The sequence below is a fragment of the Loktanella gaetbuli genome (assembly GCF_020531945.1).
Taxonomy (GTDB): Bacteria; Pseudomonadota; Alphaproteobacteria; order Rhodobacterales; family Rhodobacteraceae; genus Loktanella; species Loktanella gaetbuli.
In genome coordinates this window covers 1-57,671 of record NZ_JAJATZ010000010.1, presented here as the reverse complement: position 1 = coordinate 57,671, position 57,671 = coordinate 1, and the positions used below count along the sequence as shown (strand labels likewise).

The window sequence follows — 57,671 nt, the reverse complement described above, 5'->3', positions numbered from 1 at the left end:
ATTGTATTGGCTGGATTTCTTGCCGGGAATTTTGACCCGAAAATCGACCTTGCCCACCTCTTGCGGCGGCACACCCAGCTGCCAGGCGTTGGATTCCGCAAAGAAAGAGCTCTTCATATGGCCGCAGACGATGCCGACATAGTATTTCAGACAGGCGTCCAGCGCAGGATCGTTCTGCGCCAGAAGGCGGGCGGATTTGATGAAACAGGGCACGCCGACGATGGCATATGTCTTGTCGGGGTGTTGTTTGACTGTCTTGAACGCATCATCCAGCGTGGTCGAATAATACAGGCTCTTGCGGTGCCGGTCGACGTCATCGACCGAGAACGACACCCGGTAGTTGAACATGCGTGCGTCATCGCCGTCACCGCCGACGTGAATGACACCATCCACGCGCCCGCTGGACAAAAGAGATTTCAGAATCCACGAGGTCAGACCGCCCGAACTGCTGCCGACGATCTGTTTGTCATCGCTGATCCGCCCGGCCAAGACGGCCTGATAGGCCCCGACATTGCTGTCGACGGGCATCTTGATGGTTCTGGATTGCGGCGCGCCAAGCGCATCTTCGTGTGCGGCGTTGTCGGAAAACGGACAGACCACATCCGCCTTGGCCAACAGATCGGGGGACAGGTTCTCGACATCCGCCAGACGGGCTGCGTGCATGCCCTTGTCGTTGACGTCGATGGCGATCTGCCCGTCGGTGGCGATGGCACAGGCCCCGCATCCGATACAGATATCGCGGGCGACCACATCCTTGATCGTGAAGGGCTGGCTGGGGGCGGGCGTGGGCGCGCGGGCATCAATCAGCCTCTGTCCCGTCTGGTGGACGACGATGCCCTTGCCGTTGATGTCCGCGATCGTGGGGGTTGCGGGATGTGCGGCAGCGCCGGGTTTTCCCTTGATCAGGCCGGTCGTCACAAGCGTTCTGCGCGCAAGGCTGCGTCCACGGGTGCGCAGTGTGCCAAGCCGTGATTTCAACCGTTTCGTGCGGGCAGGGCCCAAGGTCCTTTTCACAACCGAAACGGCCAGCGGCCGCGCCGACGCAAGGCTGAGGCCGGGTTTTGCTTGCGCCCGTTTGGGTGCAAAAAGCGCGTCGTTCAAAAGCGTCAGAGACTGGGTGCGCAGCACGTCAAGCCGCGCGTTCACGCGATCCCAGTCGATGGGGGCGAGGATTTTTTCAAGATCGGCCTCCGCTGCATTCACGACCAAGCGGTCCTCTAGCCCGAACATGCGCAAGAGAGAGGTAAAGCGCGCCATGCCGCGTTTCGGGTTGCCGTAGGCAATGAACGGACGGTTGAATAGGATCGAAAAGGCCACACCGTGGAAGGAATCCGTGACCACGAATTGCGCGCTTTTGAACGAGGCCACCCAGCTTTCGACCGATCTGTCGCCGTCATTGCTTTGCAGCACGCTCTCAGCCTTCAAAGGCAGACCGTTGGTGGCATAGGTTTGCAGGCCGAGCCTGTCCTGGATTGTGTCAATCAGTTTGGCCTTGTCGGGGTCGGTATCCAGAACATAGGCCAGCATGCGGTTCTGATCGTATCCGAAATCCTTGGCCTGGATCAGCCTGTTGTAATCACCCGGCTGCAGCAAGAGTGTGGGGTCCAGGACGTGATGGGCCTTGGCCCCCAGCGACCGGCACAGATCGACGGCGCTATCCTCGCGCACCAGCACGGCGTCAAAGGCCTTGATCAGCTTGCGGATGGCGTCCTTGGTCGGACGGTCGAACCCCATTTCGTCGGCGCCAAAGGATGCGGCATAGCTGATGCGCTTTGGCGGGTTGGGATGACCCGAGAGGAAATCAAAGAAGAAATCCCTTGTAATGCTGCGGGCGTATTTGGCCCGCCAGACCTGATCGCTGCCCACGATGATGGCGTCGAAATGATATTTGTCGATGTTGCGTGCCAGCTGTGCGGACGAATAGAACCGCCGCGTGGCAGGTGCCAGTTCTGCATTCACAAAGCTGGCGTTAGGCAATTTCGACGACATGCCATAATGGTCGGCCATGGCGGGTTTTTTGGCATCCCTGGCCAGTGATGCTGCATTTTCGGTGAAATCCTTTGGCGGATGCCTGCGGTTGATGACGACCGGCTGGTGTCCCAACTGCCTGAGCTTTTCCATCAGCGCAAAGAGCTGCAGGTTGCCACCGAAATTCCTGTTCTGCGGCAGTGTCATCACCCCGATCCTGAGCGTCTTTCGCGGGCTGTCGGTCGCCGCAGGAGATGCATGATCGAGATCGATCTGCGCCACAATGCCGAGAACCTGAGCGTTCAAAAGCGCGGAGACCTCAGCCAGCGGAATGTCCTTGGCGATGTTCTGCTTTTTGCCTTTGTGTGCAAAGACGGGATAGGGATCCGTGACGGATTTCTTGACCAGATCGACGGCAAAGCGTCCCGCGGCCAAGGGGGTGATGTCCGCTTTGAACGCGTGCCCTGCATGTGCGAAATCGGCAACGACGCAGGTGTCACGGTAGACCCATAGACGCACCAGATGCTTGTGCGCCTCGGTTTGCTTGAGCGCGGCTGCGATCTGGTTCGTGATGTCTTCTTGCATCCTGTGCTCCGGCTTTCGTTCAAAATGGCATGACAGCCCATCAAGCCGCGGTGCTGGCACCACGAAATGTTCATCCAGCCACAACCGCAGTCCGGCGGTTGTTTACGCCGATTGATGCTGGTTGAGCAATCGCTCTGCGCGTGATGCCGATGTTCACATCGGCGGCGGCTTTTGGATCATGCCACCGCTGCAGGCACGATTTGCGCCTTGAGGTGTGACGTATTTCCGACCAGCACGGCCGACACAAAGGCTGTGACGCCTTTCTTCTTTTTTATCGACGGTAGAGTGTCTAGGAGCGCAGCCAGTCAGCGGAACATTCTGCTGCACCTTGATTGACGGAGGATTTTCCATGGGACATGTGATGGCACTGGTCGGATTTATTGCATCGCGCCGCCAGTTTCCCCTCGTCTTGTGCATTGCTCTGGTCCTGATTGCCTTTGGCCTGGACCTTGTCCTGTTCGGCGGTGTTCTGACCGTCGCGGATACGTTGGGTCTGATCGCCGCGCTGACCTTGCAGATGTTGATCCTGTATCTCTCGGCGATCATCACAAAGATTTATCCGCTGGTCCTGCACCGTGAGGCGACAGCATCGCCCGAGGTGCATAACTGGACAGTCAGTCTGATCATTGCGGGTTGTCCTGCAGTGGGCATTCTGACGGGTCTGTCGCTTTGGATGACGCTGCTTGCTCTGGTGGTCTTTGTTGTTCACGCGGCCCGCGTCGGTCGTCATTATTCCGGGTTGGGGACGTGGACCCATGCGCAATTGCCGGGGCTACGTTCCGATTTCTTCGTTTTTACGGGGGGTGGTCAGAACAACACCTATCAACTGACCCAGTGGCTGCCTGTCTTGGAACAATCGGCCCACCGGTTCTGTATCATCTGCGATAATCCTGCGTTTGCCGCTGCCCTGCCAAAGACAGACTTGCCCGTGTTGATCTCGCGCAACCTGATCGGCAACGAGATGGCGGTCATTGGTGCCGCCCCCAAGGGTGTCCTCTATACAGGCAACCCGCGCACGAATACCGGTTTTTTGCGCTTTGCGCAGTTGCAGCACGTGTTCATCAATCACGGTGAAAGCGACAAGGTCGTCAATCAGAGCAAGTTGTTGCAGGCCTACGATCGTTTGTTCCTGGCGGGGCCGATGGCGCAGCAGCGCTTGACTGACGCCGGTATTGCCCTGCGCGAGGGTCAGGCCGTGCATATCGGCCGCCCGCCGGTCGAACTGGACCTGACGCGCCTGACCGATCCTGCAGGCCCGGTGCGCCGGGTGCTCTATGCGCCGACCTGGGAAGGGCTGGTCAAAGAGGCCGATTATACCTCTGTGCGCGCCGAGGGCTTCGCCATGCTGGAGGCGCTGCTGGCAGTGCCGGATCTGGAAGTCACCGTCAAACTGCATCCGCTGACCGGATCCAAGTCGCAGGCCCAGGCTGTCTGGCGCAAACGCATGCTGGCCCTGTGTCAGCAGCGTGGCGTGACCGTCCACGGGCCTGATTATCCGATACATACGGCGATGAACGACAGCGACCTGCTGATCTGCGATATCTCCTCGGTGCTGAACGATTACCTGTATACCGGCAAGCCCATCGTGCTGTGCCATTTCGGTGAAATGCCGGTCGATCAGGTGCGCGATGAATTTGCATCCGCACAGGCGGCCGCAATCCTGACTGATCCGGCGCAGACCGCGCAGGCCCTGTCCGACAGCACGGGACCGCAGATGACGGCCGCACGTGCGGCGGTGGCAGAAGCCTCGCTCAGCCTGTCGAGGGGCGGGATGATGGACCGCTTTGATGCGGCGCTGGCACAGCTGAAACAGGACTGACGCAGGCGGCCGTCCGGCCGGATGCAGATCGCGCCCAGTCCAGGGGGGCCTGTGACAGATAGCGCTCCGGACGTGCGGTTCATGATTAGTGGAAGAGCTGCGCGACCCACCGCATCGGTTCGGTCAGTCGCATCGACTTGCTGCGCATCACCTTGCGATGATTTGCGTGGAGCCGTTCGTTTTTGCGCTGTAAGTCCTTTACGGTGCGGCGCAGCGTTGCAATTTCCTGGCGCAGCCGGCTGGGTTCGCCACCTTCCACACCATTCAAATATGCGGCGGTGACAAGCTGATCCAAAAGGTCTGTCGGGATGGTTCCAGGTGTTTCGGGGGTCGGTGCCGCGGCCTCTTGTATCCAGCGCCCTTTGGGCAAATTTAGGCGTTTTTCCAGATTGGCGTTGCCAAGGCTGTCACAGAATAATGTGACGATCTGGACGCGCTCTTTTGCGGAAAAGACCGAGCTGGCGTCGCGGGTGCCGGGTGCAAGGCGATAGAAGTCACGCAATATGTTCTGCCGGTCAAGGACGTTGGGCACCAGAAGATTCACAAGCTCTGCAAGCTTGAGCTGCTGCGTGTCGATCGAGGGATAGTGGCGCTGATCCGTTTGCGCGAGCCCCTCTGCGAGGGCACCGAGATCGCAAAGTTCCAGAAACGCATGGACGGGGCTGCGACCGTGGGCCGTTGCGTCTTCGAGCGATGTAAGCCGCAGTTCTTTTGCGCAGGCGGTTTCGATGGTGTTCACCAGATTGCCGAAATCCAGCTGACGTTCGTTGTTCAGTAGATATTCGGCCGGTGTCATGTTGCCGGTGTTACCGCCGGTGCTGACAAGTTCGCGGTAATAGCTTTCCATCCATCGATCCGGGCGACGGTAAAACAGCACGGGGACGATATCCCCGAGCGGTGCCAAGGCGGCGACAAACGTTCCGATTGCCGCCTTGCGCCTGGCTTGGTTCGCGTCCGGCATACTGATGTTCTCGGCCGAGATGATGATGGTATGGCAACCAAGAGCGTCGGCCTCTGCTGCGATCTGGTGGACCAGTGACAGGTCGCCCTGCGCAATCAGCGCCCGCAGTTTGTCGTGTCCAGGCAGCCCCTCTGCGCGTGTCGGGATTTCGTCCGTAAGGGTCCCAAGCCCCGTGGCTGGGAACAGGACACCCTGTGTGATGAGGTGATCTCTGTTTTTGTCCAACTGCGTCTGTATCGTGGTCGATGCCGTCTTGGGCATGCCAAAGTGCACGATGACCTTGCGGTTACCGCGGGTCGGGATCGATCCGGACATGGGAACAGTCGATGTTGCGGATGCGAAAACACGGTCAAGCACGGTCGAGAAGGCAGACATGTCCGCATCTTGCAGCGCGCGATAAAGTGCGACGGCGTCATCTTGTGATATCTTGCCTCGGCCGCTTTGTCCTTTGGTAAAGTGCAAATGCCCAACCGTGAAATGCCGTCGGATTTCGCTTTCGGTCGGTGACACCTTTTTGACAATACCCAGATACCTGTCTCGGAGGTGGGTCCGATCGCCCGGGGTGATCCGCTCAGCCTCGCCGCGCAAAAGGGATGCGCCCGATCGGCGTATGGCATCAAATATGATGCAAAAGAGTTCCTTCAGGACCAACTCTCTTGAATGGGGGCTATCAAGGGCCTCCCATCTGTCGATGGACTTCTCGAAACTGGTGACCCACATACGCCATTTTTCAAAATCGGGTGCTGTGGTGGTGATCGAGTTGGCACGCCGTCGCCAGATTTTTGTGGGCTCGCCGAGGATCGCAAGGCTGTTTGCAGATTTGAGCGCGTCAACCACAAAGATACGGTCTTCGAATTGGCGCTGGGTGACGTCGAACCGCAGGTTGTTGTCGTTTATGAATGCGGTGCGAAAAATGAAGCTCCAGCAAAACTTTGCGTTGAAACCTGCATGCGGAACGCTGTCGCCGTAAAATATGCCACGCGATTCCGGCCCGAAAAATGCGCGCTCTTGCGGCAGTATCGCACCTCTTACGTTATTCAGCTTGGTCTGGATCGTCTGGCCGTGGGTCATGTCTGCACCGGTCTCGATGGCATAATCGAGCTGCCGACGGAGGCCTTGGTGCGTGTAGAAATCATCTGCATCCAGAAATGCCAGATATTGACCCCTGACGGCGTCGAGGCCGATGTTCCGCGCGCCCGGCAGGCCGTTGTTTTGCGGCGGATGAATGACCCTGACAAAATCCGGCAAAGCCAGGCTATCAAAGAAGTCTGACGTAAACTGTGCGGGGTTGTCGTTGACGATAATCACCTCGATCCCGTCAATATCCTGCGTGATGATGGATTTGATCGTCGTGGGAAGAAACGCAACCTCGTTGTAGAAGGGAATGATGACGGAGAGCAGCGGTTGCACGGTCGGATTATTCTTTTCCATGGTAGGCTTTGCTCAAATGGGTGTCCTGCGACGTGTCATCGTTAAGGTTATGCCCTAAACTGCAGATGTTAAAGTCGCCCACGGGATCTGCGCGTCCTGCTACCACGTGTGCCGATGCAACGGTTCGGGGGCGTCGTCATGAGAATGTCGCCCTGGCTATCGCATAGACCGCCGCAAGGCGCTAAGACCCCGCCGACAACAGGAGCATCACCATGAAAATCGCCGTGATCGGTCTGGGATATGTGGGCATGTCGAATGCGGTGCTGCTGGCGCAGCACAACACCGTCGTGGCCGTCGATCTGGACCCCACGCGTGTTGATCTGGTGAACGCGCGCCGCAGCCCCATCGAGGATGCAGAGCTCGCGGATTATCTGGCCAACCGCGCGCTGGACCTGCGTGCGACCACCGATCTGGCGGCGGCGGTGCAGGGGGCGGATTATGCCATCGTGGCCACGCCCACGAACTACGATCCGGTGGCGAATTTCTTTGACGTAAGCTCTGTCCGGGCGGTGACGCAGGCAGTGCTGGCCGCCTCACCGGACACCACGGTCGTGATCAAATCGACGATTCCCGTGGGCTGCGTGGCCGAATTGCGCGCGGATCTGGGGTCGGACAACATCCTCTTTTCCCCCGAATTCCTGCGCGAGGGCCGTGCGCTGCACGACAACCTGCACCCCAGCCGGATCATCGTGGGCGATCGGGGCGATGCGGCCCGCCGCTTTGCCGATCTGCTGGTGCAGGGGGCCGTGAAAAAGGACGCGCCCGTGCTGTTCACCGACGCGGGCGAGGCGGAGGCGATCAAGCTGTTCGCCAATACCTACCTTGCGATGCGGGTGGCCTATTTCAACGAACTCGACAGCTATGCGCTGTTGCGGGGCATGGACAGCCGCCAGATCATCGCGGGCGTGGGCCTCGATCCGCGGATCGGCGATCACTACAACAACCCCTCGTTCGGCTATGGCGGCTATTGCCTGCCCAAGGACACCAAGCAGCTCTTGGCGAATTACGCCGATGTGCCGCAGAACATGATGCAGGCCATCGTGGATGCCAACCGCACCCGCAAGGACGTGCTGGCCGACCGGATCGTGGCGATGAACCCGGCCTGCGTTGGTATCCACCGGCTGGTGATGAAGGCGGGGTCCGACAACTGGCGGCAGTCATCGGTGCAGGGCATCATGAAGCGGATCAAGGCCAAGGGGATCACCGTCGTGGTCTATGAACCCGCGCTGGAGGAAGAGCGTTTCTTTGGCTCCGAGGTGATCCGCGATCTGGATGCGTTCAAGGCGCGCTGCGATCTGATCGTGGCGAACCGGCTGACCGATGATATCGCCGATGTATCGGACCGGGTCTTCACGCGGGATCTGTTCGGCAACGACTGAACAGATCCACGCGCTATGGGGCGGCTTGTCCTGGCCTTTTGCCCCTATTGTCGTTGCGGAAACGGTCGCTGTTCGGTTTTCGCGACAACGCCGCGGGCTGTTCGGTTCTGGCAACAACGGCCCGCGACGGGCTTTGTTTACATGCCCGGCCAGAACGCCGCCGTATCGTCGGCAGCGGTGACACCAACCTTCATCAGCTCACGCAGGGGTTCTCCTTCTACGACGCCACCCACCAGAAGATCACCGGCCAGCGTCTCGATCGTGAAGCGGTGCGTGTGGACGAGGTCGCAGGCGCGGGCGTAGGCGGCGTCGAGACGGCGAGCGGTGCGGTCACGCAATCCACGGTGCCGGGCGAAGAGCGTGGCCGGGTCTGCGTCGGCGCTGCACCAGATCAAATCGGACCCACAGCCAAAGCTGAGGTCAGCGGCGATCGCCAGGCGGGTGGCTTGTGCGAGATCGGATGCCGCGTCGCCGCCGCTGTGACCGGACGCGGACCCGGTGATCACGTCTTCTGCAGCGCGTCCGGCCAACAGGGTGATCATCTCGCGCTGAATGTCGGCGCGGGTGCGCGCATCCGGCAGCGGGGTCAGCACGACTTGCGCCGTGACCTCCCGTGCCACTGTCAGGCTGATCCGGTCGGGGCGGGCGTATCCGGTGATCTGGGCTGTGACGGCCTTGGCGGCACAGGCGACGGCGACACGCGCACGCAGCGCCTGTGGCACCGGCGGGCGCTGATCCCGCAGGGTGGTCATCAGATCAGTGACCGCCAGATCGCGGCCATTGGCACGGGCGGTCTGACGCGCGGCCTGCACCAGCCCCTTGATGTCCGCCATCGTGGCGCCGGAGGCCGCGCGCGCGATGGCGGTCAGGTCGGCGTCCGGCAGATCATTGCGCAGATGATAACGCAGCACATCCGGCAGATCGGCGGTCGTGGGGTGCTGCATATCGATCCGAAGTCCCAGCCGTCCGGGGCGGACCATCGCGGTGTCGAGATGTTCGGGATGGTTTGTGGCCCCGATGACGATGACGCCGTCGCGACCGATGGCCCCGTCAAGCCGTCCCAGCAGCATGTTGGTGACATTGCGGTAATAGTTCGAATTGTGATCCTGGGGTCCTTCGCGTGAGGGGATGGCGTCAATCTCGTCGATGAACAGCACGGCCCCCTTGGCCGGGCCCGATGCTGCCGCGATGGCGGTCTCAAAGCTTTTGGCGATGGCGCGCATCATCTCGTGTCCGCGACCTACTTCCGCCGTCTGCCAGTCACCCAATGAGGTGGCAATCAGCGGCACACCAGCGGCACGCGCGAGGGCCGCTGCTGCAAAGGTCTTGCCGGTGCCGGGTGCGCCCGTCAGCAGCACGCCATTAGCGACATCCGACCACGGCAGGGTGCCCGCCCGGTAGGCGTTCAGATCAGCCGCGATCTGGCGCAGGGTTTGGCCTGCCTCACCAAGACCGGGCAGTTCATCGAGCGTCGGTCCGTCGTCTGCGACGATGGTCTTCGGCAATGCCAGCTCTGCCAGCTTACGCGCGACACGTAACGGGCTGGGTTGGCGCAAGGCGAGGTCGACGGTGCTCATCGGCAGCGTTGCGAGTGCGGCGTCAGGCGGCAGGGCCGTGTGCATCGCATCCTCGGCAATCTGGCCGGTCGCACTGTGGGTCAGCCGCAAGGTCCAGATCAGCGCCTCGGCGCAGGGCCGGGCAATGTGAACGACGGGCAGCAGCGACAGCGCGTCAGGCAGCTCCGGATCCGGTGGAACGAGGATCACCAGCGGAGCGGGGTCTGCCAGCTTGTCCTCGGCGCGGGCCAGTTCGAGCGAGATTTTGGACGGTGTGCGCGTATCAAGAACGATGACCTCCGGGCGGAGAGGGGTCATCGACGGCGGCTGACCGGGGGGCGATCCCTTGGCGCGAAACCCTTTCATCAGCGCATCTTTGAGGCGCTGCGCCTCCGCCGTGCTCTCGCAGATCAGCACGGTGGCGGCCCCATCCGACAGCAGCGCATTGACCGCTGCCTGATCGCCAAAGGTCTTGGCCAGTTGCGCGAGGGCCAGCACGGTGCTGGCCGCAACCGGGTAGGGCGGGCGACAGTTCCGGGTCACGCTGTCGGTGGCCCATGGATCATCCCCCGCAGCAAAAGCTGTGGTGATCTCACCAGCGCTCATGGCAACTGCCGCAGGCGTCCCGCTGGGCATGGGCATGTCGTCTGCGAGATCGTCGGGGTCAAAGAGATCGGCCAGGCCTTCCTTGATCTCCCAGGCGCGCAGGGCATCTGCGGCGCTGGTGCCGGCGGCGGGTGGCGTGTCGGTGCTTGCGTGCGCAGCCTGCGGGGCAAGTGGATGATCGGGGTAGCACCGCAGCAGTGCGCTTTGGGCGAGTGGCTGCCAGGTGGGGGCCGGGTGTGAATCAACGGGTCGTGTCTGTCTGTCGGAATACGTCATGGCGATATCCAGCCTGTCGGAATGAAAATGACCCCGATACCCAAAGGGGCTATCGGTCAAAGGCAGGGATGAGGCGCGGCAGATCTGGGGGCGGGTCAGCGGTCCGTTGAAACGGTGCACCTGTTGCGGTGCGCATCGCCGGTCTGCCGCGCGCTGGTTATCTGCGGCGGCTGTGCGATCGACCTGGTCAGGGCGCGGTGGCCCGGCATGGGGACGGGCCCGGTCAGCGTCAGGGCAGAGGTATTCTGCATGATGATCTCCGCAAGGCTGGTCATGGGACGGGCTGACACAGGCTGAACCCCTGCACCCGCTGGATCATAATTTGCGATATCGCAGAGTAAACATGCAAAATCGCAAGCCGCCTGATCGGCATGATGGTCCGGACCTGGACCCGGATCACGGGCACGGTCGGCTCAAAAAGGCGTTCTTGGGTCGTTGTGCGGCATTGCCACCCCAATGCATTGGACGAGTTGTCCCGGCCCAAGCGGATGCGATGCAGATTGGGTGGCAGATCCGACAGGCGCGGCGCTGACGGGCAGTCCGCAGTTTTTTTGATTAAGGTACTGAAAACGTTTAGTATTTTAAGTTTTCTCGGGTTCGTTGCATGTAACGCACTGTAACGCCCTGTAACAGTGTTTGTAACATGTAACATATTGATAATTGTAACTAATATGGATTTTCAGCGGATGTTACGCAACTCCAATAATGTATATATATACCTCTTATATAAGATCTATTTATCTAACTATTTATAGATATATATATAATATAAATACCTGTAACACCTACTCTCAAAATCTCACTAAGTCTCTGTAATTAAGTGACTTATATGTGTTTCGGAGTCTGTTACAACGGCGTTACAGAGGCGTAACAGCGTAACAGGCGACACGATCGCCACCACACGTCAGGTCGTGATGAAATCCACGCTGTCGCCGTGGATGCCGGCGGCTGTCAGGCGTCCGGTGGCATAGGCCCCTGTATCGAGTGCGATCCGCCCCTCCGCAGCACTGGGGGTGTCTTGGATCACATGGCCGTAGGCCACCCACAGTCCGTCGCTGCGTGGCACGGCCATGAAATCGCGATGTCCCCACATCAGGTCGCGGTCGTCCTGATCCTGTGGTGCGCGGGCGGGATCGGCACCGGCATGGGTGATCAGCAGGTTGCCGGTCTGCATCCATTTGGGCAGGTCGCGCAGCCAGTTGATCCGGGCGTCACCCATCGCCAGTGCCAGGTCATCGCGCACGCGGTCCAGCGGGCGGGTTCCGTCGGCATTGGGACCGGCCACACCGTAGCTGGCCAGCGTCTGCAACCCGCCGTTGCGCAGCCAGCGCGGGCCCTTGGCCGCGGCATCGTCGAGGAAGGCCAGCAGCATCGCCTCGTGGTTGCCGGCCAGGCAGGTGATCTGGGGGCGGGCCATCAGAGTTTCGATGACGGCGGCGGATTCGTCGCCGCGGTCGATGTAATCGCCCACGCAAACGATGGTGGCCTGCGGGGCCAGCGTCGCGATCCGGTCCAGAAGGGTATCGAGCAGGCGCGCGCAGCCGTGGATGTCGCCGATGATCACCACCGGATCGGGCACGTTCAGGGGGGGCATCGGGGCAGGCGGCGGCGTCTGGCGCGCAAAGAGGCGTGAAAACAATTGCAGCAAGGCGCTGTGGCTCCTGGTCGGTCTGGGCGGGTCGGGCGGACCGTGGGCAAAATTTGCGTCCGTATCAAGTCTGTCATCGGCAAGTGGCCCGCGACTTGATATTCAGGGTGAAATTTGAAAATGGAACCTTCGGGTTGCATCGTCTATGCAAGGCGCAGCGCGGCCTGCGCATCGCGCAGTGCGCGGTATTCTGGATGAAAGAAGAATTTTGATGTCCCCTGCCCCCCAAAATACCATGACAGCCGCAGATCAGGACACGGGCAAGACCTTCAGCATCCTGACCATCCTCAACACGCTGTGGCGGGGCAAGTGGATCATCGGGGTCTGCGCGTTGATCGGTTTTCTGCATGCCGCCAACAAGGCCTACCGTGTCGAGGTGCCGACCTACCGTGCCACGACGCAGATGGCGCTGAATTTCGATGCCGATCCGGCGGCCCTGGAGGTCACCGGCGGTGTGCCGCAGCTGGGACGCGACCAGTCGAGCTTCAACACCGAAATGGAAATCATCCGCTCACGGGAATTGATCGGCCGCCTGGTGGATCGTCTGGACCTGACGCAGGACCCCGAATTCAACCCTGCATTGCGCGGAGATCCGCCCTTTGGCCTGCGCGACGTGCCGGGCTGGGTGATCGGGATGTTCCGTGCGGACCCTGAACCCGCACCCGCCGCAGCGCCCCGGCCCGTAAACCGCAACGCCGTGATCACCCGGGTGCGCAACCGGATTTCGACCTCGATCCAGCGTTTCACCTATGTGTTCTCGATTTCCGCCGTCAGCGAGGACCCGCGCAAGGCCGCATTGCTGAGCAATACGCTGGCCGAGATCTACCGCGAGGACCAGATCCAGTCCAAGGTGCAGGGCACCGAGGATGCCGCGATCTGGCTGTCGGACAGGGTGTCCGAATTGCAGGCCGAACTGGAGACGCGCCAGAACGAGATCAACGAGTTGCGCGCGCGCAGCGCCTTGGCCAGCCCCGAGGCGATTGCCCAGCTCAACAGCCAGTCGGTCGCGGCCACCAGCCAGTTGCAACTGGCGGAACTGGCCCGGACCCGCGCCGAGGATGCCCTGGCCCGCATCATCGCGGTCGAGGATGCGACACCCGCCGAACAGGTCGCAGCCCTGGACGACGCGCAGCTGCGCGGCCTGTTGGCCCGGGTTCAGACCGGCGAGGCCACCAGCCAGCAGCGGTTCGACCGCCGTTTCGTGCAGCTGCGCGAACAGGCCGAGGCCGAGGCGATGCGGGCACAGAACCAGATCACCGAGCTGCAATCGCAGATTGACCGTCTGTCGTTGCAATTCGAAAGCCAGTCTGCCGACCTGATCACGATCGAACAGCTGGAACGCGAAACCGAGGCGACCCGGATCCTGTATGAAACATTCCTGAACCGCCTGCGTGAGACCAGCGTGCAGATCGGTGTCCAGCAAGCCGACAGCCGGGTGCTGTCAGAGGCGCTGTGGGGCAGCTATGTCGCACCGCGCAAGAGCCGGATCACCTTCATGGGGTTCCTCATGGGCGTTCTGGTCGGGGCAGGCATCGTTCTGGGCCGCGAGATGCTGCAAAACACCTTCCGCACCGCCGAAGAGCTGGAAAAACGGACACGACTGTCGGTGCTGGGGCAGATCCCGCGAATCCCGGCCAAGGGGCGCGTGCCCACCATCATGTATCTGGCGAACAAGCCGACCTCTGCGGCGGCGGAATCGGTGCGCAACCTGCGGACGTCGTTGCTGATGTCCGATATCGACCGGCCACCGCAGGTCATCATGATGACCTCGTCGCTGCCCGCCGAGGGCAAGACGACGACTGCCATCGCACTGGCGCAGAACCTGGCGGGCCTGGACAAGCGGGTGCTGCTGATCGAGGGCGATATCCGACGCCGGACCTTCAGCGCCTATTTCCCCGATGCGACGGAACGGCCGGGCATCCTGTCGGTGATCGCGCAGTTCAGCCAGAACGCCGACAACCAGCGTCAGGCCTCGCTGGAAGAAGCGGTGCTGCGCAATGGCGATCTGGGCATCGACATCCTGATGGGCGAGAAATCGGCGATCAACGCGGCCGATGTCTTTGCCTCTTCGGCGTTTCGCGATTTCATGGCGCAGGCGCGCACGCTGTATGACTACATCATCGTCGATACGCCGCCCGTGCTGGTGGTGCCCGATGCCCGCGTGATCGGCCCCTATGCGGATGCGGTGCTCTATGCGGTGAACTGGGACAAGACGAGCCAGACCCAGGTCGCAGAGGGCCTGTCACAGCTGGCCAAGGCCAACCTGCGGGTCACGGGCCTGGTGCTGACCCAGATCGACCCGCGCGGCATGCGCCGCTACGGCTATGGCAGCAAATACGGCTATGGCGCCTATGGTGGCGGCAAGAACGGATATTACGACAACTGATCGCGGGACCGCAGGCGCCCCCGCGACCTGCGGGGGTGTCGTCAGTTCGATGCGAGCTGGTTTGCGGCGTTCAGCGGGCTGAGCAGCGACGGAATCGCCTGGGCGATCGCACGGTTCCAGCGCGTGATCGGCTGCTGCTGGACAAAGATGATGTCATCGGGGCGCAATTCGAACCGCGGGGCCAGCGTAAAGGCCGCCGCATTGCGCGCATCCAGATGCCAGGCGGTCACAGCACCCTGTGCCGCAGGATTGGGATCGGCACGCATCACGTAGATCTGCGCGGGGTTGCCTGTGATATTGTTGAACCCGCCGTTTTCGAACAGCGCGTCCGCCAGGCTGGACTGCTGGTTGAACGGCAGCGGGAAACGGGTCTGGCGGGACACCTCGCCCACCAGGAACACGTAGTCGCGTTCGGTGGCACCCAAGGACTCGCGGGTCTGGAACAGGCCGCGCTCTTCGGCCAGGACGGCGCGGCGCAGGCCGATTTCGGTCGACAGTTCGGACAGGGCCGTCGTGCGGTTTGCCCGCTGGGTCGCGATCACGCCCAGCTGGCCCTGATAATAGGCCTGCGCACGCGCCAGGTCATAGGTGACATCGACGAAAATCGCATCCCCCGGCAGCACCGTCAGGTTTTGCAGATCGGTCCGCGCCCGGAAATCCGCCAGCGGAATCTGGTAAAGCGTGCCGTCGCGGTAAATGCGGATCGAGGCGAATTCAGGGTCGTCGACCTGCAATCCGCCAGCGGTCAGCAGGGCCTCGTTCAGGCTGGGCGGGTTAAGCGTGATCGGCACTACCCGTGGCGATCCGACAGCCCCGCCCACCGCCGCGCGCCGTGCATTGAACTGCACCACGTCGAGGCTGAAATTGGGGTCGATCCCCGCCGAGATCAGGCGCGAGAATATGGCGGCTTCGGCGTCCTCGACGGTCATGCCTGCAACATTGATCGACCCGACCTGCGGGATCGAGACCGTGCCGTCGTCGCGGACCGTCAGTTCCTGTGCGGTGGTCGTCGTCGCATCCAGCGCGGTCGATTGCGCCAGCGTCAGCCTGACCGCATCACCGGTGCCCAGCGTATAGGGGCCGGGCACGGTCTGGGGCGGGGGCCGCAGTTCCAGCCGCTGCGGGGTAATATCGGGGAAATCGGGGGCCGCAGGCAGCGCACCGGCCCCGCGCAGGGACCCTGCACCCGCCGTCTGAAAGAATTCGGCAGGCAGGCTGCGCGGGCTGTAGGGTTGGCTGTTGGCAAAGCGGATGGTCTCTGCCGTCATCTTGATCTCGCGCACCGTCAGATCGCCGAAATTCTCGGATACGGTGCTGCTGACATAGGTGGAACCACAGCCGGTCAGGGCCAGTGTGGGCAGGGCCAGGGCCGTGCCCAGCAGAATAGTGCGCAGGTTCATGTCTGAATTCGTCCCCCAAAGCCGCGCTGATCACGACCCGTTGCTTGTCGTGCCCTTATGGCATGGCGGTCTTGCGACGTCACCCTGCGACATGCCAGCAGTGCCGGTCGGTTGCAGCAACGCGACACCTTTCACGGTGCATTGCACGGTTGCGCGGTCAAATAGGGTTGGCCTTGGAGGGTAATTGCCGTGACAATCGCCGTGGCACGTCAGACGAAAGGCCCCAGATGAAGACCAGACCGATCGCGAAACTGGACCTTGCGTCCTTTGTCCGGCCGCAGATTCCCGGCCAGCCGGGGCGGGTGACGCTGGCGCTGTGGTATCTGGTCAATGCGCTTGTCATGCGCGGTGCTGTGCTGGGGCTGCTGCCATCGGGGGCCAAGGCGGCGCTCTTGCGGGTCTTTGGCGCGCGGATCGGGCGGGGGGTCGTGCTGAAGCCCCGGATCAACATCAAGTCGCCCTGGTGGCTGGAGGTCGGGGATAACGTCTGGATCGGTGAACGGGTCTGGATCGACAACCACACCACCGTGCGGATCGGGTCCGACAGCTGCATCAGCCAGGGGGCCTATATATTCACGGGCAACCACGACTGGACCGATCCCGCCTTTGCATTCTTTTGCAAACCGGTGGACATCGGGGCAGGGGTCTGGGTCACGGCCTTTGCACGCATCCCGCCGGGCAGTGTCGTGCCCGACCACACCGCCGTCCTGCCGAATTGAACGCCTCAGCCCGCCAGCACCGCACGATAGATGGCATGGGTCCGCGCCGCGCTGTCGTCCCAGTCAAAGGCTGCGCGCGCAAGCTGGCCTGCCGCTGACGCAGCACGGGTGCGCGCTGCGGGATCGGCCAACCAGTGTCGCCAGCCTGCGGCCAGATGAGTGGGGATCGCGGCCTCGTCGGTGTCGTCGATCACGATGCCTGCGCCTGCATCCGTGATCTCGCGCCAGATGTTGATCCGGCGGGTCAGCAGGGCGGGCAGGCCCGCGTGCAGCGCCTCGGCCAGGGCGATGGCGAAATTTTCCTGCCGCGAGGGCAGCACGAACAGATCGCAGGCCGCCATTGCCTGCCATTTGTCTTGGCCAGACAGAAACCCGGTGAACCGCACCGCGTCTTGTAACCCCAGCTGTCGGGTCAGGTTGCGCAGCGCCTGTTCTGCCGGTCCCGTGCCGACCATCAGCAACCCGGCGTCTGGATAATCAGCGCGGACCAGATTTAGAGCCTGCAATGCAGTTTCGGGTCTCTTTTTATCGTCGAGACGGCCCAGAAACAGGGCCAGTGACCGCCCGGCCAGATCGGGGTGCCGCGCGAAAAAGGCCGCGCGCAGACCGGCCGTATCCCCGGGCGGCGCATCCGCCCCCAGGGCCACGATATCGGCGCGGTCGTGGCCGACAACGGGGGCGGCCAGATCGCGTTCATCCTGTGCGGTATAGATCAGCCGTGCGGCCCCGCGTAGCACGCGCCCCTCGACCAGTGCGAGGTAGGTGCGTTTTTTCAGCCGCTTTTGCGCCAGTGAATAGGGGTCGAGCATACCGTGCGGTGAGACCACATAAGGCACGCCCTGCCGACGGGCGGCGGCAGCGGCCACGGCGGTCAGCGGCGACCAGATCGTGTGCAGATGGACGATATCGGCCTGCGCGACGGCGCGCCTGACAGCGGCGCGACCGGCCCCGGTCAGTGCGGCGCGCTGGTGCGGCAGTAGGGTCAGGTCAGGATAGGTCCGGCGCAGACCGGCACCACTATCGTCGCTATAGGCGGTAGTCGTCAGGATATGTGCATCCGCACTATTGGCAGCAGCGCGCGCGACCAGCCGGTCCACGACAACCGGTGGTCCACCGGCGGCGGCGGCCATATAGGGGCTGACGTGCAGCACGCGCAGCGTCACCGCTGCACCTGCGCATAGAGATCGGCCGTCGCCCGCGCCATGGCGGCGGCGCTGAAACGGTCCCGCGCTGTGCCACGGGCCGCTGCACCAAGGCGCAGGCGGAGGGCCTGATCGGTGATCAGGCGTTGCAACGCATCCCGCCAACCGTCGTCGCTGTCGCACATCAGACCGGTGACCGGATGGGTCAGTGCCTCTGCAATGCCGTCGGCGCGGCTGGCGGCGATGGGCAGGCCCGCGTGCATCGCCTCGAGCAGCGCCAGCGGCAGGCCTTCGAACAGCGAGGGCAGCACAAAGATGTCGAGCCCGGCCAGCCGCAGGGCGGCATCGTCGCGCCAGCCATCCACGTGCAGGGGCAGGCTGGCCTTGGCCGCCCGTGCGGTCAGCGAATCCCTGAGGTCGCCGTCGCCGATCCAGACCAGCTGCACCCGGGTCTGCCCCGTGGCAGCGGTGTGATCGACCAGCGCCAATGGCGCCTTTTGCGCGGCGATCCGGCCGACGGTGCCCAGAACGATGGTGTCGTCATGCACCCCCCAGTCGGCGCGGGCCTGTGCGCGGGCGCGGGTCAGCGCGTCCGGGTCCGGCACCGCCACACCGTTCGGCACCGGATGCAGCGTGACCGGTCCCAGCCGCGCCGTCAGTTGCTGGCAGGTGGCCGTGCTGACGGCGATATGATGCCCCCGCAGCCGGCCCAGCACATGGGCGGTGACCCGGTCGCGCAGGCCGCCCAGCCGTGCGCCCAGATCACGGGCGGCATGGCCCACGTGGATCGTCGACAGCCAGGGTTTGCCACTGGCGGCGGCGGCCAGCACCAGATCAAGCGCATCCTCTGCCACCTGCTGGTTGATATGCAGCACATCGACGTCGAGCGTTGCGAACAGCCCTGTCAGACGCCTGCGCTGGCGCAGGTCGGCCCAGGCCCCCAGCGCGCGGGTCGGTCGGTCATAGGTGGTGCAAAAGGCAAAGCGCCGGGTCGGAATCGCACCCATCTGGGTGGCAAATTCATCCATGCGGGGGTGATCGGGGATCAGCACCAGCACGTCATGACCCAAGGCCATCAGCCCCTGCGCCAGCACCCGCAGATAAAGCTCGCCTCCGCCGCGCGATCCCGAGCCCGAGGAGACCAGCGCGACCTTCATGCGTCAGTGCCCAGCAGGTCATGGGCGAGGGTGGCCCACCGTCGTGCACCTTCGTCCACGTCCCAGCGGGCGGCGGCGGCACGCACGGCATCGGTCATGCGCGCGCGCAGGGCCGCATCCCCCGCCAGCCGGTCCAGCACCCGTGCCAATGCGTCCGCGTCGCCCGCAGGTGTGATGAAACCGGTTTCACCGTCCTGCACCAGATCGGGGCCAGCTCCGACCGCATCACTGACCAGCACCGGCAGACCCGCGCCAAGCGCCTCGTTGACGACGACGCCCCAGCCGTCGTGACGGCTGGGCAGGCAGAACAGGTCGGCGGCGGCAAAGACCTGCGGCAGATCGGCGGGATCGCGGTGCCCCAGAAACACCACGCGGTCGCGCAGGTCTGCGGGCACGGCGGCAGCATATTCATCCTGCGCGGGGCCGCCGCCAAGGGCCACGATCCGCAGCTGTGGGTGGGACCGCGCAACACGGTCAAAGGCTGCGAGCAATACGTCGAACCCCTTGCGCGGAATCATCTGGCCGCTGAACAGCACGTCGATGGTGTCGGGGTCGGCTGTCGCGGCATCGCGGGCCGCGCGAAACGGGGCCAGATCGCAGAAATAGGGAATGTTTGCCACCCGCACGCCCGGAAACAGCGCACGGTAGGCCGGCATGGCGACACTGCCCATGGCGGCGATGGCGCGCGCGCGGCGCAGCGGCGCCTGAAGCTGGCGGCGCAGGAACGTGCCCAGCCGTCCGCGCGTGGAAAACCCCGGCACTTCGCCCCAGAATACGAATGGCCGACCATGGCGGGCCATGCCGCGCATCGCCACCTGTGCGGTTACGGCGGAATAATCGCTGACGATCACCAGATCGGGGTCGGCCTGCGCGATCCGGCCCATGATGCCGGGGTTCCAATGGGCCGATGGGCCCAGGCGGGTCAGGGTGCGGCCCGGCAGGATCGTCTCGAAGTCGTGCAGATCGGGGATCGCCCAGGACCGATCATGGGCGCCTGCGGTGAAATAGAACACCTGCACGTCCACGTCATCACGCGCGGCCAGGGCCGTGAACAGCTGCCGCTGGTAGGGTGACGGGATCACGGTGAGAAAGAGGAGTTTCACGAAGGACCTTGTGTCAGGAGGAAACGCAGCCTGTCAGCCGGCGCTGAAACTGCGGGGGCGCAGAGAGGCCAGCGCGTTGTGCAGCGGGGCCATGCGGGCGTTGTAGCGGGCGTTTGCGGTGCGGAATTGCGCCAGTGTGCCCTCGAGGTCGTCAAAGGTCGCGGCCAGTTGCGCATCCAGCCGCTGACAGGCGAAATCATAAAGCGCACGGTCCATCTGCGATCGGTCTTGAATGGCGCGCAGGGTATCTGGATCGAGGACTGGCGCGGCGCCGCTGCGGGTGGTGTTCAGACGCAGGTAGCGTGGGCGCGCGTCGCCCAAAAGGTGCCCCAGCAGCAGGAAGGATTCGTCGAAACGTTCCTGAATGCCGGTAAAGAAAAACGCTGTCTCGAGATTGCGTTTCGCGGTGGCGAGCATGGCGTCGTCGACGCCGCCGACCGGCGTGCGGTTGATAAAAGCCGATCCGTCATCCGATCCGGCGATAAAGCGCACCATCCCGTTGTCCAGTTCCAGCAACCCGCTGTCACGCACAAAGCTGGCCAGATCGCGGTCACGGGCATGGCTGTGGTAATAGGCGGTCGGTGTGTCGCGCGAATAGGTATAAAGCGACACGCAGCGGGCCACGGGATCACGCAGATAGGTCATGTAGCTGGCGGGTGCGGGCAGGTCGCGGTGGATGCCGAAACAGAAATGCCCGCCGAACATGCGGTCCTTTGTCTTGCGCGCCCGTGCGGCCGTGCGCAGATCGCCCGCCAGGCGCGGGTCACGGGTCAGCCGCCATGCCATGCGGCGCAGTGGTCCCGGACCGAACCGCTGGCGCAGGTAGGTCTGCACCGTGATGCCGGCGGTTTTCTGGATATGCAGAAAGATGGCAAAGGTCTGTGGGTCCAGACGGGGTGACAGGGGATGCAGGACCGGATCGTTCATCGCAGGGAAAACCGGATGTTCCGGTAGATGACAAAAGCGATCAGCGGCAGCAGGGCCGGGGCCACCGACAGAAAGCTGCGCATGCACAGACCCGCCGGAAAGAATCCCGTCGCATAGAGGATCATGTCCATGTTCGAGCGTGCCCGGAGTGCCTTGCGGTTCCACCATCCAGCCACCGCGCCAAAGATCAGGGCCGCAAGGCCGACGGCAAGTGTCCCACCCGCCATCCAGAGTTCTCCGACGAATGTGGCCGACAGGGTCATGCCCGTCACGCCAAGCGCTTCTTCGATGCCCAGCGACAGGCCCTCGGGCTTGCCCGGCCAGAGTCCGCGCGGAATGGGACGGATCGCGGCGGTATAGGGAATCTCGGCCCCCAGAAACGGGTATTGTGCGGGAAAGATATCCGTCAGCTGGGAAATGTTCACCAGGTTCATGTCGACAAAGAAACTGTCAGAGGTCGCCTCGGCCAGTTCAAAGTTGCGCAGGCCCACGGTCCGGATTTCCGGCAGGTAGTAGATCGCGAAATAGCCGATGATCAGCGCAGGCCCGAAAACCGCCGCGGCCTTGGCAAAGGTCAGTTTCGGGCTGAGCAGGGCATAGGCTGCCAGAAACGTCATCATGTGGCTGAGAAACACGTTGCGCGTGCCGCTGGCAAAGCTTTCGAACAGGACCAGATACAGGATCAGCCCGGTCAGCACCAACTGCCACAGCCGGTATCTGCGCCATTGCGCAAGGACCGCCGCCGCAAGCGGCGGGATCAGGAACTTGAGCAGGGCCAGCTCGCCCAGCAGCACGCCCAGCGATCCCAGCTGTCCGCGGCTCCAGGGTTGGGAAAACCGTTCCCGCGACATCTGGAACAGCAGTTCCGACAGGCTGAAATTCACCGTCAGCAGCATGTAGAAATAGCCCAGCACGGCGCAGGCCAGCAGCATCAGGATCGTCGCACCGGGCGCGTTATAAAGCGTCACCTGGCGCGGCATGGCACGGCGCACGGGGGCCAGGTGGCGGCCGATCACGATCCCGGCGAACCCCAGGATCACGATTTCCACCGTCAGCTGGGCCGACCCGGTGGTCACCACGTTGCGCACCGGGTCCTGCGGCAGCAGGAATTCAAAGAAGGTCAGCAGGTAGAGCACCATCAGCATGAACAGGTCGACCCGGATCAGGTTGCGCATGGCGACGCTGCCCTCGACCCAGAGCGCCAGCGCAAGACCCACCGCCAGCACCGCCGATGGCTGGGCAAAGATGTCGTTCGGCGTGGTGGCCGACATGGCCAGCATGTAGCCGATCCCCAGGGCGGCCAGCAGGATCAGCGTCGACATCAGCATCAGCGCGTTCAGGTCCTGCGGCGGGACCATATCCTGCGCCCGGCTGACATCGCCCTGCGCAAAAGGTTGCATGGTCTGCGTGCTCATCCAGGATGTCCCGTCGTAACTGCGCCCGGCGTCAATGCGGCCAGTGATTGGCCCAATGTATCAAGATCAAAGCGCGTGTCGAGGCGGGCGGCCTGCATCATGCGCCGGACGCGGGCCGGGTCGGCGCTGAGCGCTGACAACGTGTCCGCCAGTGCGGCCGGTGTCAGGTCGGGCAGGATCACGCCGTCGGTGCCGCAGCGCACGACCGTGCCGCAGCGATCCGAGGCGATGACCGGCAGGCCCTGCGCCAGCGCCTCGAGCTGGGTCAGGCCGAAGCCGTCCGACCGTGTGGGAAAGACGAACAGATCAGCGCCGGCATAGGCGGCGGGGGTTTCGTGGCGCGGGCGTGATCCGTGGAACACGATCCGGGGGTCGGCGCGGGCTGTGTCGGGGATGGTGATCTGCACGGGCCCCACCACGTCCAACCGCAAGGGCGCATCCGGCAGCGCGGCCATGGCGTCCAGCGCGATGTCGATCCCCTTGCGCCGGGTGACCTGCCCCAGGAACAGCAGGCGCAGCGGGTGATCCGCCGTGAACCGGTCGGGCAGGGGCGCGCGGGCGGGTGGGGTAGCGGCTCCCTCAAAGGCCAGCGGGACAACTGTGATGCGCTCTGCGGGCACGCCCTCGGCGATCAGCCCCTGCCGCGACCAGTCGGAATTCACGAGGATGGTATCGGCCAGGTCGACCTCGCGCTGCCAATGATCCCAATAGGTGGCGGGGATGGGCTCCAGCGGGTCGCCAGCGGCGGCATAGATATCGGCCACCATGCGCGCCTCAAACGGGCCGGGGTCGATCTGGCCCAGCACGGTCCGCCAGCCACGGGCGCGGGCCAGTGCGAAAATGTCACCTGCGGCATAGCTGTAGGCAAAGACGGTCAGGTCCTGCCCGGCGGGCCTGTAGGCCAGATGCGCGGCCGCGTGTCGCGCGAACCAGGCGTTGCGATGCAGGATGGCGTCCCAGCCGCCGCGCCCCGTGATCCGGTCGCCCGCCTCGCGCAGCAGGGCGCGGGTGGTGGGGGCCCAGACCCGGTGATCCGCCAGCGCCGCGTGGTCGCGGCCTGCCAGACGGGCAGGCAGCACCGGCCGCAGGGGATGCCCGCCGGCCCAGACATCGGTCAGCAGTTCCGACAGCAGCGCCTGCCGCGCCAGCGCCCGCGCCACCGCGAAATCCTCGCGCGCGCCGATCTGGCAGACGACCCAGGGGGCAGGGCTGGTCATGGCTGGGGCTTGGCCGTCCAGGCCAGCGCCGCCCCGGCAGAGCCGCGTTTGAGCGCGCGGTAGTCCCGGTAGCACGCCGCCGAGACGGGGCGGCGGTCGCGGCGGTGCTGCCAGGCCTCGGACAGGCCCTGTGCCAGACCGCGCAGATGCCAGCCCGCGTGACCGTGGCGCAGCCCGAACCGCAGCCCGTTCACGATGGTGCCGGCCAGATGCACGATGGCCTGCGGCATCGGCACGTTGTGCATGACGAACAGCACATCGTTCTTGCGCCCGCAGATCGCGGCGCGACGCGACGACCGGCGTGGCGATTCAAAATGATGCATCGGTGGTGCTGTCCCGGCCCGGACCTCATGGCCGTGATCCAGCAGGCGGATCGCAAGATCGCCCTCTTCGCCCATGTAGAAATAATGCGCGCGAAACCCGCCGACCTGCTGAAAGGCCGAACGCCGGACCGCATGGGCGGCCCCCACAAAGGCATGCAACTGCTGGCGGGGATGGGCGGTGACATGATGCACCTCTTGCGAGATGCGCACGTTGACAAAGGGGATGCCGATGGCGGCGACCTGCGGGTCGGCGAAATCGGGCAATGTCTTTTCGCAGGTCGTGGGGTCGACCAGTTCCACGTCGTCATCAAAGGAAAAGACGATCTCGCAGCTGGCGGCCGCGATGCCTGCGTTGCGCTGGAACGCGGGGCCCTGCCCGGTGCCTGCGTGCAGGTAGCGCGCGGAGGACGCGATCCGGGCGACCAGATCGCGGGTGGCCGCCGACCCCTTGTCGTCCATCACGATGATCTCCAGCGGGATCGTCTGGCGTTGCAGCGAGGCCAGGCAGGTGGCCAGTTCGTCATCGCGGTCGTGGGTGGTGATCACGACAGAGGCTGCGGGGGACCGGGGGGTATCTGCGTTCATCACGGGGCTCCTTTGGCGGCGGGTGTCAGGGGCCGTCCCGGCACGCCTGCGATGCGTGCGCCGGGGGGCACGTCGCGGGTGACGACGCAGCCTGCGGCGATCACGGCGTTATCGCCGATCGTCACACCCTTGAGGATGATGGCACCGGCCCCGATCCAGACGTTCCGCCCGATGGTGACGGGGGTGCCTGTCAGCGGCTGGTCGGCCAGACGGATGCCGGGGGCGGTGCCGTGGTCGTGGTCGGTGATATAGACGAAAGGCCCGATCATGCAGTCTGCGCCCACGCTGATCCGTTCGGAGGCGTCGAACATCGTCTGACGGTTCACATAGCTGCGCGCCCCGATCGTCAGGCGGGGGCTGGCCCCGCGCGCGCCACTGGTCAGCAGCACGACGCCATCGTCCAGCGCGACGCCGTCCGCCAGCGCGATGTCCCAAGGATTGCGCGGCACGCGGATGCGGTGCAACCGGCAGTGGCCTTCGATCTGCATGCCCAGCCTGCGCCAGGTCCAGACCCGCAGCCGCGAGGCCAGCCCCACAGGCCAGCTCAGCAGACGGTTGATCGTGGTGTCGGTCATGGTGTCACCCGTCCTGTCATGCGCCGCATTGCCCGGCCAAGCGTCAGTGCAGGCACCGCCAGCAGATAGCGCCAGCGCCCGGCCGCCAGCGCCCAGGGCAGCGTCCTCAGATAAAGCCGCAGGGCAGCAGTATCGCCCTGTCTGACCCCGGCCAGCACCGCAGCGCGGACATGCCCCAGCAGGATTCGGCGGCGCTGCCCGCGCCGCGCGGTGCCACCGGGATAGCGGCCCGCGGCCTCTTGAGCGACCAGCCGCGCGATCCCGGCGGTATTGCGTGCGGCATCGCCCATTTCATTGCTGTCGTGCAGGCGGTGCAGCAGGGTCACCGGGGCTGTGACCTGCACGAACCCCGGCGCCGTGCCCAGACGCAGGGCCAGATCGTGATCCTCGGCGTTGATATGGGCGGTGGTGAAACCGCCTGCCGCGTCAAAGGCGTCGCGCCGGATCACCATCATGCCCGCCCCCGCAAAATGACCGGCCCCCGCGCTGGCCAGAAAATCGGCATAGGCCTCTCCTGCGGCGGGTGCACCTTGGTGCGGTGGCGGTGTGTCCGTAAAATCGGCAAAGCGGGCGAACAACAGGGCCGGGTGGTCATGGGCCGCGATCAGGCTGGCAAAGGTCCGCAGGCTGTCGGGCACCCACAGGTCATCACTGTCGAGAAACGCCAGATAGGTGCCCGTTGCCTGGGCGGCCCCTGCGTTGCGGGCCGCACCGGGGCCTGCGTTGGCCTGTGTCAGCACCTGCACGCCCGGTCTGTCCGCCAGGGCCGCCAGCGTGCCGTCGGTGGACCCGTCATCGACCACGATCACCTGTGCCGGTGCATGGGTCTGGGCCGCGACACTGTCGAGACAGGCCATCAGATAGTCCCGTCGGTTGTAGCTGGGGATCACCACCGAAAAACCGATGTCCGCGGGATCAGTCAAGGAAATCGACCCGGTCCGTTGTGGCATGCAGCGCCAGATGCGAGGTGTCGCGATAGAGATCCGGCCCGTAGGCCTTGGTGGTCAGAAAGTTCGCCCGGGGAAAGCTGTCCTGCACCAGCGCCACATGATCCAGCAGCGAAAAGGGATAGAAGATGCCGTCGTAATCGGTGTCGTAATAGCCCTTGCCACGGGTGTGCAGCCGGCAGAACAGCGGCCACAGCCGCAGGCGGCGCAGCGCGTTCTTGATGCGGCGCGACCGGGTGCCGCCCCAGCCATAGGCGTTGTGGTCCGAGACAAAGACCCCCTTGCGTGCGACGCGGCAGATCTCGCGCAGGGCTATGTCGGGGGTCGCGATATGGTGCAGCACGCCAAAGGCGCAGACATAGTCGAAACTGTCGTCGGCAAAGGGCAGCGCGCAGGCGTCGCCCTGCTGCACCTGGTCGTCTCCCAGCCCCTTGTCGCGGCAGACGGCGATCATCGCAGCCACCGGTTCGATGCCCCGCAGGGTCATGTCGGGGTGGCGGTCGCGCAGATGCACCAGGGCCCGGCCCGTGCCGCAGCCCACGTCCAGCAGGCTGGTGACGGGTGTATTGTGCAAGATACCGTCCAGATAGCGCAGTGCGATGGTATGTTCGTCGCCCTCGATGATCTGCATCGCGTCGTAATGCGCCGCGGTGCGATCGTAATAGGCGGTCTGGGGGCTGTCAGGCGTCGGTGTCATGGGCGGCGCGCTCTCAGGTTGGAGGATCGGTGACGCAGGGATCGCAAGGCGGTTTCGGTCCAGGTGACCGCGGGGGTCAGGCGCCGATACAGGTCCGCACGGCGGCGCAGGGCGGGACGGGCGGCCAGCCTGTCGCGGAACAAGGCGCAGGCCGTATCATAGAGCGCCTGGTCATAGCGGTTCAGATCCTGCAGGACCGCGCGGTCCCGGTCGGTCAGGGTAATGCGTCGCGGATTGCCTGATTTGGACCGCGACAAGACCGGCAGCACGCCCCAGTCGAACGCCTCGGCCAGCGCCAGCACGCTGGCGTTGATATCCGCATATACCCCAAAGGCGGGCATGGCGTGCAGGGTCGCGATGGCGGCCTCCAACGCGGCTTCATCGCAGGCACCGGGCGCGAAATCACGCCCCGACAGCGCGCGCACCATGTAGTTGTCGACCTGGCGCGGACGTTGCCGGATGTAGGTTTCCATGTCGGACCAGTCGCGCAGGCTGGTCAGCCATGGCACATCGGATGTCGGGTTATGGGCGGCCTCGGCGGCCATGTGGTTCAGGAATGACACGATCCGGGATGCAGGGTCGCGCAGGACCGTGAAATAGCGCACCGGGCGGGGGATGCCCCCATGAATGCCGTGGGTGATGTGACCGCGCAGCAGCGTCAGCGCCTGCTGCCGTTCGGAGGGCAGGGCCGCCAGCGCACGGGTCCCGTCATCCAGGTGGTCGAACGGCACATGCAGGGTATCGCTGTGGCCATAGGCGCGCGACAGCAGCGTGTTGAACGACGTGCCTGCCGTCTTGGGGATATGCAGGAACACATCCAGCGGCCGGTCAGGTCCGGTGCGTGTCATGACAACCTCCTGCGCCATGCGGCGACCCGTTCGGCGGCGGCAAAGCCGGTCAGCGCATAGCACAACCGGTAGGCTGCGGGGGCCGCAGCCCCGGCGGGCCGGAACCCGCGCCCCGAAATGGCGGCGTGATGCGCGCGCGCCTCGGTCCGGTCGTGGGGCCATGCGGCGCGGGCCATGTCGAACCGCGCCTGATCGATGGCCTGCTGGCGGTGCGGTGTCAGACCGCCGGTCTGGTCCAGCCAGGCCTCCAACCTGTTCAGGATCAGCGCCCGCTGGGTCCGCACCCGGGCCGGATCCCGCGTCGACAGGGTCCCGCTGTCGAACCGGCGATAGATCGCACCCCGCGCCGCAGGATGATGAACAAACCGTTTGCCCGCCATCAGCAGCCGCAGATAGAGTTCATGTTCCTGACAGCAGGGCTGGTCCACCCGAAACCCGCCCACTGCATCCAGTGCAGCCTTGCGCCACAGTGGCGCGCCGGTCTGCGGCAGATGCCAGCCTGCCAGCAATGCGGGCGGATCATGTGGCGCGGGGGTCGGCGTCCATGTGCGGTGCACCGCACCATGGCCATGCCATTCGACGGTTTCGGCCCCGTAAAGCACGTCCGTGTCATCATCCACCGCGTCCAGCTGGGCCGCGATCTTGCCTGTCTCAAGGCAGTCGTCGGCATCCAGAAACTGCACCCAGGGGGCCTGCGCCAGCGCCAGCGCGCGGTTGCGGGTGGCAGGGGCACCACGGTTCGGTCCGGTTTCCCAGCGGATGCGCCCGTCAAAGGCGCGGATCTGCGTCAGCGTATCGTCGGTGGACCCGTCGTCGATCACGATGACCTCGATATCCGGTCCCTGCGCCAGCGCGCTGTCGATCGCGGCGGCAACCCAGGGGCCCGCATTATGGGCCGGGATCAGGACAGAGGCGCGGGGCGTCACGCGGCACCCTCTGGCTGGCTGGCGCGGGCACGCCGGGGCGGAAAATCGCGTGCAAAGGTGGCAGGGTCCACACCGGCAAAGCGGGCGATGTCATCCAGCCGGTCCCAGATCTCGTCAAAGGCGACACAGAGCACGTCACCCCGGTAGCGTTTGAAACGGGCCAGTTGCCGCGCCTGACCCCGCAGATAAAACCGCTGGCCCAACGGTGTGTCCCCCAGCACCACACAGGCGGGCAGCCCCAGCTTGGCCGCCTGATAGGGAAAGAACCCGCGCCGGATGATGCTGCGCAAGGCGACGTCGGGATCGCCGTGGATGAACAGAATGCGCGGCCGCCCGCGCAGGAACAATGGCGGACGGGCGGGATGTTTCAGCCCGTCCTGATCGTGGGCCGCGTTGGTTTTGACGAACTGGTGCAGGTGTTTCATCACGAATGTGGTGCCCACCCCGCCGGGCGAGCAGACCAACACGTCAAAGCGGCGCGGCGTGATCTGGGGCCAGAGCGCGCGGCGCAGCGCCTTGGCCAGCAGGCGCATGCGGGTTGGCGCTGCGGTCTGATCCTGCATCGTCATGAAAACCCCCATTGGGCAATATCGCACCCGTAATCGTCGCGCAGACGTATCATATCGGGGCGCAACCGGGTCGCAATATCGTCCCGCTGCGCCTGCGTCAGCCGAAAGGCCTGCACATCGGCCCGGGTGGCCCGAGTGTTCTGCGGAGCCAGCGGCGTGAAGGCAAAGCCGGGGTCGAGGTCCAGATGCACGCAGACCGTGGCCAGCATGCCCGCCGGATCGCGCCGGAGCTGGTCGAAGGACAAGAGCTTGACCGGGCAGTCCGGCAGGGCCGCGCGGTAGGCATCAAGCTGCATCGCGTAGGACGACACCGCCAGCGCGTGATCCAGCGCCGGCCAGTCCCCCGACGCGGGCATGACCTGTTCGCGGGCCGCGAAATTATGCGCGAGATGGCTCTCGATCCGGTCGATGGGGTTGCGCATGATATAGACCAGATGCTTGCGGCCGGGCAGGGCGGCCAACCGTGCGGCCACGTCGGGAAAGGCAGGCCGCTTGGTATAGCCGGTCGAGGCCTCGAGCGCGATCTGCCGCCCGTAGGGCCGTGGCAGCCATTGCCGCAGGTAGGGGCGCAGGTCCTGTGGGGCAGTGGCGGTCGAAAAGAACTCTGGTTCCTTCTGGAACTGGTTCGGCGCGATCTGCGGATGCTGCACCAGATACCGATAGAGCGTGGTGGTCCCGCTCTTCATCGCGCCCAGCACGAAACAGAATTCGCGGATGCGCGGGGTATAAAGGCCCAGCCGCATGTTGGCGCGGGCGGCCTTGTGCACCACGGTCTGCACGACGCTCATGTCCCGGCCTCCAGCGCCTGTTCAAAGACCGCACGATGCTGTGCCGCGACGCGGTCCCAGCCGGTGGCGGGGTCCGGGGTGCGGGGGCCGCGCGGCAGGGCCAGCGCCTGCAATATGGCCTGTCCCAGCGGGCCGGGGGTGGTGTCATCTGCAATGACCGCGTTGCGGGCCTCTGCCGTGCCGGGGGTGCGGGGCACAACCACCGGCACGCCGTAATCCTGCGCCAGCGTCACCGTGCCCGAGGTCAGGCTGGCCGCAAAGGGCAGCACCAGCACATCGGCGGCGGCCAAGAGCAGCGGCACCCGGTCGTCCGGCACCTTGCCCATGTCCAGCCGGACCTGCGGCAGGTGCTGCGCGCGGGCGCTGACAGCGCTGGCATGGGTCGGGTCGGGGGCCTCGCCCGCGATCATCAGCTGCGCGGCACCGCGTCGGGTTCCCAGCGCCTCCCATGCGTCGAGCAGGGGTAAAACGCCTTTGTAGGGTCTGATCATGCCGAAAAACAGCGCCAGCGGGAGATCGGGGTCAAGCCCCAGTGCGGCGCGTGCGGTAGCCCTGTCGGGCGCCGGGCCATAGACATCGCGAAACGTGCCGTGGGGGATCACCGTGATCCGGGCGGGATCCGCGCCCAGCCGGTCCACGACCGCATCACGCGCGCCGTCGCCATGGGTGATGATCCGGTCGGCCAGCCCGGCCAGCCGCCGGGCAAAGACCAGATCGAGCCGCGGCGTCGCGGTGTCATGGCCGGTCAGGTTATGCGCCGTCCAGACCAGTCGCGTGCCGCCACGTTTGACCAGGGCCAGATCGGCCAGCGTGCGCAGGACGTAGGCTGCGCGCAGCAGCGGGGCGGTGCGGCGCAGATAGGCCTCTGGCCAGTGCAGATGCAGGATCTGGGGGCGGGGACCGCTGCGCAGGTCGCGCCACAGCGGCAACCCGCGCCGGTAGCCACAGGGAAAGGTCACATCGACACCCAAGGGCGACAGGGCCTGTGCCAAAAGCTGCTGATAGGGATTGCCCTGCCGCCAGTCGGGGGCCGCACGCACCTGCATGTCACCCCCGCCGGTCATGTCGCCAGCAGTGCCCCCTGCAGACGCCGCATGCCTTCGGTGTACATCTGGTTGCGGACCGCACCGACGTAGTGGCGATAGGGTTTGTCGCCCACGTCGCCTTGCAGGAACACGCGGTAATCCTCGGGCAGCAGTTCGGCCCCGAAACGCGACCCGGATAGGGCGAACAGGGTCTGTTCGATGCGCCAGAAATGCCCTTCCATCATGCCCGGAATCCCTAAAAATTCCTCCATCCAGTCAAGGTTGAGGCTGTCGCGGTGCACCAGCCCGAAGCCCGAATTGATCTGCGGGACGATGTCGAACCCATGCGCGCGGATCGTGTCGATATCCACTGCATAGGCGGTATCCACATCGGCGTTATAGGCGTTCACCCGGCGGCTGCGATCGTCCAGCCGGTTCAGAAAGGCGGTGGGCCGGTCAAAGAACAAAAGGTCGCTGTCGAACAGGATCATCCGGTCACTGTTCAGGAAATGCGCGAAATCGAAACTCTTGATCGACAGGGTGTTGGTTTCGCGCAGGCGGCGGCAGCGCGGATGGCCCGACAGGCTGTCGAGCACCGCATCGCGGGCGTCCGATTGTTCAATCACGCGGGCATCGGAGAAATGATGGCGCAAGGCGGTGATTGCCGCAGCAGGCAGGTCTGGGTCACCATGGATTGCCAGCGCATAGGACCGGCCAGTCTGCGCATAGAAGCTCTTGAGCGACCAGATCAGGTTCAGCCAGTCCCCGGTCGAGGTCAGAACATGCAGTTCGGCGTCAGTATCGGTGGTGCCTGTCACCGGCGCGGTGTTCAGGATGCGGGGCCGGACGATATCGCGGGCGTGGATCAGCCGGGGCGACTGGCGGGCCAGATGGCGCGCCTTGTAGAGGAGTCTGCCGATCACGGGATATCCTTTGACGGGGACGGGAACGCGCCTGCCTTTTGATAGATGGCAAGGTAGGCGTCAATGAACCGGTCTGGGTTGTGGTCGCGGGCTGTGGCCAATGCGCCAGCCCGCAAGCGGTCCATCAGTGCGGGATCGCGGATCAGGCGGCGGGTGGCGGTGACAAGGGCTGCAGGATCATCGGGCGGGATCAGCAGGCCCGACACGCCGTCGCGCACGATCTCGGGCACACCGCCCACGGCGGCCGCGATCACCGGTGTGCCACAGCCAAAGGCCTCGAGGCTGACCATCGAACTGGTGTCGGCGCGCGACGGATGCCAGACCACGTCGGCGGCGGTGTAGTAGCGGCGCAAGGTGGCTGTGTCCTCGATCATGCGCGGGGGCAGGCCGGGGATGTCGCGCAGCAGGGCGGCCATGTCACCGTCGGGCGGCACGATCCCCGTGGGTAACAGGAACAGGCGGTCGGCATCGGGCCATGTGGCGCGGATTTCCCGGGCGGCGGCGGCGGTGATGTCCAGCCCCTTGCGCAGGTCCAACGCATTGCCCGACACCGATACCATGACGGCAAAGGCGCCGTCGGGGATACCCAAGGCGGCGCGCGCCGCCGCCCGGTTGGTCGGATAATAGTCAGGCCGCCAGCTGGGGTTCTGCACCGTGTGGCGGGGCTGGCTACCCATGACGCTGTCCGCGATCCGGTCGGTGATCCACTGGCTGACCCCCACGGCCTGAAACCGCATCCGCCCGTAGGCCAGACGGCGGGCGGTCAGGATCTCGGCACTCGCGTCGCGGGCCTGATAAATCAGCGGCCACTGACCGAACTGCGGGCAGGACCCGCAGCGCCGCATCCAGCGATCGCAGCCGTAGGGATAGACACAGTTGCCCGTCAGCGGCGCCATGGAATGCACGGTCCAGACGATGGGTTTGTCCAGCCGGCGGACCAGATCCAGCAGGCTGACGGGCGGCACGTCGTGCAGGTGCACCACGTCGTAATCCGCCAGGCGCGCGGGATCAAAGACCACTGGCCCGTTGGGCGACAACAGGTTCAGCGCACCGTAACCCAGCCGCTGCACCACGCGGCGCTTCAACCCACGGCGCGGCGCAGGTGGGGCGTCGATGGTCTGGACGAAATCCGCATCCGACGTCTTGTCCGCCACCAAAAGGTCGGCGTGGATGCCGCGATCCCGCAGCCCTTGCGTCAGGTAATGGGCGACCCGCGCAGCGCCCCCGCGCCAATCCGTCGTCGAAAGCGCCAACACCCGCATGTCAGCCGCGCCCGATCAGGCGGCGCAGGGCCTGTTTGACGCGCGAACCTGCGCGAAAGAACCGGGGGAAATCGGCCTTGTAGTTGCGGCGCAGCCTGGTTTCCCAGACCTGTTTTTGCCAGGGAAAGGTATTGTCCTCGACATCCGGCGGCAGCACGGCGGTGAAGACCTCGTCCCAGTCGGGGCCGTAGAGGCGGCGCAGCTCTTTCGCGGCGAAATTGCGCGCGCGGCGCTGGTATTCATGGCGCGACAGCGGCACGACCTGACCGTAGGTGCTGCCACCCGGCGCATGATAGAGTGTCGCCACATCCGAATAGGCCAGAAACCAGCCCGCGCGATAGACGTTATAGGCGAATTCGGTCCCGGCCCCCTGGGAATAGTGGAACCGCGGGCTGCAATAGCCGACCTCGCGATAGGCATCCCCCCGCAGCAGCATCGCCAACCCGTGGATCGTCGAGGCCTTGTGCCACTGGCGTCCCGGTTTGGGGAAACAGCCCTGATAATCGTCGGCCTCGGGCTCTCCCGGGCCGATCGCGGCCATCGCGGGGTCGGTCTGCATGGCCTCCCACAACAGCCGCAGCGTGTCCTGCCCGGGGGCAAAGACGATATCGTTGCACACGAACCAGTAGTAATCCCAGGCGGGCCGGTCCGCATGGGCAAAGGCCAACCCCTGATTGAACGCGAAATAGCGCCCCCGGTAGGTCGGGTCGTGGAAACTGTGGGTGGCATGGCGCGACCGGCCCTGCGGGCTGCTGCCGGCCTCGACCACATAGAGCCCCACATCCAGCCCGGCCCCCATGTCGCGGACCTGTGCGACGACGGCGTCGGTCAGGTCGGGGCGGTCACGGTTGATGACGATGATGGCGACACTATCCATGGGCGGGATCCTCGAACTGGTCGGACAGATGCAGACAGGGCCAATACAGCGGGTCCTCAATCCGCAGCGCGCCCACGGGCGGCGGGGCGGGGGTTCTGTCCAGTGCCGGCAGGCCCGCCAGACGGCGTAGCAGGGCCGCGGCATTGGCCCATCCGGCAGCGGGCGACAGCGCACCGCCCGGAATATGCAGCAGGCGGTCGTCCAGCCTGGCGGCTTGCATCACGGTGGCGGTCACGGCGGAATCGTCCACCAACAGGTCATAGCCCGCCCCGTCCCACAGCGGGGCCAGCGCCCAGGGCGTCTTGGCCGCCAGCGACAGGGGCCGTGCGGCATGGGCCGGGGCCGCAGCGGACCACAGCGGGTCCGCGTCGTCGGGGGCGGTGGTCAGGCGATGGGCCAGATCCTCGGCCGTCATGACTCGGGGGCCCACCAGCGCGCGCAGGGCAGGCAGGCGGTCCAGCAGCAGATCGACACGGGTGCGCGCGCTGGCCGTGGCCAGACCCAGGACCGCACCACGGGTCTGCAACCAGCCCAGCACCGACAGCATCGGCAGGTCCGGAGCGACCACGATACGCGGCGCGGTCAGGGCCGGGTGATGGCGGCGGTCCACCGCGTCATAGCGCGGCCGCCCGCGCAGCAGATGCACCCGCCCGCGCCATGACACCTGCATCCGGTCATAGCGCCAGCCCGGCACGATGGCAGGATCACCATAGCCGCCCCGATCCCAGAGCGCGGGACAGGTCTGGCTGCCGTGCAGCAGCGTGTCATCCAGATCCAGCGCGATCCGCAGACCGCCAGGCAGGCTGTGCCCTGCAAGGACCTGTCCGGCCCAGTGATCGACCGCATCCGGGTCCGCCAGCGGCACATCCAGCGCAGTGCGATCCAGCAGCGCAGGCGGCGGCGCGATCGCACCCGCCGGGCGCAATGCGGCCAGCGCAGGGATGATATCGGGGGCGGTGGTCATTGCCACTGGACCTCCGTGCGCAGCACCCGGGCCGGCACACCGCCGACCAGGCTGCGCGGTGCCACATCGCGGGTGACGACAGCGCCCGCCGCGACAACAGCCCCGTCACCGATGGTCACCCCCTTGAGAATCATCGCACGCTGCCCGATCCAGACATCATCCCCGATCATCACAGGCGCTGTCGCAGGGCCGCCCACCGCCAGACCGTGATTGTCGGAATCGCGGATCACCACGTCAGGTCCGATGGCGACCCGATCACCGATACGGATATCCGCAAAACAATCGATGGTGCCGCGATAATTCATGTAGCCCGACCCCAGCGTCAGCCGCGCACCCGGTGCCAGCGCGCAAACGAACCCCGTATGCAGCCGAAACCGCCCCGTCACCGTGATCGCAGCCCCGGAGTCGAGCTTGAGCACGCAGGGCAGGGCCGCGAAATGCGGCCAGCGCGCGCCCAGATGCAGCAGACCGTCCGACAGGGTGATGCGGGCGTCAGAGGCGGCTGCGGCCCGCACACCGGCCTCGACCATCAGCCGACCGGGTCCGGTGACACGCACCCGCTGTCGCAACACAAGGCCCCGCACGGCGCCCACCAGTTGCCCGCGCCGTGCACGCAAGGATGCGATCATCCTGTCCCCTCCTGCGGATCGGTGCTGAGCGGGTAGCCCAACAGCTTCAGTTCAGGGGCAGAGAGGGCCTCGAACAGCCTGATCTCGTCTGGGGTCATGCGGTCGCGCCAGCCACCGACCGCGCCGGTTTGCAGGGTATGGGCCTTGCGCGGGTCGTCGCTGGTGGCCCGCGCGCGTTGCCGGTCCAGATCGGTCAATGCGATGATCCGGGCGATGCGGTCATCGCTCACGGATTTGCCCAGAAAATCCGCCACGCGGCGGATCTGGGCTGCGGGATCGCGGCGCAGATCCTCGTAGCGCAGCATCAGGAACCGGTCGGGATAGCGGCGCTGATAGGCCAGCGCCTGCCGGACATGATCATGCCACAGGCCAAAGGGCCGTCCGGCCCGGTCCGCGATATAGGTCAGCCGGTCGCCGATATAGCTGCCGACCCTGTCCTGGTAGGCATGGTTCGACAGGGTCGCATCGCGCCCGTCGCGCACGTTGTAGATCACGCGCGGAAACAGATCAAAGGCAGGATCATGGTTTTTCAGCACCCGCGGGGTGGTCGGGCTGTGGTCCGCCTCGCGGCTGCGCGGCACCAGCCTGTCGATCACATCCAGATCCACGTCATCCAGTGTCGGGTCCAGCACAAAGGCCACGATCATCCGGGTCCAAGTGTTACCCGAGCGTGGAAAGGAACATAGGTAAACATCGCTGGCGCGGCTGTCGGTCTGGCGCAATAACCGCGCGCGCTGGCCCGGTCGCAGCACGCTGAGTGAAATGCCGTGACCAAAGAGCCATGATTTCAAACTGCGCGCCATCGCCGGTCTCAGGTCCAGCTATGGTCGATGATCACCGGCCCGACCTGGGTGTTGCCGCTGAGGGTGCCGGTGCCCAGGTAATCGCCCTGTTCGACATCGAGTGCGGCGGCGTTGGCCAGATGATGCAGTCGGTTGCCATCCAAAAGCATGTTCAGGTTCAGCGTATAGCGGCCCGCCGCCAGCGGCAGACGGTCGAGGTGGATACGGACCTCTCCGGTCGGGGTGCTGGCGTAGGTTTTGCCGAAATCGTCCGACGCCAGCTGTGTCAGCCGGTTGCCATAGGCATCCAGCACCCCGATCCGGAAACTGAGCGATTTCACCCGTCCGGGGTCGGTGCGGTAACCCAGCACGATATCGCAGGGGCCGCCGCAGACGGCACCGCGCAGCTGGTTGGCCGGGCTTTCGATGCGCAGGCTGGTAAAGGCGGCCCCGTCGCGCCCGCTGTCGGTGATCGCGCTGGAATTGCCGTCATGGTCGCCTGCGTAACGGGTCAGCACCTCGTCGATGGTGCCGGTCATGGTCAGGCGGCCCTTTTGCAGCAGGATTCCGGTCTTGCACAGGTTGCGCAGCGACCCCTGGTTGTGGCTGACGATCAGCACCGTTCGTCCCTCTTGTGACACCTGTTCCATCTTGCCCAGGGATTTGCGCTGGAACGCGGCATCGCCCACGGCCAGCACCTCGTCCACCACCAGGATTTCGGGTTCCAGGTGGGCCGCCACCGAAAAGGCCAGCCGGACGGACATGCCGCTGGAATAGCGTTTGACGGGGGTATCGAGGAATTTTTCGACGCCGGAGAAATCGACGATCTCGTCCAGCTTGGCGCGGATTTCGGCCCGGCTCATGCCCAGGATCGCCCCGTTGAGAAAGATATTCTCGCGGCCCGTCAGTTCGGGATGAAACCCGGTCCCGACCTCGAGCAGACTGGCCATGCGCCCGGTAATGCGCGCCTGCCCCTCGGTTGGTTCGGTGATCCGCGACAAGACCTTGAGCAGGGTCGATTTGCCCGCGCCGTTGGCACCCACGACGCCGACGATATCGCCGCGTTTGACGTCGAATTCCAGATCACGCAGCGCCCAGAATTCCTCGACGCTGTCGCCCGCCAGCAGCTGTTCGCCGCGCAGGGTGCGGCCGAGGTTGCGCCGCAGGCTGGCGGCGGTCTGGGCCAGCCCCTCGCGCAGGGTGGTCGCGCGCTGGGTGTCGTGGCCGATCAGGTAACGCTTGCCCAGGCCGCGCACGGAAATCATCGTGTCCGTCATCAGATATAATCCGCAAAGCTGCGTTCCGTGCGCCGAAAGGCGCGCAGGCCGAGGAACATCAGGCCCGCCGTCACACCCAGCCCCAGCATGAAACCAGGCCAGTAGATCACAGCCTCGCCACCCAGGATGCACCAGCGGAACCCGTCGATCACCGACACCGCCGGGTTCAGACTGTAAAGAAGGCGCCATTGATCCGGCACCACGTCGCTGGAAAAGCCCACGGGCGAGACATAAAGGCCCAGTTGCACGACGAAAGGCACGATGAACCGGAAATCCCGGTAACGCACGTTGAGCGACGCCAGATAGAGCGCGGGCCCGAAGGCCACGGCCACCGCATAGACCACGAAAATCGGCAGGAACACGATGTGCCAGCTGGGCGGATACCAGAAAATCAGCATCAGGATCAGCAGCACGCAGAACGAAATCACGAAATCCACCAGCGACACGATCGAACTGGCCGCCGGTGTGATCAGGCGCGGATAGTAGATCTTGCTGATCATGTTGGCGCTGCCCACTAGGCTCTGCGAGGCATCGCCCAAGATCGTGGACATCAGAAACCAGGGCAGCATGCCTGCATAGACCATGATCGGGTAGGGGGCATCACCCACGCTGGGCAGGTTCGCGATCCGGCCAAAGATGAAGGTGAACACGATCATCGCCATGACCGGGCGCACCACGGCCCAGGCCGCCCCCAGTGCGCTTTGCTTGTAGCGCACGGCGATGTCGCGCCAGGCCAGCACAAAGAACAATTCGCGGTAGGACCAGATATCGCGCCAGTAGTGGCTGTCCGTCCGCCCGTTTTCCAAGACGATCTGCCGCAAGGCCGGGGTCGAGGTCTCTGTCATGTCCAAATCGGTTCTTTCAGCGGGCGACACCCTGCGGGGCCAGCCTGCGCGGGCGTAAATGCAATGTCGGACCTGGTCCGTGTCAACGGGTGCACAGCTATCCCGAAAAGACCCGGATAGAAAAGAGCCACCATTGCAATTCCACGGGCGAAGGGCACTCTTGGGGCGGACGTTGCCTGTCGGCAACCTGCATGCCGCATCAGCCGCCGTCGGGGCCCACCATGAAGATCGCCTATCTGCTGCCGGACAATGCGCTGAAATTCGTGCGATACTTCCAGCCCTACCTGACGCCCTCGGGGCAGCCGCGCTGGCGGGATGCCGAATTCGTGGTGAACCCCGATGGCGGGCATTTCGACGGGGTCGTGGTCCACCAGAGCGTCAGCGCGCTCAGCCGCAGCTATCGGCTTACCTGCCCGCCCGGCCGGACGCTGATCTGCCTCAAAGAACCGCCCGACATCACCTTTCTGCCGCGCGGCTACCTGGCGCAATTCGCGTCCGTGATCTGCCATGACACGCGGGTGCGCCATCCGGGACGCAGGCTGGAGCCAGGTGCCCATCACTGGTTCGTCGAGGTGCCCCATGACGACATCGAACCCACCGGGTTCACCGACAAGCAGCGGCTGATCTCGGCCGTGGTGTCGGCCAAGACCGATACGCCCGGCCACCGGCAACGCCTGGCGCTGATGCACCGGCTCAAGGCGCATTTCGGCGACCGGCTGGACTGGTGGGGGCGCGGCATCAACGATCTGACCGCCCCCAAGATCACCGCCCTGCGCGATCACAAGTATCACATCTGTCTCGAAAACGGGGCCTGGCCCGGCTATTGGACCGAAAAGATCATCGACGCCTATGTGGCCAATTGCGTGCCGGTCTACTGGGGGGCACCCGATATCGGGCGCTCTTTTGACCCGGCCACGATCCTGGGCATCGACATTGCGGACCCCCAGGGCTGCATCGACCGGATCGAGACCGCCATCGCAAATGACATGTATGCCCGCGTCCAGGAAGGGCTGGCCCGCGCCCGGCGGCAGATCCTGACCACATATCACCCCTATCAGATCTACACCGACCGGCTGGCGGCACTGCCCGCCACGCCCGCGCGCGAGATCACGATCGCCCCTCAGACCGATTTCGCCTACGCACCGCAGGACCGGATCGCGCACCGGATCTGGCGCTGGCGCAACCGCCACCGCATCTGAGCGCATCCTGCGCTGTGCAAGTCACACGCCTGTGATTATAGAGACGCCGACACCGATTATTTTGACGCAAAAGGATTTCCGCATGGCCCGCCTTTATGACAGCCGCAAACGCATTCTGGTCACCGGTGGTGCCGGTTTCGTAGGCTCGCACCTGATCGACCGCCTGCTGGAACAGGGCCACGAGATCATCTGCGTCGACAACCTGTTCACCGGCACCAAGCGCAACGTCGATCACCTGCACAACCATGCCCGGTTCGAGCTGATCCGCCATGACGTGACCCTGCCGCTGTATGTCGAGGTCGACGAGATCTACAACCTCGCCTGTCCGGCGTCGCCCGTGCATTACCAGCACGATCCGGTGCAGACGACGAAAACATCCGTGCATGGTGCCATCAACATGCTGGGCCTGGCGAAACGCCTGAAATGCAAAATCTTTCAGGCCTCCACGTCAGAGGTCTATGGCGACCCGTCGGTGCATCCGCAGCCAGAGGGTTATTGGGGCAACGTCAACCCCATCGGCATCCGGTCCTGCTATGACGAGGGCAAACGCTGCGCCGAGACGCTGTTTTTCGATTATCACCGCCAGCACGGTCTGGACATCAAGGTGGCGCGAATCTTCAACACCTACGGGCCGCGGATGCACCACGCCGACGGGCGGGTGGTGTCGAATTTCATCGTTCAGGCGCTCTTGGGCCAGCCGATCACAATCTATGGCGACGGCCAGCAGACGCGGTCGTTCTGCTATGTGGACGATCTGGTCGAAGGCTTCATCCGCCTGATGGACACCGGCCCGGACGTGACCGGACCGATGAATCTGGGCAATCCGGGCGAATTCACCATGCTGGAACTGGCCGAACAGGTGCTGGCGCTGACCGGGTCGAAATCCAAACTGGAATTCATGGACCTGCCGCAGGACGACCCCAAGCAGCGCCGCCCCGACATCACACTGGCCAAGACGACGCTGGACTGGGACCCCGAGGTCAAACTGACCGAAGGCCTGCGCCGCACCGTCGATTATTTCAAGACACGCCTGCCTGAACTGCAGGTCGTCTGACCCGGACAGCATGGCGCGGATCCCGGCAGGCCCGGGCCGCGTCCTTGCAGGCGTAAATAATCTGTTAATGATGATTATGTCATATATGGCCTCCCTTAAGGCCATTTTCCGGCCCACGCGCGCAGCGTGAGTTTCATACTAGCGTCATGCCAGCGTTACATGCGTCTGCACAACAATGCTGAGGGTCTTGCGGATCGGTCGTTGCCGCAGCCCTGAATGACATTGTGCGGGACTGACATGATTGCGCCGTTCTCAGTAGGGTCGAAACCGTATCGTGCGTTCCGCAACCGTCTTGGGTGCGGCGCGCCGGATCATGACGGCGACTTTCGCGATCAGCTGATGGCGCGGGCGCAGATGCCGCACCGGATCGGATTCCGTCAGGCCAATCTCGACACCGGGTTTTCCGCGAACCTCGCACGGTTGTTCCCGCAACTGATCGCAGTGGACGCGCCACAGATCGACGGCGATACCCCGGTTCTGATGTATGGCGCGCTGATGCCCGATCCGCAGAAATCACATGCCAGCACCACCGCATTGATGCCACATGTGAAGCCCGACGATCCCGTCACCTATTTCGAGATGGGGTTCCTCGCATCCACCACAAGCTGGGCCGAGGCGCTGGCGTCACGCGATCCCGCACAGGCCTGTCTAGGATATGTTTTCGACGACCGCGCCCAATATTACATGTCGGATTACGAAACCCGGCTGGACGCGAAACTGAACGGCGATTTCACGCTGTCCCCGCAAGATCGCGACCGGGCTGAGGCTGCCATGCGCCGGATCGTCGCCGACCGGATATCCAAGTATAACTCGCAGCCATTCTACCGCCCCGTGGTATCGCCTGAGTTTGCGCGGCGCGTGCTGGTGGTGGACCAGAATTTCTCGGATGCATCGACGTTCTACGGACGCGCAGACCACCGGACATTCAAGGCGATGCTGCGCGCCGCCATCGCGGAAAACCCCGATGCAGAGATCCTGGTCAAGACGCATCCGGACCTTGCCTGGTCCAGGGACGGCACGCGGCGCGGGTATTTCGACCACATGACATCGCAGGGGCGGGTGCGGATCATCCGTGACGCGGTCAACCCGTTCGAACTGTTCGATCTGGTGGACACGGTCTACGTCGGCACCAGCGGCATGGGACTGGAAGCCTTGCTCGCGGGCAAGCGCGTCGTGTGTTTCGGCGCACCTTGCTATGCAGGCTGGGGTCTGACCGACGACCGCGGGACCGTGCCCCATCGCCACCGCAGCCGCGATCTGGCGGAATTTTTCCACGCCTTCTACATCTGGTATACGGTCTATCATCTGCCGGATGGCCCCGTGCCTGCCCGGATCGAGGACGTGCTCGACTATATCGTCACCCATCGACCTGTCCGGCCCATTCCACAGATCGCCCCGGCACAGCCCACCCTGTCCATCGTCATTCCGGTGCACGGGGTCGAATCCTACATCGCAGAGTGCCTGACCTCGATCCAGAAACAGACATTTCAGGACTTTGAGGTCATCGCCATCGACGACGTCAGTCCCGACAGATCGGCCGCCGTGGTGCAGGCCTATGCGGATCGGGACCCGCGTTTCCGTTTGGTGACGCGCAGAGAAAATGCAGGCCCCGGCTTTGTGCGCAATCAGGGCATCGACCTCGCGCGGGGACGCTATGTGCTGTTCATCGATCCTGATGACTACATGCCTGATCCTCACCATCTGGACCGGATCATCGCGATGGCAGAGGCTGACGGCGTGGACATGGTCCGGTTCCGCAAGGTCCACGAACAGATCGAGGATGCCGATGGTGCGGTTGTCCGGATGCGTCCCGATCCCACAGAGGCATTCTTTGCAGCAGAGGTGCAGGACACCACGCCCGCCGACCATCCGCAGATCGCGCATTCGCGCCATTTCTGGAACTGGCTCTATCGCCGCGACTTTCTGAACGACAAGGCCATTCGGTTCAAAACGGCCTACCGCGAGGAACGCGCCTTTCTGATGCAGGCCTATCTGGCCAATCCGCGCCTGTCGGTCTGCGACAGCGACGGAGTCGTTTACCGGATCAGGCCCGGGTCTGCGGTGCGCCGCAAACAGACGATGTCCGACGTCAGAGACCAGCTCGACAACTTTGATCATGTGGTCAGCTTGCTTGATGACCAGCACGCATTCGAACCGACATCGCCCCATTGGTGGCTGGCGCGGTTTCAGGTGTCCCAGTTCCTGCACTACCTGTTTTTCGGCTTTGCCTGGAAAACTGCGACAGAAGAGGGCGAAACCGATGCCTTCATGACACGGCTGGCAACGACGCTGCAACGCACCGCACTCTGGCCGGACGATGTGATCGGCGACCCGGACTCCATGGCCGCGCGGCACTTTCGCTGCGGGGCTTACGGGCTGCTGCTGGCGGCGACCATGGCGCAGCGCGCCGACCTGATTGCGCTGGCACGCACCCTGCGCCCGGTCCCGGCCGATACGCTTTATGACATCTACCTGCATGCGCCGCAGACGCCGACCGAACACCGATTGCAGGCCGCACTCAATACCTATGCGCGCAACGAACGTGTCACGCAGGCCGGCGCGCGGGCTGCGGCCCCCGCGCGCCCGATCCGTCTGATCATCCACATCGGTGCCACGAAAACCGGCAGCACCGCCCTGCAGCACCTGATGGACGACAACCGCCCGGCCCTGCTGCGCGCCGGCATCTGGTATCCGGAAACAGGATTGCTGCGCCAGATCGACCGCCCCAGCAAACAGGCCGGACACGCCCGGTTCATGGCAGAGGCCCGGCGCGGGGGCACGGCCCTGCGGCGACATATCCTCTCGGGTCTGGCCGCGATGGGGGACCGCATCCACACTGTCATACTCTCGTCCGAGGCGTTTTTCCTGGAACCGGATTCAACAGCGCTGGCCAGGCATTTTCCGGATTTCGACGTCGAGATGATCGTCTACCTGCGCCGTCAGGACGAATGGGCCAACGCCCAATACGCCGAATTCGTCGCGGGCGGTGCCATCAGCCGCGAGGCGTTGCCCTTTGCGGACTGGTTGTCGAAACCGGCCACGCAAACCTTGCTGGATTATGACGGTCTGCTCCGTCGCTGGAAGGCCTGCCTGCCGCAATCCGCACTGCATGTCCGGCGCTATGACCGGTCGGACGGCCGCGACTGGGATATCATCACAGATTTCACCGACACCCTGAACCTGCCCGTGATCGGCGACCTGCCACGCCCCGCCGCAGACCGTGGCAATGCCGCCAGCCTGTCGGCCTGTCACGTCGAACTCATCCGGCACTACAATTTGCGGGAATACGACACCACCAACGCCTATCTGGGCTTTGTCGGTGCCCTGACGGATCGTCTGCTGGACTGGCGCCGCGCGCGCGACCTGCCCATGACGAAACCCTGGTTTCTGACCGACACCCTGTCGGACCGGATCATGGCACAAGCGGCAAAGGGCAATGCGCGGATTGCGCAGGAACATTTCGACCGGTCCGGTGGCGATGCTTTTCCGCCGCGCGCGGCCCCGCCCCCCGACAGCACCCTTTATCTGGCCGAATGCAACATCGCAGAAGCCACCTATCAGGAACTGGCGATCCGCAGGACGACACGTCCGGGCATGGTGAATTACGGCCCCCTGGCCTGGCGGCGCTGGACCTTTGTGCCGCTGATGACCGCTGGTTACGCGATGCGCGGCAAACGCATTCTGGCCCGTCGGTTCTGGACCGATCCCGCGGGTTTCGCGCTCACGCATTGGGCCGGACGCAGACCGGGACTGATGAAAATGACCTTTGCCCACCTTCGGACGGATTATGCGCCACACACCCCACACACAGGTGCGATACATGCCAGATAAACCCAATACGCGCCGCCCCATCACGCTCGAAGTGCCAGAGGCCTGGTTGATGAACCCCGGCGACGGGGCGCAGCACCGGATGTTCTATGCGGGTCTTTTGTCGGCACTGGCGGAAATGAACGTGACCATCGATCCGGTCTGGCTGCCGCGCGGTGCCGAACGGGCGCCGCGGCGCGGGACGAACGACAATTTCGTCATCAGCTTTCATTCGCACGGGTCCGACGGCTATCTGATGCGCTGCAAGGAATCCTATATCCCGATGTATTTCACCATGGATGCCATGGGATACTCGTGCTTTTCGGAACTGTCGCGCCATCCCGAACGGTTCCTGCCCGCCATTGCGCGGATCGACACGACCCGTGCCAAGGATTTCGTGGACGGGATCGCGCAGGATCTGCGGACCAACAACCTGTCAAAATATCCGCAACCCGACAGCGTGGCACAGGACCGGACGGGCTATGTCTTTGTGCCGTTGCAACTGGAATGGGATTCGGTTGCCAAGGGGACCTGGATCGACCCGCTTGCTGCGCTGGAACGGACCATTCATGCGGCCAGGAACACGGGCCGGCATACGATCGTCAAACGCCATCCCCTGTGCCGCAGCCCCAAGATCGCCGCCACCCTGGACCGGCTGGCGGCCGATCCCGATGTCACCGTGTCCACCGCATCGGTCAACAGCCTGATCGCGGGGGCGGATCTGGTGGTCGGTGCAAATTCGGGTGTCCTGTTCGAGGCACTGCTGCAGGGACGCGACGTCGTCAGCTTTGCCGCATCGGATTTCGGACTGGCGACCCATCAGGTGCGCAGTCTGGCGCATCTGGAAAAGGCGATTGCCGCCCCGGCCCCGCCCGACATGGCATGGCGATATCGGTTTTTGTCCTGGTATCTGCGCGATTACTGCGTGCAGGCCGACAACGTGGCCGCGATCAGGCGCAAGATACAGGCCTTTGTGACGCGCCCACGACAAGCCGACGCGGCAGTCCTGCAACGCAGGTATGTCGGACAGGGCAATCTGTATTTCTATTCCGTCTTTGACCGGATCAAGCGCCGCATCTTCTCTTGATTGGCCCGATGGTCACGATTCGCTTGGCCCGGATCGAGCGGCGCAGTCCCGAGTCTTGTTGCTGAATAGCACCCGGCAGACCGCATCCTGACCGCCCTTGGGCCGTGTGCATGCCGCAGCGCAGCACCGGGATGGCGCGCGAATCTGGTGCTGTGGGACCCTGCCCTGATTGCGCCTTGAACCGATCATACCTTGGGATGATGCAACTCATACCTTGGTCTGAGACGGTTCTGACCTTGGGGGGGTGTCCCGCAATTCGCCCCATCGGACGATTTCGCAGCACGGTCGGGGCTGTCAAATCTCAGGGCATCCCGGATCACTCCCGATCCATAATAACTCTGAAAGAGACTATCATGACCCTGGCACGTAACCTCCTCTCCAAGACCATCCGCACCTTCGTTCGTGACGAGGACGGCGCGACCGCCATCGAATACGGCCTGTTTGCCGCCCTGATCGGCGCCGTGATCGTCGGCACCGTCGCGACACTGGGTCAGGATACGCAAGCCGGCTTTTCCGCGATCAGCACCGAACTGAAGGCTGCACAAGCAACAGCCGATACATCCGGCGGCTGAAACAAAGAGACCGGTGCCGCCGGACCAACCGGCGCACCGTCCCTGCCTCTTCTTTCTCTCTCTGTATCAGGATCACTGCGATGACCCGCCCCCCTTCCGACACAACGCCCCTCGCCGCCTACGTCTGCACCGACGAAGGGGCCGATGTCGCGCGGACGGCGGTGGAACGGTCGGGTGGCGACGACAGCGCCCTGCGGGGTGGCGGTCTGAGCGGTGCGGCGCGTCTCTGCTCGGGCGCGCCCATCGCACAGACCCTGCTGACAGAGATGGGCAATATTCCCGTCGACATGGCCTGCGACTGCGTGACCGAACTGCGCGCCACGGGGGCCGAGGTGATCGTACTGGGCCGGGCCGATGATATCGGCACCTACCGCGCGTTGCGGCAGGCCGGTGCGCTGGAATATTTCGCCTTTCCGGTGACCGCGGACGAGATCCTGGCGATCCAGCGTCGCCCGCCCGCCAATGATGTCACGGCCCCCGCCAGCCGCCGTCCCTGCATTGCGGTGACCGGCAGCAACGGCGGCGTCGGTGCCAGCCTGCTGGCCCGGAACCTGGCGGTGCATGCCGCCAATCCGCGCGGTGCCAACATGCGCACCGCCCTGATCGATGCCGATCTGCGGTTCGGTGCACAGGCACTGGACCTCGACCAGGATCACACGCCGGGGTTCATCGATGCGCTGCGCAGCCCCGACCGGGTCGACGCGACCTTTCTGTCGGCCACCATGGCCACCCTGGGGCCGCAACTGTCGCTTTATAGTCATCACATCCGGCTGACGCAGGATGTCGCGATGCTCGAGGAAGGCCTGCCCGGCCTGATCTCTGTCCTGCAGTCGGAATTCGCGGCCACCGTGCTGGACATGCCCCGCGGCACGCTGCTGCGTGACAGCGCCCTGCTGCAGGCGCTGGATACGCTGGTCATGGTGGTGCCCGGTGGCTACGGCGGGGTGAACGCCGCCGCCCGCATGATCCAGACCCTGCGCGAGGATGCCCCCGACCTGCGCATCCTGCCGGTCCTGTCGGACCTGCGCCGCGATGCGGGCCTGACCGCACGCGACATGGGCCGCAGCATCGGTCTGGACATCGCAGCCACCCTGCCCCGCTGCGACAAGGCCGTCCTGCAGGCGCATCGCACCGCCGGCACGCTGATCGACGCAGCCCCGCGCAGCCCCTACGCCCGCGCCGTCCGTGACCTGTGGTCCATGATCGGCCCGGCCCCAGCCCAGGAACCCTCCGCACGCGCATCGCTGCTCAAGCGGATGTTCGGATGACACTCCACCTTGCCCAACCGTCGCTGCGCAGCGCGGTGACGCAGGTCCTGGACCTGTGCCGCCGGATCGACGCCGAGGGGTTGGCGCATCAGGACCGGGTGAACGCCGCGATTTCGCATCTGGTCGACACGGCCGAAGCGCCCTGGCCGCTGGCGCTGCAACGCCAGATCCTGACCGAGGCGACCCGTATCCTGACCGAAGAGGCAGGCGAGGCCCCGACCCCCGAGCCCGATCCCGCGCCTGCGCCCGCACCCGCACCGCGCCAGACCCTGCGGGCCAACGCCCCCGCGGCGCAGAACCCGACTGCAGCGCAATCCGCAAAACCGGCACCCGCCGCTGCCATACGGACCACCCAGTCGGGCAACGACATGATGGCGCTGTCCAACATGGTCATCGCCGATATGTCCAACACCGCCGATTTCGCGGATATGGCCAGCTTGCCCCGCGACGAACAGGACAAGATGATCCGCGAGGCGATCCGGCAGATGTCGGACCGGCGCAAACTGCATCTGAACGGTCAGGACATCACCGACCTGGTCGGCATCGTGCTGGCGGACATGCTGGGTCTGGGCCCGCTGGAACCACTCTTGGCCGATCCCGACATCAGCGACATCATGGTCAACGGGCCGCACCAGATCTTTGTCGAACGTCATGGCAAACTGGAACTGACCGGCATCACGTTCCGCGACAACGCCCATGTGGTCGCCATCGCCACCCGCATCGTCGCCGCCGTCGGGCGCCGTATCGACGAGGCGCAGCCGATGGTGGATGCCCGCCTCAAGGATGGCAGCCGGGTCAACGTGACCGTGCCACCGCTGGCGATCGACGGCGCCACCATCACGATCCGCAAATTCCCCGCGGCCCCCGTGCAACTGTCCCGGCTGGTCAAGGGCGGCAGCCTGTCGCCGCAGATGGCGGGATTTCTGGAACTGGCCGCATTTCTGCGCCTGAACATCCTGGTGTCCGGCGGCACCGGGTCGGGCAAAACCACGCTGATGAACGCCATGTCGCAATTCATCCCCGAGGGCGAACGCGTCGTCACCATCGAGGACGCGGCCGAACTGCGGTTCCAGCAGCCCCATGTCGTCCGGTTCGAGACCCGCCCCCCCAACGTCGAGGGCACCGGAGAGGTCACGATGCGCACGCTGGTGCGCAACGCCCTGCGGATGCGCCCCGACCGCATCATCATCGGCGAGATCCGTGGTGACGAGGTGCTGGACCTGATGCAGGCGATGAACACCGGCCACGACGGGTCGATGTCGACGCTGCACGCGAACTCTCCGCGCGAGGCGCTGACCCGCGTCGAGAGCATGGCCGCCCTCGCCGGTTTCGCCCCCGGTGGCGGCGTAGTGCGCCGCCAGCTGGTGGATGCGGTGAACCTGATCGTGCAGGTCAGCCGGATGCGCGACGGCAAACGCCGGATCACCTCGATTTCCGAAATCGCGGGGCTGGAGGGCGATTCCATCACGCTGCAGGAACTCTTTGCCTTTGTGCCCGATCCCGACAGCACCCGCACCGAAGTGAAGGGACGCTACGTCTATTCGGGATATCGCCCCAAATTCGCCACCCGCGCCGCCGATTACGGGGTGTCCGCAGACCTTGATGCGGTGCTTGGGGGCTGAACCATGCCGACACTCATCCTGACGTTTCTGGGCGGTTTCGTGGTCTACGCGGTGCTGGCGCTGGTCGCGGTCATCATGGCCGACCGGCTGCGCAGGCGCCATCTGGACCGGTTGCTGCGCGCGCGTCCCGACACGGGCGGCATGCAGGTCGAGGAAACCATGCGCGCGGCCAAGCGCAAGGCCGCATCCGACACCCCGCCCAGCGAGTTGAGCGCCAGGCTGGCCCGTCACATGGCCCGCGCGGGCCTGGAGATGACCGTGCGGCAGGCCATGATCCAGGGCAGTCTGGTCGCCGTGGCTGTTTACGGGCTTGGCACCTTGGTGCTGGGCCTGCATCCGCTGGCCGCCCTGATCCTGGCCGCCGCGATGCCGGTGCTGCTGGGCGGGCTGGTCCTGCGCGTGGCGCGGGCGCGCTACATCCGGTCCTTTACCAATGACCTGCCAGAGGCGCTGGATGTCTTTGCCCGCGGCCTGCGGGCGGGCCGGCCCGTGGCGGATTCGCTGACCATCGTGGTCGAATCCAGCACAGGCGGTCTGCCGATCCTGCGCGAATTCACCCGCGCGCGCGACGAGATGCGCATGGGCAACAGCCTGCCGGATACGCTGGACCGGCTGAACCACCGCATCCCCACGGCCGAGGTCGCGTTCTTTGCCGTGGCCACGGCCTTGCAGACCGAAACCGGCGGCAACCTGATCGAGACGATGGAAAACCTGGCCAAACAGCTGCGCGACCGCCGCCAGCTGCGCCGCAAGGCCCGTGCCCTGTCGTCAGAGGCCCGCGCCAGTGCGATGATCCTGGCCGCCCTGCCCTTTGCCGTGGCGCTGCTGATCGGGTTCCTGAACCCCACCTATCTGGGCGTGCTGTTCACCGATCCGCGCGGTCAGGTCATGGCCACCGTCGCGGTGGCCAGCATCGGTCTGGGGATCATGACCATGGTCCGCATGGGCAAGCTCAATGTCTGAGGCGATGACCCCCCTGTTCTGGATGGCCTTTGTCGGGCTCACGCTGATGATGGCGGCGCTGGGGATGCTGATCTACGTCCAGTCGCGCGACAGCGAAACCGCAGCCCGCATCCAGCGCGCCACCGGGTCCGGCCCCGCACGCGACCAGCGCCGCGGGCCACATTCCGCAGGCAGCCTGTCGCACAGCGGTGCCTACCTGCGCCGCATCGTGCTGCTGACCGGCGAACGGCTGGCCGCGATGATGGGCGGCGAGGCGCGCGAAACCGTGGCCGAACTGGCCTCGGCGGGGTATCGCGGGCGCGACGCGCTGCTGATCTATGCCTTTTTGAAAACCGTGCTGCCTGCCTCGGCGGTGCTGGTCGGTGTGCTGTGGCTGTGGCTGGACGGGCCGCGCGGCGCGCGCATGATCCTGCCCGGCGGGTTGATCGCCGGTATAGCCCTCGCCCTGTCCAAGGGGGTCGACATCTTTATCGACCAGCGCCGGCGCAAGCGTCTGGCCCGCATCCGTCAGGGCTTTCCCGATATGCTGGAACTGCTGGTGATCTCCTCCGAGGCGGGTCTGGGCCCGCAGCCCGCATTGCACCGGGTCGCGCGCGAACTGGCGGTGGCCGAACCCGAACTCGCCCGCGACGTGCTGCAGATGGTGTCCGAGATGGGCATGACCAACAACCGCCGCGGCGCCTATGACCGGTTCAACGCCCGCATTCCCCTGCCCGAGGTCGGCGTGTTCCTGCAGACGCTGGACCAGTCCGACACCTACGGCACCCCATTCGCCCGTGCGATGCGCACGCTGATCACCGAACAGCGCGCCAACCGGCTGATGGCGGTCGAGGAACAGGCCGCCCGCCTGCCGGTGCTGATGACGCTGCCGCTGATCTTTTGCATCATGCCGGCGGTGTTCGTCGTGCTGCTGGGGCCTGCCGTCCTGAATATCATCGACAACATCATGCGTGGGGGCTGACCCGTGTTTTCTGCATTCAACCAGAGACTGAAACGCCGTGCAGGGTCGTTCTTGCGCGACCGTGATGGGGCCGTGGCCATCGAATTCGTGCTGATCGCGCCGATCCTGTTCGCGCTGCTGTTCGGGATCATCACGGTGGGCTATTTCCTCGGGATCAGCCATTCGGTGCACCAGCTGGCCACCAGTGCGGCCCGCGTGTCGGTGGCGGGGCTGAATGGCACCGAACGCGCCGCACTGGCACAGGATTACATCGCCGAGGCCTCCAGCCATTATCCGCTGCTGACACAAAGCGCGATCACACCCGCCATCACCGTGGTCGATACCGGTGTGCCCAGCATCACGGTCAATGTGACCTACGCGCTGGACGAATCGCTGCTGGAACTGGCCAACGGGTTCTTGCGGTTGGGCCTGACGGATCTGACGGGGCGGGCCTATGTCGCCTATTGACCGGATCATGACCCGCTTTGCCCGCGACGAGGATGGCGCCGTGGCCGTCATCGTCGCATTGGTGCTGACCATGCTGCTGGGTTTCGTTGCCTTTGGCGTGGATATCGGCGCGCTTTATCGCGAACGGGCCAGCCTGCAGGCCACCAGCGATCTGACCGCCATGTCCGCGATGGGCGATCCCACGGCAGCCACGGCGCGGGCGCAGGTCGCATTGGGGGCCAACGGGCGGGATGCGGCCACGCTGACCGATCTGCAACCGGGCCGATTCCTGCGCAATCCCGCCATTGCGCCCGAACAGCGGTTCACCCCCCTGCCCGCTGGCAGCCCCGGCATCAATGCCATCGCCGTCACGCTGACCGATGATGCGCCGCTGTATTTCGCGCAGATCTTTACCGATGAACAGCAGGTCAGCCTGACGGGCCGTGCGCTGGCCACCCGCACCGGGGCTGCCAGTTTCAGCCTGACAAGCCATGTCGCCCGGCTGGACGGGCTGGACCTGAACCGCGGCATCATGCGCCGGTTCGGCACCACACAGGGCCTGACCCAGGGCAACATGAACGATCTGGCCGCAGCCCAGGTGCGGATCGGCGATCTGGTGCTGGGCATCGACAGCAGCAATCCCAACCCGGCCGCGATCCTTGATGGCACCGCCACCGACGTGGCTGTCATCCGCGCCCTGCGCGACCTGGTGCCCACACCTGGCTGGGGTGCGCTGTCGCCGGTGGTGAACAGCGCCAGTGACGCGCCATTCGACATGACCCAGCTGATCAGCAGCGCCGAGACTGATCTGGGGCTGACGCTGGTGGATTTCCTCAACCAGATCGAAATGCCGGCACTGGACGTGCTGCGCGGCCTGGTCGGCAGTGGCCAGACCCGGATCGACCCCATCGTGACCAGCGATATCGAGGTGCCGGGGCTGACCGCGATTTCCGCCCGCATCGTCGCGGGCGAACCGCCTGCGCAATCGGGCTGGATCGCCATCGGCGAGGCCGGCACCCAGCTGCACCGTGCAGCCGCACGGCTGACCACCGACATCAGCCTGAGCGCGGGCACGCTGGGGCTGATCGGCACCGGCGTCAGCGCAGGCGAGATCAAACTGCCGCTGATGGTGGAACTGGCCGGATCGACCGCGACGCTGGACGACATCAGCTGCATGGGCACGGACCCCGATACGGTGATCGCCCGGTTCCGCACCAGTCACACGCCGCTGCATCCGGGCAATGGCACATCGGTCGCGGCGCTGTATCTGGGCACCCTGCCCGCAGGCACCGCGGACAGCACCACGATCAACCCCGCGTCACTGGATTATGCCGATCTGCTGGACCTGACGATCCGTGTAGCCGTCCCGCTTCTGCCAGACATCGTGGTGTCCGGCATCACCGTGCAGGCGCGCAGCAACGTCACCGTCGGTCAGTCACAGGTGGACAGCATCGCATTCACCCGCGCCGATCTGGCCGCAGGCCGGACCACCGCCAGCTATGGGTCAGGTCAGGTGACGCGCACCGCCATCGCCGACCTGTTGTCACCGGACAATCTGGAACTGCGGGTAAAACCGGGCGACGCGGGCCTGGTGAGCGGGCTGGTCGCCCCCGTGCTGGACACCGTCATGGCCGCCCTGCCCGGCCAGATCCTGACCGCGCTGACCGATCCGCTGGACGGGATCGTGGACGGCATCATCGCCCCCACCGGCCTGCAACTGGGTGCCGGAGAGCTGGCCCTGACGGGCCATCATTGCGAATTGATCCGGCTGGTGCAGTGATCGTGCAGATCAGCCCGCGGCGCGGTGGTTCAGGTCCTGTGCATCACGGGCGGGGGCCGCACGGCGCGCGCGGCCGACCAGCGGCAGCACCTTGCGGGTGTCGATCCGCGCAGGCGCTGCGGGGGCCTGTTCGGCCTCCTTGGCCATGGCGCAGACCTCGTCGGTGACAAAGGCCATCAGCTGGTAACGCGACGCCAGACCCGATTTGGTATAGATCGATCCCAGCTGCGATTTGACCGTCGACAGGGCCGATCCGCGCATGTCGGCGATTTCGCTGTTGGAAAATCCCTTGGCCACGAAAATCGCGACATCGGCCTCGGCCTGCGACAGTGCCCAGTCCTGCGCATAGCGCGAAATGACGGTTTCCTTGGCCACGGGTTCGCTCGCACCCGGCGCCATCCGGCGGCGGCGTTCAGAGTTCAGGTTCCGTTTCACCTGACCATAGGCCAGCACCCCCACACCCGTGGTCAGTATGAAAAACGCCACAAAGAGCGCCCCCAGCACCAGCGGTGTCGCCTGCGCGGGGGTCAGTGCGAAATGCATGACAAGACAGGTCTTGAGCGTGGCAATCGCGGCGATCATCGCGGTGCCTGTGATCCATAAACGTGACATGAGGGCCATCCTGACTAAGAAACGATGTGTTTCCCCGAATGTCCCAGCGGAATATGGCTGAACTACGCCATTTTCTGGCGCAGCCCCGCATATATCCTAAAACAGGATCAGTATTTCCACACAGAAGACCTGCATCACGTCCGGGCGTAGACGTCCTCGTAGCGGATGATGTCATCCTCACCCAGATAGCTGCCGGTCTGCACCTCTATCAGGACCATCGGCACCTTGCCGGGGTTTTCCATGCGGTGCACGGCCCCCAGCGGGATATAGACCGACTGGTTTTCGCTGATCAGCCTGATCTCGTCATCCACGGTCACCTTTGCCGTGCCCTGCACGACGATCCAGTGTTCGGACCGGTGGTGATGGCTTTGCAGGCTCAGCGCGGCACCGGGATGGACCACGATGCGTTTCACCTGGAACCGGTCGCCGACCACCAGGCTCTCGAACCAGCCCCAGGGGCGGTGATCCTTGGGGAATGCTTCGGCCTGCGGGGCCTTTTTCTGTTTCAGCGCCGCGACCGCCTGTTTGACGTCCTGCGTGCGGTCCTTGTGGGCGATCAGCACGGCGTCGGGCATGGCGATGGCCACGATATCGGTCAGGCCGATGCCCACAATGGCCTGACCCTCCACCTCGGATCGCAGCAGGGTATTGTCGCAATCCAGCGCCGTGGCAGGCCCCGACAGGGACAGGCCACCGTCCTGGGTTTCGCGCCAGACGGCGGCCCAGTCGCCCAGGTCCGACCAGCGCCCGGCAAAGGGGACGACCGACAGGTTGTCCGCCTTTTCCATGACCGCGTAATCGATGGAAATGGCAGGTGCGGCATCCCAATGGTCTGCCGCCAACCGGGTGAAGCCCAGATCGGATTGCGCCCCATCCAGCGCGCCCTGCACCGCCGTCACCATGTCAGGGGCAAAGCTGCGGTAGGCCGCGACGATGGCGCGCACGGAAAACAGGAAAATGCCCGCGTTCCACAGGTAACGGCCCTCATCCAGCATGCCTTGCGCGGTTTCAGCATCGGGTTTCTCGACAAAGGCCTTCAGCGGCAGCGGCGTCAGATCGTCGGTCGGGGCTGCGGCCAGTTCCAGATAACCATAGCCCGTCTCGGGACGGTCGGGGCTGATCCCGAATGTCACCAGCCGCCCGTCACGCACCGCAGGCAGCGCCGCCTGCACGGTGGCGTTGAAGGCCGCTGTGTCGGGGATCACGTGGTCCGACGGGGCCACCAGCATCACGCCGTCCGGATCGCTGGCGAACAGGTGCAAGGCGGCGGCCAGCACCGCAGGAGCTGTGTCGCGGCCCGCAGGTTCGATCAGCACGGCACCGGGGGCAATGCCCGCCTCGGCCAGCTGTTCGGTCACGATGAACCGGAACGCATCGGCGGTCACGACCACGGGGGCAGCATATCCGTCACCGGCCAGACGGCGCGCACTGGCCTGAAACAGGCTTTCGTCCCCGATCAGGGGCGAAAATTGCTTGGGATAGCTCTTGCGCGACAGCGGCCACAGCCGCGTGCCCGACCCACCGCACAACAAAACCGGAGTGATCATCGCGGGATACCTCATCATTATTCTTTGCGCCACCTTAGCGGCAAAACATGGCACCTTGATGCCTAAAATTCATCTTTTCGGCGCAGTGCACCCCGGCATCATCTTGCCCCAAATACTCCCGCCGGAGGCTCCCGTCCGCCCTACTTGGCGCGCACGGCGGCCCCTGTGTCCACCTGTTGCAGATACCAGTCGTAGGTCTGCGCGATGCCGTCAGCCAATGCGATATCCGCCGTCCAGCCCATCTGCGCCAGACGCGACACATCCATCAGCTTGCGCGGCGCACCATCGGGGCGGCTGGGGTCGGTCAGGATCCGGCCCTCATAGCCCACGGCGGCCGCCACCATCCGTGCCAACTCCAGGATCGTGACATCCACCCCGGTGCCCACGTTGATATGGCTCAGCATCGGTTCGGTTTCCGCCTCGTAGGTCGCGCGGTCCAGATCCATCACAAAGAGCGACGCCGCCGCCATGTCGTCCACATGCAGGAATTCGCGCATCGGGGTGCCGGACCCCCAGATCGTGACCGATGGGTCGCCCGCCCGTTTCGCCGCATCGAACCGCAGGATCATCGCGGGCAGCACGTGACTGTTTTCGGGATGAAAGTTATCGCCCGGCCCGTAAAGGTTCGTGGGCATCACGGACCGATAGTCACGGCCATACTGGCGGTTATAGCTTTCGCACAGCTTGATGCCCGCGATCTTGGCCACGGCATAGGGCTCGTTCGTGGGCTCCAGCGTCCCGGTCAGCAGCGCATCCTCGGCCATCGGCTGCGGTGCCTCACGCGGATAGATGCAAGAGGACCCCAATTGCAGCAGACGCTGCACGCCTGCCGCATGGGCCTGATGAATGACGTTGCATTCCATCATCAGGTTTTCGTAGATGAACTGCGCAGGATAGGTGTTGTTGGCGATGATGCCGCCCACCTTGGCCGCCGCCAGAATGACCACGTCCGGTTTTTCCGCGGCCATGAAATCACGCACCGCAGCCTGGTCGGTCAGGTCCAGTTCCGCACTGGTGCGCGTGATCAGCTCATTCCCACCGCGCTGTTCCAGCTGGCGCAGGATCGCGCCCCCCACCATGCCGCGATGGCCTGCGATATAGATACGTTGCATGGGCTGCATCCTTGTCTGGAATTACGTCTCTGGCGCCAGCGCCAGATCGAGAAGTTGCGGGATCATCAGCCGCGACCCAAAGCTGCTGAGGTGATCGTCGTCGAAATACAGGAATTGCCCGTCCTGCGCGATCCGGCAATCGGGGGTGCAGAACACCGGGCCGGGATCGACATAGATCGCCCCGTGTTTCTGCGCCATCTCGGTCAGGATCGCCTGCGCGCGGGCGTTGCGCTGGCGGTAATCCTCCAGATCGGGGGTGTCTGGTAGCGGCCGCCCCGCCATCAGCGCCCGCGTGGCAAAGGTCGGCACGTGATAACCGATTTCGGGAATTCCGCCGATCAGCACGATCCGGTCGGCATGAGGCCGGATCGCCGCCAGCATCCGGTCCAGACCATAGCGCGTCAGGTCCGCGTTATCGCCGTCTGCGGGCGCAGCCGCATCAACGGGGACCAGCGTCGCAAGCGGACCGTCCTCGCCCGGCGGTCGGGTGCCTTCGGCCAGCATCGCCCATCTGGCAAGCACGATCACGGTATCGATGCGGGTCTGCGCGCCGATCCAGCCCGCAGTGGCCTCGATCCATTGCGAGCATTGTGGTGCCATCATGTGTGTTCGCTGAACCCCCAGCAGGGGCGGGCAACCCGGACCATGAAAGGCAAGCCCCTGTCGATCATGGTCGCGTAGCCAATCATCGAATCCCGGCGTCGCCCATTGGGTATGTGAATCACCAATCATGACGATAACACGCGGTTCGCTGCTCGCCTTGCCCAGCTCGGCACAGCGCGGTGCTGATATCTGCGCAATACCGCAGCTGTCCTCACGCGCCACGCGCATCGTGGCCTGCGTATAGGCCTGTTCCAGACCTGCGGGCAGGCGGGCGGGGAAACCGTCCTTGACCATCAGCAGGGCAAACAAGCCCAGCAGGGCCGCGCCCCCTGCCCCCGACAGCGCAAAAATCGCCCGGCGGCCGAACCTTGGGCCGCCCTCGTGTGTGCGAAACGGGCGTTCCACGAAACGCCAGCTGGCCCAGGCCAGCCCCAGCGACAAGACCAGACAGATCACGATGGTCACCGGGTCCAGATTGCCGCGCGCACTGGTCAGGATCCGTGCCGCCACCAGCACCGGCC

Annotated in this window: 47 protein-coding genes (1 of these 47 running past the window's edge); 15 read left to right on the top strand and 32 right to left on the bottom strand. The window is 64.8% G+C overall.

Features of this window, described 5'->3' with window-relative positions; all coding sequences use genetic code 11:
- Positions 1-2,553, bottom strand: the 5' portion of a protein-coding gene (locus LGQ03_RS15650) for a polysaccharide pyruvyl transferase family protein (RefSeq protein ID WP_226749151.1). 1,713 nt of this gene lie to the left of the window's left edge; only the first 2,553 of its 4,266 coding nucleotides appear in the window; the start codon lies at positions 2,551-2,553; its stop codon lies beyond the left edge, outside the window.
- A gap of 349 nt (positions 2,554-2,902) precedes the next feature.
- Here LGQ03_RS15650 and LGQ03_RS15645 point away from each other — a divergent pair, with 349 nt between their 5' ends.
- On the top strand, positions 2,903-4,372 hold the full coding sequence (locus tag LGQ03_RS15645; RefSeq protein ID WP_226749150.1) for a CDP-glycerol glycerophosphotransferase family protein: 1,470 nt from the start codon (positions 2,903-2,905) through the stop codon (positions 4,370-4,372).
- An 85-nt stretch (positions 4,373-4,457) separates the two neighbouring features.
- On the opposite strand, the gene LGQ03_RS15640 is transcribed toward LGQ03_RS15645, so the two are convergent.
- Complete coding sequence (locus LGQ03_RS15640; RefSeq protein WP_226749149.1) at positions 4,458-6,764, bottom strand: glycosyltransferase family 2 protein; 2,307 nt, start codon at positions 6,762-6,764, stop codon at positions 4,458-4,460.
- A gap of 212 nt (positions 6,765-6,976) precedes the next feature.
- On the opposite strand from LGQ03_RS15640, the gene LGQ03_RS15635 reads away from it, so the two are divergent.
- Positions 6,977-8,143, top strand: coding sequence for a nucleotide sugar dehydrogenase (locus tag LGQ03_RS15635; protein ID WP_226749148.1), 1,167 nt, complete (start codon positions 6,977-6,979; stop codon positions 8,141-8,143).
- A 137-nt stretch (positions 8,144-8,280) separates the two neighbouring features.
- On the opposite strand, the gene LGQ03_RS15630 is transcribed toward LGQ03_RS15635, so the two are convergent.
- A complete protein-coding gene (locus tag LGQ03_RS15630; protein WP_226749147.1) occupies positions 8,281-10,581 on the bottom strand; it encodes an AAA family ATPase in 2,301 nt (766 codons plus the stop codon).
- Positions 10,582-11,485: 904 nt separating this feature from the next.
- Positions 11,486-12,229 (bottom strand): metallophosphoesterase, encoded by a 744-nt coding sequence (locus tag LGQ03_RS15625; RefSeq protein WP_226749146.1) that lies wholly within the window; start codon positions 12,227-12,229, stop codon positions 11,486-11,488.
- A 211-nt stretch (positions 12,230-12,440) separates the two neighbouring features.
- On the opposite strand from LGQ03_RS15625, the gene LGQ03_RS15620 reads away from it, so the two are divergent.
- Complete coding sequence (locus LGQ03_RS15620) at positions 12,441-14,615, top strand: GumC family protein (RefSeq protein ID WP_226749145.1); 2,175 nt, start codon at positions 12,441-12,443, stop codon at positions 14,613-14,615.
- 41 nt (positions 14,616-14,656) lie between these two features.
- On the opposite strand, the gene LGQ03_RS15615 is transcribed toward LGQ03_RS15620, so the two are convergent.
- A complete protein-coding gene (locus LGQ03_RS15615) occupies positions 14,657-16,015 on the bottom strand; it encodes a polysaccharide biosynthesis/export family protein (protein WP_226749144.1) in 1,359 nt (452 codons plus the stop codon).
- A 227-nt stretch (positions 16,016-16,242) separates the two neighbouring features.
- Between LGQ03_RS15615 and LGQ03_RS15610 the strand changes: the two genes are divergently transcribed.
- Complete coding sequence (locus tag LGQ03_RS15610; RefSeq protein WP_226749143.1) at positions 16,243-16,734, top strand: LbetaH domain-containing protein; 492 nt, start codon at positions 16,243-16,245, stop codon at positions 16,732-16,734.
- A 5-nt stretch (positions 16,735-16,739) separates the two neighbouring features.
- Here LGQ03_RS15610 and LGQ03_RS15605 read toward each other — a convergent pair whose 3' ends face one another.
- From LGQ03_RS15605 to LGQ03_RS15495, 23 genes are read right to left on the bottom strand one after another with little or no spacing between them, the layout of a single operon-like run.
- Positions 16,740-17,897: a glycosyltransferase gene (locus LGQ03_RS15605; protein ID WP_226749142.1), complete on the bottom strand. Its 1,158-nt coding sequence runs from the start codon at positions 17,895-17,897 to the stop codon at positions 16,740-16,742.
- Positions 17,894-19,033: a glycosyltransferase family 4 protein gene (locus tag LGQ03_RS15600; RefSeq protein WP_226749141.1), complete on the bottom strand. Its 1,140-nt coding sequence runs from the start codon at positions 19,031-19,033 to the stop codon at positions 17,894-17,896. Before LGQ03_RS15600 ends, LGQ03_RS15605 begins: the two co-directional genes overlap by 4 nt.
- Positions 19,030-20,136 carry a glycosyltransferase family 4 protein gene (locus LGQ03_RS16745; RefSeq protein WP_226749140.1) on the bottom strand — a complete coding sequence of 369 codons (1,107 nt, stop codon included), beginning with the start codon at positions 20,134-20,136 and terminating at the stop codon, positions 19,030-19,032. The genes LGQ03_RS15600 and LGQ03_RS16745 overlap by 4 nt, the downstream gene beginning before the upstream one ends.
- A 33-nt stretch (positions 20,137-20,169) precedes the next feature.
- Positions 20,170-21,063 carry a sulfotransferase family protein gene (locus LGQ03_RS15590; RefSeq protein WP_226749139.1) on the bottom strand — a complete coding sequence of 298 codons (894 nt, stop codon included), beginning with the start codon at positions 21,061-21,063 and terminating at the stop codon, positions 20,170-20,172.
- Positions 21,060-22,478: a hypothetical protein gene (locus tag LGQ03_RS15585; RefSeq protein ID WP_226749138.1), complete on the bottom strand. Its 1,419-nt coding sequence runs from the start codon at positions 22,476-22,478 to the stop codon at positions 21,060-21,062. Before LGQ03_RS15585 ends, LGQ03_RS15590 begins: the two co-directional genes overlap by 4 nt.
- Positions 22,475-23,695, bottom strand: coding sequence for a glycosyltransferase family 4 protein (locus LGQ03_RS16740; protein ID WP_319004508.1), 1,221 nt, complete (start codon positions 23,693-23,695; stop codon positions 22,475-22,477). Before LGQ03_RS16740 ends, LGQ03_RS15585 begins: the two co-directional genes overlap by 4 nt.
- Complete coding sequence (locus tag LGQ03_RS15575; protein ID WP_226749137.1) at positions 23,692-24,603, bottom strand: glycosyltransferase family 2 protein; 912 nt, start codon at positions 24,601-24,603, stop codon at positions 23,692-23,694. The genes LGQ03_RS16740 and LGQ03_RS15575 overlap by 4 nt, the downstream gene beginning before the upstream one ends.
- A complete protein-coding gene (locus LGQ03_RS16735) occupies positions 24,603-25,178 on the bottom strand; it encodes an acyltransferase (RefSeq protein ID WP_319004507.1) in 576 nt (191 codons plus the stop codon). Before LGQ03_RS16735 ends, LGQ03_RS15575 begins: the two co-directional genes overlap by 1 nt.
- Positions 25,175-26,101, bottom strand: coding sequence for a glycosyltransferase family 2 protein (locus tag LGQ03_RS15565; RefSeq protein WP_226749136.1), 927 nt, complete (start codon positions 26,099-26,101; stop codon positions 25,175-25,177). Before LGQ03_RS15565 ends, LGQ03_RS16735 begins: the two co-directional genes overlap by 4 nt.
- Entirely contained in the window at positions 26,094-26,822 is a 729-nt protein-coding gene (locus LGQ03_RS15560) for a class I SAM-dependent methyltransferase (protein WP_226749135.1), read from the bottom strand. The genes LGQ03_RS15565 and LGQ03_RS15560 overlap by 8 nt, the downstream gene beginning before the upstream one ends.
- On the bottom strand, positions 26,819-27,670 hold the full coding sequence (locus LGQ03_RS15555) for a sulfotransferase family protein (protein ID WP_226749134.1): 852 nt from the start codon (positions 27,668-27,670) through the stop codon (positions 26,819-26,821). Before LGQ03_RS15555 ends, LGQ03_RS15560 begins: the two co-directional genes overlap by 4 nt.
- Positions 27,667-28,596 carry a glycosyltransferase family 2 protein gene (locus LGQ03_RS15550; RefSeq protein ID WP_226749133.1) on the bottom strand — a complete coding sequence of 310 codons (930 nt, stop codon included), beginning with the start codon at positions 28,594-28,596 and terminating at the stop codon, positions 27,667-27,669. Before LGQ03_RS15550 ends, LGQ03_RS15555 begins: the two co-directional genes overlap by 4 nt.
- Positions 28,593-29,165, bottom strand: coding sequence for a hypothetical protein (locus LGQ03_RS15545; RefSeq protein WP_226749132.1), 573 nt, complete (start codon positions 29,163-29,165; stop codon positions 28,593-28,595). The genes LGQ03_RS15550 and LGQ03_RS15545 overlap by 4 nt, the downstream gene beginning before the upstream one ends.
- Positions 29,162-29,953: a sulfotransferase family protein gene (locus tag LGQ03_RS15540; protein WP_226749131.1), complete on the bottom strand. Its 792-nt coding sequence runs from the start codon at positions 29,951-29,953 to the stop codon at positions 29,162-29,164. The genes LGQ03_RS15545 and LGQ03_RS15540 overlap by 4 nt, the downstream gene beginning before the upstream one ends.
- Entirely contained in the window at positions 29,950-31,017 is a 1,068-nt protein-coding gene (locus LGQ03_RS15535) for a glycosyltransferase family 4 protein (protein ID WP_226749130.1), read from the bottom strand. Before LGQ03_RS15535 ends, LGQ03_RS15540 begins: the two co-directional genes overlap by 4 nt.
- Complete coding sequence (locus LGQ03_RS15530; RefSeq protein ID WP_226749129.1) at positions 31,014-31,901, bottom strand: hypothetical protein; 888 nt, start codon at positions 31,899-31,901, stop codon at positions 31,014-31,016. Before LGQ03_RS15530 ends, LGQ03_RS15535 begins: the two co-directional genes overlap by 4 nt.
- Positions 31,898-33,157: a glycosyltransferase gene (locus tag LGQ03_RS15525; RefSeq protein WP_226749128.1), complete on the bottom strand. Its 1,260-nt coding sequence runs from the start codon at positions 33,155-33,157 to the stop codon at positions 31,898-31,900. The genes LGQ03_RS15530 and LGQ03_RS15525 overlap by 4 nt, the downstream gene beginning before the upstream one ends.
- Before the next feature lie 7 nt (positions 33,158-33,164).
- Entirely contained in the window at positions 33,165-34,040 is an 876-nt protein-coding gene (locus LGQ03_RS15520) for a glycosyltransferase family 2 protein (protein ID WP_226749127.1), read from the bottom strand.
- A complete protein-coding gene (locus tag LGQ03_RS15515) occupies positions 34,033-35,004 on the bottom strand; it encodes a hypothetical protein (RefSeq protein ID WP_226749126.1) in 972 nt (323 codons plus the stop codon). Before LGQ03_RS15515 ends, LGQ03_RS15520 begins: the two co-directional genes overlap by 8 nt.
- The gene (locus LGQ03_RS16730; protein ID WP_319004506.1) at positions 35,001-35,633 is read right to left on the bottom strand and encodes an acyltransferase; all 633 of its coding nucleotides are present in this window, start codon (positions 35,631-35,633) and stop codon (positions 35,001-35,003) included. Before LGQ03_RS16730 ends, LGQ03_RS15515 begins: the two co-directional genes overlap by 4 nt.
- The gene (locus LGQ03_RS15505; protein WP_226749125.1) at positions 35,630-36,436 is read right to left on the bottom strand and encodes a sulfotransferase domain-containing protein; all 807 of its coding nucleotides are present in this window, start codon (positions 36,434-36,436) and stop codon (positions 35,630-35,632) included. The genes LGQ03_RS16730 and LGQ03_RS15505 overlap by 4 nt, the downstream gene beginning before the upstream one ends.
- A gap of 8 nt (positions 36,437-36,444) precedes the next feature.
- Positions 36,445-37,692, bottom strand: a complete 1,248-nt coding sequence (locus LGQ03_RS15500; RefSeq protein WP_226749124.1) for an ABC transporter ATP-binding protein — start codon at positions 37,690-37,692, stop codon at positions 36,445-36,447.
- Positions 37,692-38,537 carry an ABC transporter permease gene (locus tag LGQ03_RS15495; RefSeq protein WP_226749123.1) on the bottom strand — a complete coding sequence of 282 codons (846 nt, stop codon included), beginning with the start codon at positions 38,535-38,537 and terminating at the stop codon, positions 37,692-37,694. Before LGQ03_RS15495 ends, LGQ03_RS15500 begins: the two co-directional genes overlap by 1 nt.
- Before the next feature lie 221 nt (positions 38,538-38,758).
- Here LGQ03_RS15495 and LGQ03_RS15490 point away from each other — a divergent pair, with 221 nt between their 5' ends.
- From LGQ03_RS15490 to LGQ03_RS15440, 11 genes are all read left to right on the top strand, one after another.
- Positions 38,759-39,736, top strand: coding sequence for a glycosyltransferase family 10 domain-containing protein (locus tag LGQ03_RS15490; protein WP_226749122.1), 978 nt, complete (start codon positions 38,759-38,761; stop codon positions 39,734-39,736).
- Between the two features lie 82 nt (positions 39,737-39,818).
- Positions 39,819-40,790 (top strand): UDP-glucuronic acid decarboxylase family protein, encoded by a 972-nt coding sequence (locus LGQ03_RS15485; protein WP_226749121.1) that lies wholly within the window; start codon positions 39,819-39,821, stop codon positions 40,788-40,790.
- Between the two features lie 237 nt (positions 40,791-41,027).
- Positions 41,028-44,621: a glycosyltransferase gene (locus LGQ03_RS15480; protein ID WP_226749120.1), complete on the top strand. Its 3,594-nt coding sequence runs from the start codon at positions 41,028-41,030 to the stop codon at positions 44,619-44,621.
- A complete protein-coding gene (locus tag LGQ03_RS15475) occupies positions 44,611-45,684 on the top strand; it encodes a hypothetical protein (RefSeq protein ID WP_226749119.1) in 1,074 nt (357 codons plus the stop codon). The genes LGQ03_RS15480 and LGQ03_RS15475 overlap by 11 nt, the downstream gene beginning before the upstream one ends.
- 353 nt (positions 45,685-46,037) lie before the next feature.
- Complete coding sequence (locus LGQ03_RS15470) at positions 46,038-46,256, top strand: Flp family type IVb pilin (RefSeq protein ID WP_090161024.1); 219 nt, start codon at positions 46,038-46,040, stop codon at positions 46,254-46,256.
- An 80-nt stretch (positions 46,257-46,336) separates the two neighbouring features.
- A complete protein-coding gene (locus tag LGQ03_RS15465; protein WP_226749118.1) occupies positions 46,337-47,524 on the top strand; it encodes an AAA family ATPase in 1,188 nt (395 codons plus the stop codon).
- Complete coding sequence (locus tag LGQ03_RS15460) at positions 47,521-49,146, top strand: CpaF family protein (protein WP_226749117.1); 1,626 nt, start codon at positions 47,521-47,523, stop codon at positions 49,144-49,146. The genes LGQ03_RS15465 and LGQ03_RS15460 overlap by 4 nt, the downstream gene beginning before the upstream one ends.
- Before the next feature lie 3 nt (positions 49,147-49,149).
- Positions 49,150-50,109, top strand: a complete 960-nt coding sequence (locus LGQ03_RS15455; protein ID WP_226749116.1) for a type II secretion system F family protein — start codon at positions 49,150-49,152, stop codon at positions 50,107-50,109.
- Positions 50,102-51,070 (top strand): type II secretion system F family protein, encoded by a 969-nt coding sequence (locus tag LGQ03_RS15450; RefSeq protein WP_226749115.1) that lies wholly within the window; start codon positions 50,102-50,104, stop codon positions 51,068-51,070. The genes LGQ03_RS15455 and LGQ03_RS15450 overlap by 8 nt, the downstream gene beginning before the upstream one ends.
- Before the next feature lie 3 nt (positions 51,071-51,073).
- Positions 51,074-51,517 carry a TadE/TadG family type IV pilus assembly protein gene (locus LGQ03_RS15445; RefSeq protein WP_226749114.1) on the top strand — a complete coding sequence of 148 codons (444 nt, stop codon included), beginning with the start codon at positions 51,074-51,076 and terminating at the stop codon, positions 51,515-51,517.
- Positions 51,504-53,276, top strand: a complete 1,773-nt coding sequence (locus tag LGQ03_RS15440) for a TadG family pilus assembly protein (protein ID WP_226749113.1) — start codon at positions 51,504-51,506, stop codon at positions 53,274-53,276. The genes LGQ03_RS15445 and LGQ03_RS15440 overlap by 14 nt, the downstream gene beginning before the upstream one ends.
- Positions 53,277-53,285: 9 nt before the next feature.
- On the opposite strand, the gene LGQ03_RS15435 is transcribed toward LGQ03_RS15440, so the two are convergent.
- The 4 genes from LGQ03_RS15435 to LGQ03_RS15420 all read right to left on the bottom strand — a co-directional run.
- Positions 53,286-53,888, bottom strand: coding sequence for a helix-turn-helix transcriptional regulator (locus tag LGQ03_RS15435; RefSeq protein ID WP_226749112.1), 603 nt, complete (start codon positions 53,886-53,888; stop codon positions 53,286-53,288).
- Between the two features lie 134 nt (positions 53,889-54,022).
- Positions 54,023-55,435, bottom strand: coding sequence for a mannose-1-phosphate guanylyltransferase/mannose-6-phosphate isomerase (locus LGQ03_RS15430; protein ID WP_226749111.1), 1,413 nt, complete (start codon positions 55,433-55,435; stop codon positions 54,023-54,025).
- A gap of 140 nt (positions 55,436-55,575) precedes the next feature.
- Positions 55,576-56,547, bottom strand: a complete 972-nt coding sequence (fcl, locus tag LGQ03_RS15425; protein WP_226749110.1) for a GDP-L-fucose synthase — start codon at positions 56,545-56,547, stop codon at positions 55,576-55,578.
- Between the two features lie 21 nt (positions 56,548-56,568).
- The coding region (locus LGQ03_RS15420; protein ID WP_226749109.1) for an SGNH hydrolase domain-containing protein at positions 56,569-57,671 on the bottom strand (1,103 nt) is incomplete at its 5' end.

Excerpts from the sequence above, each read along its gene's own strand:
- LGQ03_RS15645 (WP_226749150.1), top strand. The coding sequence starts at position 2,903 with ATGGGACATGTGATGGCACTGGTCGGATTTATTGCATCGCGCCGCCAG.
- LGQ03_RS15640 (WP_226749149.1), bottom strand. The coding sequence starts at position 6,764 with ATGGAAAAGAATAATCCGACCGTGCAACCGCTGCTCTCCGTCATCATT.
- LGQ03_RS15635 (WP_226749148.1), top strand. The coding sequence starts at position 6,977 with ATGAAAATCGCCGTGATCGGTCTGGGATATGTGGGCATGTCGAATGCG.
- LGQ03_RS15630 (WP_226749147.1), bottom strand. The coding sequence starts at position 10,581 with ATGACGTATTCCGACAGACAGACACGACCCGTTGATTCACACCCGGCC.
- LGQ03_RS15620 (WP_226749145.1), top strand. The coding sequence starts at position 12,441 with ATGTCCCCTGCCCCCCAAAATACCATGACAGCCGCAGATCAGGACACG.
- LGQ03_RS15615 (WP_226749144.1), bottom strand. The coding sequence starts at position 16,015 with ATGAACCTGCGCACTATTCTGCTGGGCACGGCCCTGGCCCTGCCCACA.
- LGQ03_RS15610 (WP_226749143.1), top strand. The coding sequence starts at position 16,243 with ATGAAGACCAGACCGATCGCGAAACTGGACCTTGCGTCCTTTGTCCGG.
- LGQ03_RS15600 (WP_226749141.1), bottom strand. The coding sequence starts at position 19,033 with ATGAAGGTCGCGCTGGTCTCCTCGGGCTCGGGATCGCGCGGCGGAGGC.
- LGQ03_RS15590 (WP_226749139.1), bottom strand. The coding sequence starts at position 21,063 with ATGAACGATCCGGTCCTGCATCCCCTGTCACCCCGTCTGGACCCACAG.
- LGQ03_RS15585 (WP_226749138.1), bottom strand. The coding sequence starts at position 22,478 with ATGAGCACGCAGACCATGCAACCTTTTGCGCAGGGCGATGTCAGCCGG.
- LGQ03_RS16740 (WP_319004508.1), bottom strand. The coding sequence starts at position 23,695 with ATGACCAGCCCTGCCCCCTGGGTCGTCTGCCAGATCGGCGCGCGCGAG.
- LGQ03_RS15575 (WP_226749137.1), bottom strand. The coding sequence starts at position 24,603 with ATGAACGCAGATACCCCCCGGTCCCCCGCAGCCTCTGTCGTGATCACC.
- LGQ03_RS16735 (WP_319004507.1), bottom strand. The coding sequence starts at position 25,178 with ATGACCGACACCACGATCAACCGTCTGCTGAGCTGGCCTGTGGGGCTG.
- LGQ03_RS15560 (WP_226749135.1), bottom strand. The coding sequence starts at position 26,822 with ATGACACCGACGCCTGACAGCCCCCAGACCGCCTATTACGATCGCACC.
- LGQ03_RS15555 (WP_226749134.1), bottom strand. The coding sequence starts at position 27,670 with ATGACACGCACCGGACCTGACCGGCCGCTGGATGTGTTCCTGCATATC.
- LGQ03_RS15545 (WP_226749132.1), bottom strand. The coding sequence starts at position 29,165 with ATGACGATGCAGGATCAGACCGCAGCGCCAACCCGCATGCGCCTGCTG.
- LGQ03_RS15540 (WP_226749131.1), bottom strand. The coding sequence starts at position 29,953 with ATGAGCGTCGTGCAGACCGTGGTGCACAAGGCCGCCCGCGCCAACATG.
- LGQ03_RS15535 (WP_226749130.1), bottom strand. The coding sequence starts at position 31,017 with ATGACCGGCGGGGGTGACATGCAGGTGCGTGCGGCCCCCGACTGGCGG.
- LGQ03_RS15520 (WP_226749127.1), bottom strand. The coding sequence starts at position 34,040 with ATGGATAGTGTCGCCATCATCGTCATCAACCGTGACCGCCCCGACCTG.
- LGQ03_RS15515 (WP_226749126.1), bottom strand. The coding sequence starts at position 35,004 with ATGACCACCGCCCCCGATATCATCCCTGCGCTGGCCGCATTGCGCCCG.
- LGQ03_RS16730 (WP_319004506.1), bottom strand. The coding sequence starts at position 35,633 with ATGATCGCATCCTTGCGTGCACGGCGCGGGCAACTGGTGGGCGCCGTG.
- LGQ03_RS15505 (WP_226749125.1), bottom strand. The coding sequence starts at position 36,436 with ATGGCGCGCAGTTTGAAATCATGGCTCTTTGGTCACGGCATTTCACTC.
- LGQ03_RS15500 (WP_226749124.1), bottom strand. The coding sequence starts at position 37,692 with ATGACGGACACGATGATTTCCGTGCGCGGCCTGGGCAAGCGTTACCTG.
- LGQ03_RS15495 (WP_226749123.1), bottom strand. The coding sequence starts at position 38,537 with ATGACAGAGACCTCGACCCCGGCCTTGCGGCAGATCGTCTTGGAAAAC.
- LGQ03_RS15490 (WP_226749122.1), top strand. The coding sequence starts at position 38,759 with ATGAAGATCGCCTATCTGCTGCCGGACAATGCGCTGAAATTCGTGCGA.
- LGQ03_RS15485 (WP_226749121.1), top strand. The coding sequence starts at position 39,819 with ATGGCCCGCCTTTATGACAGCCGCAAACGCATTCTGGTCACCGGTGGT.
- LGQ03_RS15480 (WP_226749120.1), top strand. The coding sequence starts at position 41,028 with ATGATTGCGCCGTTCTCAGTAGGGTCGAAACCGTATCGTGCGTTCCGC.
- LGQ03_RS15475 (WP_226749119.1), top strand. The coding sequence starts at position 44,611 with ATGCCAGATAAACCCAATACGCGCCGCCCCATCACGCTCGAAGTGCCA.
- LGQ03_RS15470 (WP_090161024.1), top strand. The coding sequence starts at position 46,038 with ATGACCCTGGCACGTAACCTCCTCTCCAAGACCATCCGCACCTTCGTT.
- LGQ03_RS15465 (WP_226749118.1), top strand. The coding sequence starts at position 46,337 with ATGACCCGCCCCCCTTCCGACACAACGCCCCTCGCCGCCTACGTCTGC.
- LGQ03_RS15460 (WP_226749117.1), top strand. The coding sequence starts at position 47,521 with ATGACACTCCACCTTGCCCAACCGTCGCTGCGCAGCGCGGTGACGCAG.
- LGQ03_RS15455 (WP_226749116.1), top strand. The coding sequence starts at position 49,150 with ATGCCGACACTCATCCTGACGTTTCTGGGCGGTTTCGTGGTCTACGCG.
- LGQ03_RS15450 (WP_226749115.1), top strand. The coding sequence starts at position 50,102 with ATGTCTGAGGCGATGACCCCCCTGTTCTGGATGGCCTTTGTCGGGCTC.
- LGQ03_RS15440 (WP_226749113.1), top strand. The coding sequence starts at position 51,504 with ATGTCGCCTATTGACCGGATCATGACCCGCTTTGCCCGCGACGAGGAT.
- LGQ03_RS15435 (WP_226749112.1), bottom strand. The coding sequence starts at position 53,888 with ATGTCACGTTTATGGATCACAGGCACCGCGATGATCGCCGCGATTGCC.
- LGQ03_RS15430 (WP_226749111.1), bottom strand. The coding sequence starts at position 55,435 with ATGATCACTCCGGTTTTGTTGTGCGGTGGGTCGGGCACGCGGCTGTGG.
- fcl (WP_226749110.1), bottom strand. The coding sequence starts at position 56,547 with ATGCAACGTATCTATATCGCAGGCCATCGCGGCATGGTGGGGGGCGCG.